Genomic DNA, 56519 nt, shown 5'->3' on the forward strand with positions numbered 1-56519 from the left:
TCGGGATGTACCGCGGCCGCTCGCATGCAGCGCGCGACGCGCTTCCGCAGGCGCTGGTCGCAGCCCTCGCCGAGGCGGGCGTCACATTCGTGAAGCTCGGACAGGTGCTGTCCACCCGGGAGGATGTGCTGCCCCGGGATCTCATCGATGCGCTGGCCACGCTGCAGATGGACTCCACGCCGATCCCGTGGTCGGATGCCGAGGCGGCGATCCGTGCGGAGCTGGGGCGACCGATCGCCGACGTCTTCGCGTCGATCGAGCCGGAGCCCCTGGCTGCCGCATCCGTTGCCCAGGTGCACGCGGCGACCCTCGTCTCGGGCGAGCGCGTCGTCGTGAAGATCCAGCGTCCGTCGGCGCGCGCACAGGTCACCACGGATCTCGACATACTCGAGCGCCTGGCGCGCGATGCCGAGCGGCGCACCGACTGGGCAGCCGACTACGGCGCAGTGGCTCTGGTCACCGAGTTCTCTCGTGCGCTGACCGAGGAGCTGGACTACCGCGTCGAGGTGGCAAACGCTGAGATGCTGCGCGGGGCCATCGCGAAGACTCACGCGATGCCGCTGCGCATCCCCGAGACGTTCCGAGAGTTGTGCACGCAGCGGATGATCGTCCAGGAGCGCATCGACGGCCTGCCCTTCGGCAAGCTCCCCCCGGGAGCGCTCGAGCCCGGCGACGCTCGTGCGCTTGCCGACGGCGTACTCGACGCCGTGTTCGAGCAGATCGCGGTGCGCGGGGTGTTCCACGCCGACCTTCACCCGGGGAACCTGATTCTGTGCGACGACGGGGCTGTCGCGCTCATCGACTTCGGTGCTGTGGGCGTGCTGGAGGCGAGCATGCGGCGGCTCCTTGTGCCGCTGCTGACCGCGATCGCCGCCGACGACGACCGGGCCGCGACCGATATCGTGCTCCTGCTGTGCGAGCCCGATCCGAGCGGCGTCGATCAGGCAGCTCTCCAGCGGGACATCGGCGCCATCATCACGCGTGTTCGCAACGCGCCCGCCGGTGAGGATGTCTTCCGGCTCCTTCTGGACACCTTGCGCCATCACCGGCTGGCGCTGCCGCCGTCGCTGCTCCTGGTGTTCCGGACGCTCGGTTCGCTCGAAGGAAGCCTTCGTCGGGTCGCGCCGGGCTACGACATGGTCGGTCAGGCGCTCACGCGCGCACCGCACTTCGCTCGCAGCATGCTGTCGCTGCGGACCGCTGCCCTGTCGGCGCAGACGCAGCTCGCGCTCGCGCTGGAACAGGTACGCCGTGTGCCGCGTCGCATCGAGAACATCTCGCGCTCGCTCGAGGCAGGCACCTTCTCGGTGCGCCTGCGCTCGTTCGAGGGAACGGGGGAGCGGCGGTGGATCGAGGGACTGCTGGGTCAGGTGACGAGCACGATCGTCGGGGTCACGCTGTTGGCGACCGGAATCGCCCTCGCGATCTCATCCGGCGGTCCGCCGCTGACCGACGATGTGCCGCTGTTCCCGTTCCTGGGCAGCGTCGTGGGCCTCGGCGGTCTCCTGCTGCTGGTGCGCAGTTTGCGCACAGCTCTGCGCCGTCGCGGCGGTGACAGTTCGTGGTCACCCTGAGTGCGGGCCTGCTGGCCTATCGCCGCCTCTCGTCGTCGGACCATCCCCCGACGTCGTTCGAGGTCTTGATCGCCCATATGGGTGGGCCGTTCTGGCAGCGCAAGGATGCGGGAGCGTGGACGATCCCCAAGGGAGAGTTCGACCCCGCGGTGGAGTCTGCGCTCGAGGCCGCGCGGCGGGAGTTCCGCGAGGAACTCGGTGTGGAGCCTCCCGCCGGCGAGCCGATCGAGCTCGGATCCTTCCCCGCTGCCCGCAAGGTCATCACCGTCTACGCGGTCGACGGCTCCGCCCTCGATCTCTCCGATCTCGTGTTCGGTGAGTTCGAGCTCGAGTGGCCGCCGGGGTCGGGTCGGCGCGCGCGTTTTCCGGAGGTCGATCGCATCGCCTGGCTGCCGCCGGCTGCCGCCGCCGAGAAGCTCACCGCCTCACAGCGGCCCGTGCTCACGGCGTTGGCTGCCGTGCTCGGTGGTCGCGCGGTCGGGTGAGCGGTGGGGTCAGTTCCGCATCCGAGTAGACACCTACCCGATCGCCGACCAGTATGAACTGCAGCTCGGTGCCCTCGCCGAAGCGTTCGAGCGCCTCTGCGGGGGCATCCGCAGCGAGCGGTACCGCGACGATCGCGGGGAACGTTCCCGTACCGCAGCCGGAGTACAGGTTCCCCGAGAAGGACTCTGGGTCCTGATCGCGCTGATCGGTCGTGAAGATCACGAGGCACTCACCGCCTGGGCCATACGTGCTGTTGAGAACCCTCGTCACGGTGAACCCGGCGAACCGGTAGCCGGCGGACTGCTGCGAGGGATCCCCGAAGAACGGCGGCGCCTCGACAGACGGGTCGGGCTCCAGTGCGGCGACCTGTCGTGCGCCGGTCTGGTCGGAGATCACCGGAATCGATGCAAGCGCCCAGGTGACGGATGCCGCGAGCGTCGCGGCGGCGGCGATCGACACGATCCAGAGGGCTCGCGCGAGCGGCGGCGTCCGCGTCAGAGGCGACGACACCGCCCGCTCTGGACGCCCGGGGTCGGCCGCAGAGTCGATTTCCGATGGCTCATCCGCTGGCCGGGCCGGCGCGGCCTGCCCGGCCAGGTCGGTCTGCGCTGACGGCGTCGACACGGGCGCAGGCGGTGCCCCGTCCGCGACATCCGGTTCCTGCTCGCGTCGCGCGTCCGCCTCGAGCTGTTGGAGCCGCTCGTACGCCGCGGGATCGCTGAGGATGTCCGCGTCCGGGCCGTACGCCCGGGCCCGGAGCGCACGCAGTTCAGCCTCGGCCTCCGCATTCATCGCTTCATCGTTGCACGGCACAGTCCGGACATCCGGTGTGACGAGTCCTCTTGTCGCCGGCCCCCGCACGGATCAGACTGGCTGCGTCGCGCGGCCCGCGACGCAGCGCTCACGGAGGAGGACGCCATGGCTCACGGAGACATCACCCACATCGATATTCCGGTTGCGGACATGAAGGCCGCGACGCAGTTCTACGAACGGCTCTTCGGCTGGCAGATTCGGGAGCTCCCCGGATTCGAGGGCTACCCCATGTGGCAGGCACCCAACCAGATCAGTGGCGGCGGACTCGCCCCGCGGAGCGAGGGGTTCACGCAGCCGCGATCGTACGTCGAGGTCGACTCGATCGACGAGACTCTGGCGGCCGCGACGGATGCCGGCGGCTCGATCCTGCTCCCCAAACAGCCGATCGACGACGCGAGCTGGTGGGCGGTGATCACGGACCCCGAAGGAAACGTGATCGGCCTGTACGAGGGCGCGCCGGGCGCGACCGAGGGCTAGCGCCTTCGTCACCCGTTGCGTCCTCTTTGTATACGCAAGAGCCGAGAAGTGTGCGCTAGTCACACCGAGTGCTACTTTGTGTATACAAGAGACGGGAGGCGCCGATGAGGGCGAGCGATCGTGCGTACCGCATGCTCCTCACGGAGATCCAGCACGGCGTCCTCCCGGCCGGCGCTGTTCTGGGCGAGGTCGAGCAGGCCGCACGCCTGGGGGTGAGCCGGACCCCGCTGCGCGAGGCGATCGCGCGCCTCGCGGCGGACGGGCTCGTCGTGCAGCAGTCGCCTCGGGTGACGGTTGTCTCCGACGTGGATGCCGACGACATCCGCGCCCTCTTCGAGTTCCGCCGCGCCCTCGAGGAGGCGGCGGCGCGGATCGCCGCGACGCGAGCCGACCCCGCCGAGTTCGCTGCGCTCGCCGCTGAGTTCGACCGCACGTCACTGCGGGGCGAGGGGCGGGAGCGCTACTACGAGCTGATCTCCCGGTTCGAGGCGGCACTCGATGCCGCTGTCGACAACGCCTATCTGAGCTCGGCACTCCGCACGATCCGGACACACCTGGTCCGAGTCCGCCGTCTCGCGCGCGAGAACCCGACGCGGCTGAGTGCATCCGTCGGTGAGCACCGTCTCATCGCCGCCGCGATCGCCGCTCAGGACCCCGACCTTGCCGCCCACGCGACTCACGTGCATCTGCACAATGCCCTCACCAGCATCCTCGCCTCTCTCTCGGAGGCCCGCACCGAACCCGGAGCAGCATGACCATCACGCACCACGTCCGCGTCCACCGCAGCGACGAGAACCTCCCCCGCGAGGGCCAGCTCGCCTGGCACATTGCCGAGGTCGCTGCCGATCCGGTGCCCGTCGAGCCCGAAGTCGTCGACATGATCATCAACCGCGTCATCGACAACGCGTCAGTTGCCGCGGCATCCCTCACCCGACGACCCGTGAGCGCGGCCCGCCAGCAGGCGCTCGACCACGCGGTCTCGGTCAGCGGCGCGGGAGCCACCGTCTTCGGCTGCGCGAACGAGCGGCGTACGAGCCCCGAGTGGGCGGCGTGGGCTAACGGGGTCGCGGTGCGAGAGCTCGACTACCACGACACGTTCCTGGCGGCCGAGTACTCGCATCCGGGTGACAACATCCCGCCGATCCTTGCCGTCGCGCAGCACGTCGGTACCGACGGTGCAGCGCTCGTTCGCGGGATCGCCACCGGCTACGAGATCCAGATGGACCTCGTGCGGGCGATCTCGCTCCACAAGCACAAAATCGACCACGTCGCCCACCTCGGCCCGTCGGCTGCCGCCGGCATCGGCACGCTGCTGGGCCTGGATGCCGAGACGATCTACCAGGCGGTGGGGCAGGCGCTGCACACGACGACCGCAACCCGCCAGTCCCGCAAGGGCGAGATCTCGACCTGGAAGGCCCACGCCCCGGCCTTCGCCGGGAAGATGGCGGTCGAGGCCGTGGACCGCGCGATGCGCGGCGAGACCAGCCCGAGCCCCATCTACGAGGGAGAAGACGGGGTCATCGCCTGGATGCTCGATGGCAAGGATGCCGCGTACGACGTGCCGCTTCCCGGGCCGGGAGAGCCCAAGCGGGCGATCCTCGACTCGTACACGAAAGAGCACTCGGCGGAGTACCAGGCGCAGGCGTGGATCGACCTCGCCCGCCGGCTCGGCACCGAGCGGCCCGACCTGCGCGACCCCGCGAACATCGCGAGCATCGTGCTGCACACCAGCCACCACACCCACTACGTCATCGGGTCGGGCGCGAACGACCCCCAGAAGTACGACCCGCACGCCTCCCGCGAGACCCTCGACCACTCGATCCCCTACATCTTCGCGGTCGCCCTGCAGGACGGCGCGTGGCACCATGTCGACTCATACCTGCCCGAGAGAGCGGCGCGACCCGACACCGTCGAGCTGTGGCACAAGATCACGACCGCCGAGGATGCCGAGTGGACGCGCCGCTACCACTCCGAGGACCCGGACGAGAAGGCCTTTGGTGGTCGGGTCGAGATCACGCTGACCGATGGGACGACGCTCGTCGACGAGATCGCCGTCGCCGACGCGCATCCGCTCGGGGCCCGGCCGTTCGCCCGCGAGGACTACATCCGCAAGTTCCGGCTGCTTGCCGAGCCGGTGCTGAGGCCTGAGGAGATCGAGCGCTTTCTCGACCTCGCGCAGCGCCTTCCGGAGCTCTCGGCCATCGAGGTGGGACAGCTCAACATCGTCGCGACGTTCGGCATCCTGGCCTCTGCCCCGGCCCCCAAGGGTCTGTTCTGATGCTGTCTGCGACAGCACCAGCCGCCGACAAGCGCCGCGCGCTGCGCGAACGCCTCGCGTCGGGGGAGCTGCTGCGCTTTCCCGGTGCGTTCAACCCCCTCTCTGCGCAGCTGATCGAGCGCAAGGGGTTCGAGGGCGTCTATGTCTCGGGTGCGGTACTCTCGGCCGACCTCGGGCTCCCCGACATCGGCCTCACCACCGCGACCGAGGTCGCCGGGCGCGGCGCCCAGATCGCCCGCGTCACGAATCTGCCGACGCTCATCGACGCCGACACGGGCTTCGGTGAGCCGATGAACGTCGCCCGCACGATCCAGACGCTCGAGGATGCCGGAGTCTCGGGCGCCCACATCGAGGATCAGGTCAACCCCAAGCGGTGCGGTCATCTTGACGGGAAGTCGGTGGTCGACGCCGACACGGCGATCAAACGCATCCGCGCCGCCGTCGAGGCCCGCCGCGACCCCGACTTCCTCATCATGGCGCGCACCGACATCCGCGCCGTCGAGGGGCTGGATGCCGCCATCGACCGCGCGAAGGCCCTCGTGGATGCCGGGGCCGACGCGATCTTCCCCGAGGCGATGCGCGACCTGTCGGAGTTCGAGGCGATGCGCGCCGCGATCGACGTGCCCCTGCTGGCGAACATGACCGAGTTCGGCAAGAGCGACCTGTTCACGGTGGACCAGCTCCGCGACGTCGGCATGAACATCGTCATCTGGCCCGTTTCGCTGCTGCGGATGGCGATGGGGGCGGCCGAGCGGGCGCTGGACACCCTGATCGACGACGGGAGCCTGACCGGCCAGCTGGATCAGATGCAGCACCGTGCCGATCTCTACGAGCTGATCGACTACGAGAGCTACAGCCGCTTCGACACGAACATCTACACCTTCTCCGTCGACCGATCCTGATCAGTCAGCCGAGTCCGGGCAGACGGGCCAGGCGCACCGACACATTGCAAAGGAGCATCCCGTGACCGAAGACATCCGCAAGGGCCTCGTCGGCGTCATCGCCGACGTCACAGCTGTCAGCAAGGTCAATCCCGAAACGAACAGCCTGCTCTATCGCGGCTATCCCGTTCAGGAGCTCGCGGCCACGCAGCCGTTCGACGCCGTGGCGTACCTGCTGTGGCAAGGGGAGTTGCCGACGGATGCCCAGCTGGCTTCCCTGCGCGACACCGAGCGCGCGCATCGCGCCCTCGCCGACAACGTCAAGGCGGCGATCGACCTGCTTCCCCTCGGTGCGCACCCCATGGACGAGGTGCGCACCGCCGTCAGCGTCATCGGCGCCAACGACACGCGCGGCTCCGCGTCGGTGCTCGACACCGCAAGCCCTGAAGAGAACCTTCAGCGCAGCATCCGTCTGTTCGCCGCATTGCCGGCGATCGTCGCCTACGGGCAGCGCCGCCGCCGGGGCCTGGACCCGGTCGCACCGCGTGAGGACCTTGACTACGCCGCCAACTTCCTGTGGATGACCTTCGGTGAGGAGCACGACGAGGTCGTCGTCGACGCGTTCAACCGGTCGCTGATCCTCTACGCCGAGCACTCGTTCAACGCGTCGACCTTCACGGCACGGGTCATCACCTCCACCATGAGCGACCTCTACTCCGCCGTTGTCGGGGCGATCGGCGCGCTGAAGGGCCCGCTGCACGGTGGGGCGAACGAGGCCGTGCTGCACATCTTCGACGAGATCGGCTCCGCCGAGAATGTCACCGCGTGGCTCGACACCGCGCTCGCGCAGAAGCGCAAGATCATGGGCTTCGGCCACCGGGTGTACAAGCGCGGTGACTCGCGGGTTCCCACGATGAAGGCGGCGCTGGACACCCTCGTTGCCCACTATGACCGGCCGGACGTCGCGGCGCTCTATGACGCGCTCGAGTCGGAGTTCATCGCGCGCAAGGGCATCTATCCGAACCTCGACTATCCGTCGGGGCCCGCGTACAGCCTGATCGGTTTCGACACCCTGACCTTCACGCCCCTGTTCGTGGCCGCACGCGTCACGGGCTGGACGGCGCACATCATGGAGCAGCAGGCCTCGAACGCCCTCATCCGTCCACTCTCCGCCTACACCGGTCACGACGAGCGCCACGTCGAAGGCTATGTGCCCGACACCTCGGCGATCGATGTGCGGGAACGACCCGAAGAAGCCGCAGAATGACCGCAGCCGTCATCGTCGACGTCGTCCGGACGCCCTCCGGGCGAGGCAAGCCCGGCGGCGCCCTCTCACGTGTTCATCCCGTCGACCTCGCGGCGGGCACGCTGAGCGCACTCCTCGAGCGCAACGGGCTCGATTCGCGTCAGGTGGATGACGTCCTCATGGGGTGCGTCAGTCAGACCGGCGATCAGGCCGCCAACATCGCGCGCCAGGCGGTCCTGGCGGCCGGGTTCGATGAGACCGTGCCGGCCGCCACGATCGATCGGCAGTGCGGTTCGAGTCAGCAAGCCGTCCACTTCGCCGCCCAGGGCATCATCGCCGGGGCATACGACGTCGTCATCGCGGCGGGGGTGGAGTCCATGAGCCGCGTTCCGCTGGGCTCATCGGGCACGGGTGGCGCGAGTGCTGACGGCATCCAGCGTCGCTATCCCGACGGACTCGTGAACCAGGGCGTCTCGGCGGAACTCATCGCCCAGCGGTGGGGCCTCACGCGGGCGGAGCTCGACGCGTACGCAGCGCGGTCGCATCGGCGGGCAGCCGAGGCCGCGTCGGCCGGCCGGTTCGCATCCGACCTGCTGCCGGTGCGCACTCCCGACGGCCTTGTCGAGACCGACGAGACCATCCGCCCCGCGACGACGGTCGACCAGCTCGCCGGACTCTCGCCCGCCTTCCGTGCCGACGATCTGGTCGAGCGCTTTCCCGACCTCCGCTGGCAGATCACGGCCGGAAACTCCTCACCGCTGACGGATGCCGCCTCGGCCGCCCTCATCATGAGCGAGGACCGTGCCCACGCGCTGGGACTCACCCCTCGGGCGCGGTTTCACGCGTTCGCCGTGGTCGGCGACGATCCGGTCATGATGCTCACCGCGCCGATCCCCGCGACGCGCCGCATTCTGGAACGCACCGGCCTGTCGATCGAGGACCTGGATGCGTACGAGGTGAATGAGGCGTTCGCATCCGTTCCCCTCGCGTGGCTGCGCGAGCTGGAGGCCGACCCGGCCAAGCTCAATCCGTGGGGCGGAGCGATCGCACTGGGCCACGCCGTGGGCGCCTCCGGCACACGGCTCCTCGGAACCCTCGTCGCCTACCTCGAGCACACCGGCGGACGCTACGGGCTGCAGACGATGTGCGAGGGTGGCGGGATGGCCAACGCCACCATCATCGAACGGCTGTAGCCCACCTACAACCGGTTGGCATCGCGCTCGTGCTATAGGCAGGATCAACGCGGGCTGACCCCACGCAGTGTCGCGCAGCAGCGCGAGAGGAGAGCGGACATGAGCGAATTCATCGGAGAGTTCGAGACGATCATCGTCGAGACGCGGGGCCGCGTCGGCTGGATCGAACTGCACCGGCCCGAGGCTCTCAACGCCCTCAACTCCACCCTCGCGAGCGAGCTCGGTGCCGCCGTGGCGGCCTTCGACGCTGACGAGCAGATCGGATGCATCGTGCTGACCGGCTCGGAACGTGCGTTCGCCGCGGGAGCCGACATCAAGGAGATGGCCGACAAGTCGGTGCGCGACATGACCGTCGCGAGCCCGTTCGCGGGGTTGGTGGCTCTTGCCGCCGCGCGCACACCGATTGTCGCGGCGGTCGCAGGCTTCGCGCTCGGAGGCGGATGCGAGCTCGCGATGAGCTGCGACATCATCCTCGCCGCTGACACCGCGACGTTCGGGCAACCCGAGATCAACCTCGGCGTCATCCCCGGACTGGGCGGTACGCAGCGCCTCACGCGCGCGATCGGGTACTACAAGGCCGCCGAGCTCGTCCTGACGGGTCGGATGATGGATGCCGCCGAAGCCGAGCGGGCAGGACTCGTCTCCCGGGTCGTCCCCGCGGCAGACCTCGCCGCGGAGGCGATGACCGTCGCCGAGTCGATTGCGGCCAAGTCCCTGCCGGTCGCATACGCGGCCAAGGAGGCGCTGCGGGCTTCGCAGGAGAGCGGACTGGCCGAGGGCCTGCGATTCGAGCGGCAGGCGTTTGCCGCCCTGTTCGCCCTGGACGACCAGAAGGAAGGCATGGCGGCGTTCCGCGAGAAGCGGACCCCCCGCTTCACCGGCCGGTGACCGGATCCCGTTCGACAGCCGCCCATAGACTCGATGCAAGAAGGAGGAGCGCGATGAGGATTCTCGTCCTGGTGAAGGAGGTCCCCGACACGTGGGGGGATCGGGTGCTGAATCTCGAGACGGGCTTGGCTGATCGCGGTGCCAGCGAAGCCGTCATCGACGAGATCGGCGAGCGGTCGCTCGAGGTCGCGCTCTCGTACGCGGATGCCAACCCCGGCACCGAGGTCGTCGTTGTCATGATGGCGCCGGAGTCCGCATCCGGTTCGGTGCGTAAGGCGCTCGCGATGGGCGCCGCCTCGGCCGTTCATGTCGTGGACGATGCGCTCCTGGGCGCGGATCTGGGACTGACCGCCCAGACGCTGGCTGCCGCGATCACGCGGGCCGGGTTCGACCTCGTGATCACGGGGAATCAATCGACGGACGGCTCCGGGGGCGTCATGGCGTCGATGCTCGCCGAGCTGTTGGACGTGCCGAGCATCACGAGCATGAACAGCGTGACGATCACCGAGACGGAGGTCTCTGGCGAACGGTCCGTCGACGGCGGCTCGATGACGGCATCCGCCGAGCTTCCCGCGGTGATCTCGATCACGGAGCGGCTGCCCGATGCTCGTTTCCCCAACTTCAAGGGGATCATGGCGGCGAAGAAGAAGCCGGTCGAGGTGGTGTCGCTCGCGGATCTCGGCGTCGCCGCCGACGACCCGGATGCGGCGCGGTCGATCATGATCGCGGTGGCGCAGAAGCCACCGCGGTCTGCGGGTGTGAAGGTCGTCGATGAGGGGGACGCGGGCGTGCAGCTCGCGGAGTTCCTGATCTCGAACCGGTTGGCGTAAGGGGCGGATGATGGTGGATATCGCAGCGGATGCGGTGCTGGTCGTTTTGGATGTCACTCCCGGTGGCGCGCTCGCGGCCAGCAGTGCGGGTCTGATCGGTGCCGCGGCCGGTGTGGGAACCCCGGTCGCGCTGATCGTCGGGGAGCACGCCGAGGCGCTCGCTCCCGCGGCTGCCGAGCAGGGCGCGGCCCTCGTGCTGACGGCGACGCCCGCCGGTCACGGCCAGGCGCTGGGGGTGCCGGCGACGGATGCCGTTGCCGCTGCTGCCGCGTTCGTGAACCCGGATGCTGTGCTGCTGTCGCACTCGATCGAGTCGCGCGAAACTGCGGGCCGGTATGCTGCCCGCGCTCGTGCGGCGCTGTGCGTCGATGCCGTGGGCGTCACGCGCGATGACGAGGGGATCGTCGCGCACCACTCCGTGTACGGTGGCGCGTACAACGTGCAGGCTGCGGCGACGTTCGGCGCCCCCGTGATCACCGTGCGTCAGGGGGCTGTCGACGCTCGCGCGCAGGCGCAGCCCCTCGTGGTGGAGAAGCTCGAGGTCGCAGCATCCGGCCGCAAGGCCGCGACCATCGGGTCGGTCGACGAGGTCGTCGTGACCTCCGCCCGTCCGGAGCTGCGGGGAGCGGCCAAGGTCGTGTCAGGAGGGCGCGGGCTGGGCTCGGAGGAGAAGTTCGCGCTCGTCGAGCAGCTCGCCGATGTGCTCGGCGCCGCCGTGGGTGCCTCGCGCGCCGCGGTCGATGCGGGCTACATCGCGCAGTCCGCTCAGGTGGGACAGACCGGCGTCTCCGTCGCGCCGCAGCTGTATGTCGCCCTCGGGATCTCGGGGGCGATCCAGCACAAGGCGGGGATGCAGACGGCCAAGACGATCGTCGCGATCAACAAGGACGCCGACGCCCCGATCTTCGAGATCGCCGACTTCGGTGTCGTCGGCGACCTGTTCACCGTCGTCCCGCAGCTGATCGAGACGCTGCAGGCGAAGAAGGCCTGACGCGATGGCGACCTACGGGCGCACCCTGCGTCGCGGACTGCCCCGCATCCCCGGGGGCGAACCCTGGCCCCCCGCCGGCGAAGTGCCCGGTACCGCGGCGGCTGCCGCATCCGTGCCCGCAGCATCCGCCGCCGCATCCGGGCCCGCAGACGGTGCAGCGTCAGCGAGCGTAAGCCCTGCGGAGGTGTCGAACGAAGCCGCGACGTCGGCGCACGAAGCCGCAGCGCCGGCGGTGGCGGATGCCGCTCCCGCCGTGTCGGCAGCGCGGACCGTGCGCCGAGGTCTGCCTCGCGTGCCGGGCGGCGACCCCTGGCCCCCCGCATCCGCCGCCCCCGCCGCACCCGCCCCCGCCGCTGCGCCCTCCGTTGTGGCATCCGCGCCCGCTGACGTGCCGCAACACGCCGTGCCCGCCACGGCCGAAGAGCGGTTTGAGGCAACCGAACGATCCTCGCGCGTCGTTCGTCGGGGACTGCCTCGCGTCGCCGGCGGTGAGCCGTGGCCGACCGCCGAGATGGTCGCGGCGATAGCGGCATCCGGCGCCGAGGTTCGTGTGTCGCAGGGCGTCGGTTCCGACGGGGGCGTACGGCGTGTTGAGGCACACGAAGCGCACCCGGATGCCGACGCTGTCGCCACCGAGTCTGACACCGCCGTCGCGGTCGCCGAGCGCCCGGCGTACGACGTCACCGTGCCGCTTCCGTTCACGCCGACGGTCTGGGAGGGGGCATCCGCGCGGACGCGCCCGGCGCCCCGACCGGAGCCCGCTCGCATCGGCCCCTTCACGAAATCCCAGTGGGCCGGAACGGTGATCGTCGGTGGCCTGGGGCTGCTGTTTGCGGCCGCAATGGCGGTTCTCGCGGTGCGCTGGCTGATCTCCCTCGACGGGATGCAGGACTTCCTCGCAACCTATCCGGGCGAGTACCACCTGCCCGAGGGCGCGCCGGTCGGGTTCCCCGCGTGGCTGGGCTGGCAGCACTTCTTCAACGTGTTCCTGATGGTGCTGATCATCCGGTCGGGGCTCACGATCCGCACCGAGAAGCGGCCCAGCGTGTTCTGGGCGCCACGCAACAACCCCAAGGGCAAGGTGAGCCTGACGATCTGGTTCCACCAGGCCCTCGACATCCTGTGGATCGTCAACGGCGTGATCTTCGTCGTGCTGCTGTTGGTCACCGGACAGTGGATGCGGATCGTCCCGACGTCGTGGGACGTCTTCCCCAACGCGCTCTCGGCAGCGTTGCAGTACGTGTCGCTGGACTGGCCGACCGAAAACGGGTGGGTCAACTACAACTCGCTGCAGCAGCTGGCTTACTTCACGACGGTGTTCATCGCGGCGCCGCTGGCGATCATCACCGGCGTGCGGATGAGTGGAATCTGGCCGAAGAACGCGAAGGCGCTGAACAAGGCGTACCCGGTCGAGTGGGCCCGTGCGGTGCACTTCCCGGTGATGCTCTACTTCGTCGTGTTCATCATCATCCACGTCATCCTCGTGTTCGCGACCGGGGCCCTGCGCAACCTCAACCACATGTACGCCGCGACCGACGCGGACAACTGGGTCGGGTTCTGGCTGTTTGTGCTCTCGCTCGTCGTGATCGCCGCCGCCTGGGTCGCCGCGCGGCCGCTCGTGCTGGCACCCATCGCCAAGCTGTTCGGAAACGTCTCCGGTCGCTGACGGAGCGCCGCGCGCTCGTTCGGGAGCGCGCGGCGCGGCGGCTCACTGGAACGCGAACAGCGGCGGCAGAATCGCGGCCACCGCGAACGCCCACACGGCATAGACCGGCAGGAAACCCGTCTGCCACCTCTCGCGCGCCGCATGCGTGGTCTTCCCTCGCAGGTACCCCACCTGCAGCCAGGCTGCACCGGCGAGGCACGCGAGCAGGATGAGATTCAACCCCAGCGATGCGAGCTTGTTCGGGCTCGCGCCGAACTCTCCGATTCGGGTGAGCATGGCCGCGAGGACGAGCAGATCCACCGCGATGGCCGCGACGAGCATGACCAGCTGCAGCGTGTCGAACCAGCTCGCGGGAGCGTCAGATCTGTGCGCCGACAGGGTGTAGAGCAGCAGACCCAACACGACGACGAGGGTGACGTCGAAGATGATGAGGACGTCTCGCTGCGAAGCCATGCCCAGCAGCCCGGTCTCGGCATCCGCGCTCGCGGTGATCGTCTGCACCGCGGCCGCGGCGAGGAACGTCAGCAGCAGGAGGGTGAACAGCGGCGTGAACAGCTTGGTCAGCACGGGTGCCATGTTCTCGATGACGCTCTTCTTGGCGTCCACGAGCCATGCCGCCACGACGACAGCGCCCGCGGCACCGCACGGCAGGATCCAGTCCTCGGCCACACCCTCGATCGTGACGCCGATCGCGCTGAAGACCCCGAGCGTCAGCGCCACAAGTACGCCCCCGCCGATCGCGATGAGGGCGAGGTACACGACCCACTCACCGGTGAACCGGATGAAGTCCATGCGCGCCGAGGTGCTGCGCCACCCGGAGCCCACGTACGCGATGCCCACCGCAATCCACAGGGCGACTGTGAGGTGCAATACCGTCAGCAGGAGCGTGTCGGCGCCCGGCGCGAAGGGGAACGCGTTGACGATCACGGCGGCAGCCGCGAACGGCACCGCGACGGCGATCCAGGTGCGCCATCCCCGGGAGCCGCGCACCAGCAGATATGCCGCGAGCGCACCGAGGATGAGGATCGGTGCATTGCGCATCGTCACCTCGTCGGGGGCGCCCCACAGCGCCGGGAGCTTGATGACCACCGCTGCCACCATCGCGAACGCGACAGCCAGCAGGCCTCCCCGGCTCGGCCGTGTGGATTCGGCGGAACCCAGCACGAGCTGCTTCCAGAGCCGATCGGAGTGCTCCCGGGCGAACTCCCGCGAGAGCTGGTCGACGCGGCCGAGCCTGCGCACGGCGATGAGGAACGCCTCGTCCGGGGTCAGCCCCCGGCTCCGCAGGTCGTCGATCCGGTCACGCAGGTGATCCTCCAGCTCGTCGAGATCACCGTCGCCCAGGGCAGGATGGGCCTGCAGGAACGATCGCCACTGCATGATCTGTCGTTCCAGCTCGGCATCCGTGGTGCCTGTCGTCTCCATCGTCACGCCCCCACCGGTTCGGGACCTGACCAGCCGGTCGACCAGACGCGGTGCAACGCGCCAGACACGACTGCCCACTGCCGCCGCTGCTCGGCGAACGTCTCCCGTCCTGCAGCGCTGAGCCGGTACTGCTTACGACGGCGGCCCGTGGGGGCCTCGATCCAGCGTGCCTCGATCTGCCCGTGGCGCTCGAGCCGATGCAGCAGCGGGTACAGCATCCCTTCGCTCCACTCGAGTTCGCCGTCCGAGAGCTCCGCAATCCGTTGCAGGATCGAGTACCCGTAGGACTCGCCTTCCGCGAGGATGCCGAGCACGAGCGGTGTCGCGGCTGCCGCGACGAGATCCTTGCCGACTTTCATCTGCGCTCCCTGTTCGCGACGATCATATACATAGAACAGCAAGGTACATAGAGGTTCTAGGTCAACCGGGGGATATCCCCCGCGGACTCGACCGGCTGGCAGGGAAGCGGAACAGGGATGCCGAACCCTAGCGTGGAGGCATGACGACAACGTATTCGCCACCACGGCCGGTTGCGACGCCCGCCCGTATCGCCGGAGCCACCGCTCAGCTCGCGGCACTCGGTGTGATCGGGCCCGGCGTGTTCGCCCTGCTCGCGACGCTGCTGGGTCTCGGGCTCGGGCTGCTTCCGGTCCTCGGCATCGGTCTCCTGTTCCTTCTCCTCTTCGTCTACGTGCTGTTCGCCCTCAGCTGGCTCGAGAATGCACGCATCGACGGGCTCTACCGCTTCGGGCTGCCCCCTCGCCGCCCGCGCCGCAGCGACAAGTCCGGCTTCGGAGGCTTCCTCCACACGATCTGGCTCCAGTTCATCGATCCCGGGATGTGGCGCGCTGTCGCCAACGGCGCGATCGCGACGGTCCTCGGCTGGATCGTCCTCAGCCTCGTCGGGATCGCGGCCTCGGGGGTCGTGCTCGCGTTCTCGCCGCTGTACGCGGGCACGGCGGATGCTGTTCGGCTCGGCAGCACGTGGATCGACGTGTCCACGGCCTGGGCGGTTCCGGTCGGGGTCGTCGCGTCGCTTCTCGCGCTCGCGACGATTGTCGGCCTCGCCTTTCTGCACGGTGTGTTGGCGCGCGCCATCATGATCCCTTCGCGCGAAGCGGTGCTGGCAGAGCAGGCGCGGCAGTCCCAGGCGCAACGGGCCGGAGCCGTACGCGCCGCGGACGTGGAACGCACGCGCATCGAGCGCGACCTCCACGATGGCGTCCAGCCGCGGCTCGTGTCCGTCGGCATGACCCTCGGGCTTGCTCAGCAGAAGATCGACACCGACCCGGCGGCCGCGAAGGAGCTCATCTCCGAGGCGCACACGTCGACGAAGGCGGCGATCACGGAGTTGCGACAGCTGGCGCGCGGCATCCACACCTCGGTTCTCGACGACCGCGGCCTCGACGCTGCCCTGTCTGCCCTGGCCGCGCGATCGCCCGTGCCCGTCGTGCTCGATGTCCGGATCACCGAACGCTGCGCACCGACCGCCGAGGCCGCCGCCTACTTCGTCATCGCGGAAGCCCTGACCAACGCGGCGAAGCACTCGCGCGCTACGGAGGCCCGCGTGCTGGTACGGCAGCGTGAGGGCGGGGTCCTGTGGGCCCGTGTCGAAGACAACGGCATCGGTGGCGCTCGGGTCATTCCGGGCGGGGGCCTCGACGGGATCTCGAACCGCGCGATCGGCGCCGGCGGCACGTTCTCCGTCGACAGTCCCATCGGCGGTCCGACGACGGTGGAGGTGAGCCTGCCATGCGCATCGTGATCTGCGAGGACTCCGTCCTGCTGCGCGAGGGTCTCGTGCGGTTGCTCGAGGATGCCGGCCACGACGTGGTCGCCGCTCTCGGCGACACCGATGGCCTGACCGAAGCGGTCGCCGACGTGGACCCCGGGCTGTGCATCCTGGACGTGCGGCTGCCCCCGACGCGAACGGATGAAGGCATCCGCGCAGCCGTCAGCCTCCGCGCCGCTCGCCCCGACCTTCCCGTGCTCGTTCTGTCGCAGTACGTGGAGGAGCGCTACGCGAGCGACCTCATCGCCGGTCGCGGCGGCGCCCTCGGATACCTGCTCAAGGATCGGGTCGCCGATGTCGCCGAGTTCCTCGAATCCGTGGAGACCATCGCCGCGGGCGGCACCGTGTTCGACCCTGAGGTCGTCGCCCAGCTCCTGGGTCGGCGTGCGCGGGACGAGCGGATGCGTCGCCTGACCGAACGGGAAGCCACGGTGTTGGCACTGATCGCGGAGGGCAAGTCCAACCAGGCCATCGGACGCACCCTTCACATCAGCGAGGGCAGCGTCGAGAAACACATCACGGCGGTCTTCCAGAAGCTCGAACTCGAGCAGGACGACTCCGGAAACCGGCGGGTGCTCGCAGCCCTCGCCCACATCGCTCACGGCGGACTGCCGCCGCAGACAGGAGAACTCTCATGACCACCGATCTCACCCCGCCGTCGCCCGCGCAGACTCCCGCGTCGCAGTCGCAGGCGACTCCTCCCGGGGAAGCGCCGGACTCGCCCGTCACGCGCGGCTCTTCGACTGTCGTCGCGGTGCTGCTGATCGTTCTCGGCGCGCTCATCGTGCTCGGGGCGATCGCCGGGGCCGTTTTCAGCACCGTTCGCGCCGCAGCCGTGTCGACCGACTCGCGGACCGTCGCGGTCGCGGGTGTCGACGCTCTGTCGATCGAGCTGAACGCCGGCTCACTGGCCGTCGAGTACGCGGATGTCGACGAGGCCGAGCTCGAGGTGACCTCGCCTTTCGGAGGGGATCGCTGGACCCTTGAGCGCGATGGTGACACACTCACTGTCGCGTCTCCGCGGTGGGAGTGGGGCATGGGGTGGATCTTCGGCGGCAGCGGACGCGCCGTGCTGCTGCTTCCCCAGTCCCTGGAGGGTCTGGACGCCGACGTGCAGATGGCTGCCGGATCGGTCCGCGCCGACGGTGAGTTCGGCGTCGTGGACCTGAACGTCGGGGCGGGGGAGCTCGCGGTGTCGGGCGCGGCGGACGATGTGACCGTCGACCTCTCGGCCGGGCGCGCGACACTCGACCTCGCGAACGTGGACACTGCCGATCTCACGGTGAGTGCGGGGTCGATGGATGCCGATTTCGGCGGCGCACAGCCCAGCGACATCCGCGCCGGAGTCAGCGCCGGCTCTCTCACCCTCGTCGTTCCCGACGGCGCCTACGACGTCACGTCGGATGTGTCTGCCGGCAACTTCCGCAATGGCTTGGGTAGCGATCCCGGTGCCGACAGCACGATCTCGGTCGAGGTCTCCGCGGGGCAGGTGACGTTGCGCGCGGCGCGCTGATCGGAGCACGCGGGGGAGGGGCGAAGCTCAGGGCTTCGTCCCTCCCCCGCTCGTGTCCGATCCGGCAGCCCGTCCCGCCGAGTAGCCGGCGGCATAGGACTCGGCCGCGCCGGTGTGGAACATGTCGTGCTCGTGCGCGCGCACGATCGATCGTGCTCCGGGCAGGTCGAGAGGCCCGACCAGATCACCCCTGCCGCGGATGACGGCAACCGGCGTCCGCGCCGTCTTGCCCTTCACGAGATCCGCCGCGGCGGCGAGTTCATCGGCAACGCACGGCATCGTCACGACCAGCGGCCGCCCCTCGGCATCCGTCGCGCCGCGCAGGTCCTCGAACACACGGATCCCTGCCGCCCCGATCGCCGCATCCGTCTGCCCCTCACGCCACGCGCGCCCCAGGGTGTCGCTGATCAGGACGCCCACGTCGGCACCCGTCGCCGCGCGCAGTCCGGCGGCGAGGGAGCGCGCCGAAGCGTCCGGATCGATCGGGAGCAGCAGCACGGTTCCTTCGGGGGTGTTGGATGCGTCGACCCCGGCGGCGGCCGCGATGATTCCGAGCCGGTTCTCGACGATGCGCGTCGTGTGACCGGATGCCGCGACCCGCGTCGCGACGGTCCGCACGGTCTCGGCGGTGATCGCCTCCTCACGGTCGGTGGCGGAGACGAAGCGGCCCTCCGCCTTCGAGACGATCTTCGAGGTGACGACGAGGATGTCGCCGTCCACGAGTGAATCGCCAGCGGCGGTCGCGAGGACCGCGACGAGGTCATCGCCCGCAGTGATCTCGGGGATCCCCTCGAGGGGCCAGATGCGCAGTGCCGTCACGGTCGACTCGCCCGGTCTGCGCGATCAGAGCCAGCGCGACGGAGTGGAGTCACCGAACGAAGCGGACCTCGGTGAGGGTCTCGCCGAGGAACGCCTCGTCATGGGTCGCCCCATCGAGGGTGAAACCGTTGCGGGCATAGAACCGGTGCGCGCGGGGGTTGTCCGCCGCCACCCAGAGGTACAGGCCCTCTCCCTCCGCGACCGCCGCGTCGAAGAGTTGCTGACCGATCCCGGTGCCGTGGAACTTGTCGAGCAGGTAGATGAAGTAGAGCTCGCGCTCGCGCGGGGCGTCGTCGTCGCGTGCCGGCCCGGAGCCGACGAAACCGACGATCTCGCCGTCGACGAGCGCCGCGCTCATCCGGTATTCCTCGCCCTGCTCAGCCCAGTGTGTCCACAACTCCGCGAGTCTCTTCGGTGAGACGTTCTCCAGAGCTGCCTTGCTGATGAGGTGGTCGTAGGTCTCGTGCCAGCACGTCGCGTGGACGCGACCGAGTTCCTGTGCGTCGACATCCCGCACGGGCCTGACGATGACATCCGTCTGCGTTTCGGCGTTCATGGCCAGACTCTACGCGGGCGATCACGGGGAGAGAAATCGGCGCAAAGACGGGGGTGGTGCGCCACGCCGTCGCTGTGGGAATCCCACAACCTCGTGACCCGATGAAGAGAAATCCCTCTAGCATCGCCCCTCGTGAACGTACTGTGGCGAACCCTCCTGGTGATCTGGAGAGCGCGGTGGCGCAGGCGCCGGGAGGGGCAGATCTCGCCCACGGGTGTCGCCCGGATCCGGCTGACGACCCTGCCGACCGACATCGACATCCTGCGCCACATGAACAATGGGCGATACCTGTCCTTGTTCGACCTGGGCCGGTGGGATCTGTTGGTGCGTTCGGGACTGCTGGACGCGATGCGCGCGCAGGGGTGGTACGCCGTCGTTTCGAGCGAGACGATCTCGTTTCGCAAGTCGCTGCAGCTCTGGCAGCGTTTCGACATCGAGTCTCGCTTCATCGGGCACGACGACAAGGCGCTCTACCTGGAACACCGCGCGGTCGTGGACGGCGAAGTGTTCGCGCGGGCGATCATCAGGTCGCGGATGCTCAAGCGCACCGGCGGAACCGTGAGTCACGACGAGTTCTTCGCCGCTGTCGGCCGCCCGGATGACACCCCCGATGTGTCGTCGTGGATTCACGAGTGGGCTGCCGCGTCCGCGCTGCCGCCGACGAAGGCAGCTGCGCCGAGCGTGTGGAGCTGAACGGGCAGCCACCCCCGCGTGGCGGACCCTCGAGAACCGGGTCAGGGCCGCGATGATCGAGTCCGCGGGAGTCTGCATCGGCGCGGGTGCGGGCAGTTGTGTGCAACGCGGTCAGCGGCCCCACGCGACGTAGGCTGATCGCATGCAGGACATGCCCGAATCGGCGCCATCCGCGCCGCCGGGCGAGCTGGCGCAGCGGGCGATCGACCTCGCCGCGCGCTGGGTCGCCGACGCCGCCGACATCCCGGCCGATGCCTCAGCGGAGCGCCTCGCGGGAGTCCTGAAAGACCCGAACGGGCTGCCCTTCACGATCGGGTTCATCGACGGTGTCATGCGTCCCGAGAGCCTCACCGCCGCGGCATCCACCCTGTCACGAATCGCGCCCCTGGCGCCTGGCTTCTTGCCCTGGTACCTTCGCGGCGCCGTGCGGGTCGGCGGGGCGGTCGCGCCGGTTCTGCCGTCGCCGGTCGTGCCGATCGCGCGTCGCGCGCTGCGGGAGATGGTGTCGCACCTCGTCGTCGACGCGCGCCCGGAGAAGCTCGGCCCTGCTCTGGCGGCGCTGCGCGAGAGCGGGGCGCGGTTGAACCTGAACCTCCTCGGCGAGGCGGTGCTCGGCGAGCGTGAGGCGCGGCGACGCCTCGAAGGTATCCACGACCTCATCCGTCGTCCCGATGTCGACTACGTCTCGGTGAAGGTGTCGGCCATCGCGAGTCGTCTTTCCATGTGGGCGTTCGATGAACTCGTCGACGCCGTCGTGGAGCGGCTCCTGCCGTTGTACTTGACGGCCGCGGCGGGGCTGCCCGAGAACGGCGGCCGCACCTTCATCAACCTCGACATGGAGGAGTACCGAGACCTCGACCTCACGGTGGCGGTCTTCACGCGCCTCCTTGAGGACGAGCGGCTGCGGGACCTCGAGGCGGGCATCGTGCTTCAGGCCTACCTGCCCGACGCGCTTCCCGCGCTGCGCGAACTCACCGCCTGGGCGCGCCAGCGGGTCGCCGAGGGCGGCGCGCGCATCAAGATTCGGCTCGTCAAAGGGGCGAACCTGGCGATGGAACGGGTCGACGCGATCATGCACGACTGGCCGCTCGCCACGTATGACCGCAAGGTGGACGCGGATGCCAACTACCTGCGTTGCCTGGACGAGGCGCTGCGACCCCGCAACACGGATGCTGTCAGGGTCGGTGTCGCCGGTCACAATCTGTTCGACATCGCCTACGCGTGGGTCCTCGCCGGCGACCGCGGCGTCCGCGATGACATCGAGATCGAGATGCTCCTCGGCATGGCACAGGGGCAGGTTGCGGCCATCACGCGCGATGTCGGTCACGTGCTGCTGTACGTGCCGGTCGTCCATCCTCACGAGTTCGATGTCGCGATCAGCTACCTCGTGCGGCGCCTCGAAGAGAACGCGTCGAGCGAGAACTTCCTGTCCGCCGCATTCGAGCTCGCCGGTCATCCGGAGCTGTTCGAGCGGGAGCGGGATCGCTTTCTGGCGTCGCTCGATCGCGCGGCCGATCCGGCGCTTCCCGCGGGGCCCCATCGGCGCCAGAACCGCGGCGCAGAGGCTGAGCGCGAAGGCCGCGCCGACGGGCGCATCCTCCGCGACGCACCCCCGCCGCAGGCGGGAGGACTGACTCAGGCGGTGCTCGGCATCGCCCGCTCGTCCGAGTCCGACGACGGCATCGCCCGGTTCGGCGGGGTCGACTACGTCGAGACCGCGATCTACGCTCCGACGGAGTCCGACGCGGTGGCGCCGGGTGCGCCGGGCTTCCGCAACGCTCGCGACACCGACCCGGCCCTTCCCGCCAACCGCGAATGGTCGCGAGGGGTGTTCGAGCGCATGGCCGTGTCGACCGCCGGCGACCGGACCATCGCGGCGGCGCGCGTCACGGATGCCGATCACCTCCAGCAGATCATCTCGGGCGTCCGTTCCGCGGCGGGCCAGTGGGGGGCGCTCCCGGCGGCTGATCGCGCGGCCGTGCTCCAGGCAGCGGCGAGCGCGCTGGAGGCGCGGCGCGGCGAGCTCATCGAGGTCGCCGGGTCCGAGACCGGCAAGGTGTTCGCTGAGGCGGATGTCGAAGTGAGCGAGGCCGTCGACTTCGCGAATTACTACGCCGCCACCGCCCGCGAGCTCGATCGTGTCGCCGGAGCGGTGTTCGTTCCCGCCCACGTGACCGTCATCACCCCGCCGTGGAACTTCCCGATCGCCATCCCCGCGGGGGGAGTGCTCGCCGCGCTCGCCGCGGGGTCGGGTGTGGTCTTCAAACCGGCGCCGCAGGCCCGGCGGTGTGCGGCTGTCGTCGCCGAGGCACTGTGGGACGCCGGCGTGCCACGCGATGTCCTCGCCCTCATCGACCTCGACGAAGGGGCGCTGGGACAACAGCTGCTCACGCATCCGGATGTCGATCGGGTCATCCTCACCGGTTCGTTCGAGACCGCCGCGTTGTTCCGGTCGTGGCGGCCCGATCTGCCGCTGCTGGCCGAGACGAGCGGCAAGAACGCGATGGTGATCATGCCGTCGGCGGACCTCGATCTCGCCGCATCCGACCTCATCAAGAGCGCCTTCGGGCACGCCGGTCAGAAGTGCTCCGCCGCATCCCTTGCGATCCTCGTCGGTCCCGTCGGGCGCTCCGAGCGCTTCGCACGCCAGCTCGTGGACGCCGCGACCTCGCTGCGCGTCGGGCCGCCGACCGATCCGCTCGCGGAGATGGGGCCGGTGATCGAGCCGCCGCGCGGCAAGCTGGAGTGGGCGCTGACCACCCTCGACGAGGGCGAGCAGTGGCTCGTGGCGCCCGAGCCACTCGATTTCGGTCCCGAGTACGACGGTCGGTTCTTCCGTCCTGGCATCCGGGTCGGGGTGCAACCGGGCTCGCGCGTGCACCTCGAGGAGTTCTTCGGGCCGGTGCTCGGGGTCATGCACGCGAGTTCCCTCGCGCACGCGATCGAGCTGCAGAACGCCGTCGCGTACGGCCTCACGGCAGGTCTGTACACCCAGAACCCCGAGGACCTGGCGCTGTGGCTCGACCGGGTCGAGGCGGGCAATCTCTACGTCAACCGGGGGATCACCGGCGCGATCGTGCAGCGGCAACCCTTCGGTGGGTGGAAACGCTCGTCCGTGGGGCCGGGCGCGAAGGCCGGCGGTCCGAACTATCTGATCGGTCTCGGCAGGTGGCGGGGCACGGATGCCGGCGCGCCGTCCTCGACGCTGCATCTGCGCGGGCTCGATTCGCGCATCACGACCGTCATCGAGGCGGCGCAGGCGTCCCTCGACTACCGGGCGTTCGAGTGGCTCCGCCGTGCGGCACTCTCGGATGCCGTTGCCTGGAACGAGGAGTTCGGCCGGGTCAAGGATGTCTCACGTCTCGGTGTCGAGCGGAACCTGTTCCGCTACCGGCCGGTGGAGGTCGCGATCCGCGCGACAGGGGATGCGACCTGGCAGGCGTTGCTCCGAGTGATCCTCGCCGGTATCCGCACGGGGTCTGCGATCACCGTCAGCGCTCCGGTCGGTCTGCCCGCCGCGGTGCGTCGTGCGCTCAGTGATCAGGACGTCAACGTCTTCGTCGAGACCGATGAACAATGGCTTGACCGGGTCGCGCGGCCCGAGCAGGACGTCGCTGACGCCGTCGCCGGGGAGCCCGGGCCGGTCAGGCCGCCGCGAGTGCGCCTGGTCGGCGGTGCGGATGCGGTCGCGGTCGCGCACCGGGCGCTCGCGGAGGCGATCGGCGGTGACCCGGATGTCGCGATCTACGACAACGAGGTGACGACCGCCGGACGGATCGAGCTGCTGCCGTTCCTGCACGAGCAGTCGATCACGATCACCGCCCACCGCTTCGGCAACCCCGACGACTGGTCCGAGGGTGTGATCTAGGGACGCGCCCGCCGCGCATCACTCGAGCGGATAGGCCCGGCGCAGGATCCAGCGCTGGGCGAGGGTCCAGATGACAGTGACCGCAAGGTAGATCGCGGCCGCCAGCGGCACGAACGCCGCGAACACGACGCTCAGGTAGGGCAGGAAGCCGAGCGCGCGCTGCATTCCTCCGGATGTCAGCGGTGAGGCATCCGGCTCCGGGGGAAGGGTCGGGCGGAAGACGCGTCGGGTGATCTCGGCGACAACCGTCATCAGCGCGATCAGGATGCCGAACACGACAGCGGTCTCGACCGAGAACGTCCCGACCGACCCGACGAGGCTCGTGCCGAGCGGTACGCCGAGCAGGTGCTCGTTCAGCAGATCGTTCGGGTGGTCGCTCACGATGCTCCGCAGGAACACCGCGTAGATCAGGCCGACGATCGGAGCCTGGATCAGGGCGGGCAGGATGCCGGCAAACGGTGAGGTGTTCTCATCGCGATACAGCTGCATCATCTCGCGCTGCATCCGTTCGGGGTTCTTGCGGAACCGCCTCTGGATCTCGCGCAGCTGGGGCGCCAGGCGGGCGCGCATCTGCTCGGATCGCGCCTGGGCGATCCCGGCAGGCACGAGTGCAATGCGCACGAGGAGGGTGATGATGACGATCGCGAGGGCTGCGGAGGCGGCACCCGCGAGAGGGCTCAGAAGGGCTGACACGCTCATGAGGACGCGGTAGGCGGCGTCGAGAAGGAAAGCGAACGGAGGAAAGGCGAACAGGTCCACGGCGGACTCCCGGGTCGATGACGGATGCGGATGCGTCTGGCCGCAGGGTCATCGAACGTCCGTGTGCACGTCATGACGGATGCGTGCGTGAACTCCGGAAGAGGCGAACGAACGGGCGCGGCCTAGGCCGCGAGTCCCGGGGCCCTCGGGCGGGCGTGGCCCTCGGCATCCGGGTCGCTCTGCTCCACGAGCGCGGAGGGGTCGATCTGTCCGCCGGCTCGGGCGAGGCGCTGCCGGGCTGAGCCCGGGCGAGTGATCGCGTGGAGGGCGAGGACGGCGAGCGCGATCGTCGTGACGACGACAACCGCGAGCGTCACGGTGTTCGCATCGGCGAGTGTCAGCAGGCCGAGCGTCGAGAGGATGAGGGCGAGCAGCGCAGCGGTCGCGTTACGCATCCGTCGGCCTCCTCTCACCAGTGACACGGTAACACTGGGTTCTCGCGCGGCGCCGGTGAGGCGCAGCGGCGCAGATCGTGCGCGACGCGCCGGGACCGGCATCCGTGTGTCGGCGGGTCGGTCAAACCGTGCGCCGTTGCGACCAGCCGACTCCGCATGGCGCGGCACGGGCGTGCTGGAATGGGGGGCATGGTCGAGACGAACTGGGCGGGAAACCTCACGTATCGAGCCGAGGCCGTGCGGGCGCCGCAGAGCATCGACGAGCTTTCCGACATCGTCACCCGCAGCCCGCGGGTCCGCGCGCTCGGCAGCCGCCACTCGTTCAGCTCCATCGCCGACACGGAGGGCACGCTCGTGTCGCTGGCGAGGATGCCGCGGGAGATCGAGATCGACACGGATGCCGCCACGGCTCGTGTCTCGGCGGGGCTTCGGCACGGCGATCTGGTGCCCGCACTGGATGCCGCCGGGGTCGCGCTCGCCAATCTCGCGTCGCTCCCGCACCTCTCCGTCGCCGGTGCAGTGCAGACCGGTACACACGGCTCGGGGGACCGAACCGGGTCGCTTGCCACCCAGGTGCTCGGCGTCGAGATGATAACCGCCGACGGCGAGGTCCTGACACTGCGACGCGGCGATCCCGACTTCGATGGCGTCGTCGTGGGACTCGGCGCGCTCGGCATCGTCACGCATCTGACGCTCGCGCTCGAACCGGCCTACGAGATAGCACAGACGGTCTATGACGGCGCCCGGTGGGACGACGTGCTTGCCCGGTTCGATGCGGTCACGGGAGCGGGAGACAGCGTCAGCCTGTTCACCACGTGGCAGGATGCCGACACGATCGACCAGGTCTGGGTCAAGGCCCGCTTGGGGCATGCGACGGTCGACGCCGTGCTGGCAGCCGGAGGGCGCGAGGCAGATGGCCCGCGGCATCCGGTGCCCGGGGTTGGCCCCGAGCCCTGCACGGTGCAGGGCGGAGTTCCCGGTCCATGGCACTCGCGGCTGCCGCACTTCCGGCTCGAGTTCACGCCGTCTGCCGGCGCAGAACTGCAGAGCGAATACCTCATCGACCGGCGCGATGTTCCTGTCGCGATCGAGGCGCTGCGCGCGCTCGCGCCGGCGATCGCCCCGCTGCTCTACGTGTGCGAGGTACGCACGATGGCAGCCGACGACCTCTGGCTGAGCCCCGCATACGGCCACGAGACCGTGGGGCTGCACTTCACGTGGCGTCCCGACTCGGCCGGTGTCGAAACTGTGCTCCCCAGAATCGAAGACACCCTGCCCAAGTCGGCGCGGCCGCACTGGGGCAAGGTCTTCACGATGGATGCCGGACCCGTCAGCAGTCGGTACTCGCGGTGGGACGAGTTCGCAGCGCTGCGCGCGCGAATGGATCCGCACGGACGGTTCACCAACGACTATCTCGCGCGCCTCGGCCTCGGCTGATCTCACCGCGATCCGCAGATATGTAAAGAAAACTTGACATAGCGAGCGGCGGGGTCGTACGCTCGGGAATGTCAAAGATTCTATACATGAAAGGGGAAGATCGACATGGGATACGTGGAGAGAAATACCTGGTCGCAACTAATCGCGAGCGGCGCGGGAACCATCGTCTACCTCGCACTGGTGCTGCCACAGGTGTGGTCGATGCCGGTGGCCGCGATCGCCTGGCAGTGGCCCATGGTCTGGACGATCGCGGGGGCCATCGTGGTCTCGATCGTGATCAGCATCCTGTGGGGGATCGGCGCTGGGCTGCGTGATCCCGACGACGAGCACCGTGCCGACCAGCGCGACCGAGAGATCGAGCATCTCGGCGACCGCGTCGGTCAGGCCTTCATGGTCCTCGGCGGGTTGGCGGCGCTCATCCTGGCGATGGTCCAGGCCGAGTGGTTCTGGATCGGCAACGCGGTCTTCTTCGGGTTCTTCCTCTCCGCCTTCATCGGCGGTATCGCACGCATCGTCGTCTACCGTCGCGGGATGCCCTGATGGTCAAGCCGACAAGAATCACCAACACCATCCGCGCGACGCGGGAATCTGCCGGGATGACGCAGGCCGAGGTGGCGCGCCGCATCGGGGTCACCCGCCAAACGCTCATCGCGATCGAACAGGGCAAGTACTCGCCCTCTCTCGAACTCGCCTTCCAGCTATCGAGGCTCTTCGGAATAGCGATCGACGATCTCTTCCACTATCCGCCCACCACCGAAACGGACGTGACCCCATGAACGACAACGAATCCGACGCGGATTCACCCAAGGCCGCGCCGACGACCACGATGGCCGCGTGGCTCCAGCACCGCTACGGCGGACCCGAGGTCGTCGAGTCCGATCGGCTGCCCGTGCCCGCACCCGGCCCCACCGACCTTCTCGTCCGGGTGCGCGCGTGCGGAATCCACGCGGGCGATGCGCGCCTGATGCGCGGCGATCCCTACCTCGTGCGGCTTGCTTTCGGCATCCGTCGCCCTCGCGCAGCCGTTCGCGGGATGGATGTCGCAGGCACCGTCGTCGCCGTCGGCTCCGGGGTCACGGATTATCGACCCGGAGATGAGGTCGTTGCCGAGATCGGTGTCGGCGGGGGCCTGGCCGAGTACGCGATCATGCCCGCCGCCCGCGCCGTGGCCCGGCCCGACCACGTGCCGGCTCAGCTCGCCGCCGCGCTGCCTGTGTCGGGCGGAACCGCAGTACAGGCCCTGGATGCCGCCAGTGTCGGATCCGGAAGCCGCGTCCTGGTCATCGGTGCGGCGGGCGGTGTCGGCACCTTCGCCGTCCAGCTCGCCGCCCAGCGCGGAGCCGACGTGTGGGCGCTGGCGGGGGAGCGGGCGCTCGATCTCGTGACGGAGCTCGGTGCCGCCCACGTGTTCGACTATCGGCGGGTGCAGCCGGGATCTCCCGAGCTCCCCGCGGCATCCTTCGACGCCGTCATCGACATTGCGGGCACGGCGCCCCTGTCCGTGCTGCGCGGACTGCTGCGCGAGGGCGGGACGGTGGTTCTCGTCTCCGGGAGCGGCGGGCGGGTGCTCGGTCCTATGGGACGGATGCTGAAAGCCGCGTTCCTTTCGCGCCGGCGTCGCCGCATCCGTTCCCTCGCCGCCACGGCGAAGCCCGAGGTGGTCGCGCAGCTGCTGGAGCTGACGGGTCAGGGAAGCATCCGACCGGTGATCGAGCAGACGTACTCGTTCGCCGCAGCGCGGGATGCTCTCGCCCACGTGGATGCCGGACACACCGTCGGCAAGGTGGTCGTGACGGTCGAGTGAGGCGCTTCGGTGGGCGGGATCAGCTTCCGTCGGAGAGTTGTGGCGGATGTATCCGACCGAGGCCTCAGCGTCCGACCGGATCGGCGGGTCCAGACTCGGCGATATCTCTCGGCTGTTCGTGCCGAGGTCGTGCGAGAATAGTGCCCGGCGTGCCCGTGTCGCCGGCATCCTTCTGCTCCGCCGGGCCTCTGGACAGCGTCCGCCACCCGCACTCTCCAGGAGAACGACGTGACGACCACGACGCCCGCGCACACCACCGGAACGACCCGCACGGCTCACCGCCGCCGCTACCTCATGTGCCGCCCCGAGCACTTCACTGTCAGCTACACCATCAACCCGTGGATGGAGCCCGCCAAGCCCACCGATACCGCCAAGGCCGTCGCGCAGTGGCAGGTGCTCTATGACACGTACCTCGAGCTCGGACACGAGGTCGAGCTCATCGACCCCGCCGAGGGACTGCCCGACATGGTCTACACGGCAAACGGCGGCTTCGTGATCGACGGCATCGCCTACGCGCCCAAGTTCCGTTTCGCTGAGCGTGCGGGCGAGGAGCGCCACTTCATCGACTGGTTCCGCGCTGCAGGGTTCGAGACCGTCATCCCCGACGAAGTCAACGAAGGCGAGGGTGACTTCCTGCTCGCCGGCGACGTCATCCTCGCGGGCACCGGGTTCCGCTCCACCGGCGACAGCCACCGGGAGGTCGGCGAGGTCTTCGGCAGAGAAGTCGTGTCGCTGACGCTCACCGACCCGCGCTTCTACCACCTCGACACGGCGATCTCGGTACTCGACCCCGTGATCGGCGCGGACAACGGCGGCCCGGACGCGGCGAACATCGCGTATCTTCCTGGCGCATTCGACCAGCGCAGCCAGCAGATCCTTGCCGAGCGCTTCCCCGACGCGATCCGGGTGGCGGATGCCGACGGCGCCGTCTTCGGTCTGAACTCCGCGAGCGACGGATACAACGTGTTCATCTCGCCGCGTGCCGCCGGGTTCGAGGCGCAGCTGCGCGAGCGTGGCTACAACCCGGTTCTCATCGATCTGTCCGAGCTCCTGCTCGGAGGTGGCGGCATCAAGTGCTGCACCCTGGAGTTGCGCGCGACGGAGGCGACGGCGTGAGCGGCGCGCAGATTCCTGTCGACACGACGACGCTCGAGATCATCCGGGCCGAGGACGAACACCTCGCGCACAACTACCACCCGCTGCCGGTGGTGATCTCCCGCGGCGAGGGTGCGTGGGTCACGGATGTCGAAGGCAAGCGCTACCTCGATCTGCTGTCTGCGTACTCGGCCCTGAACTTCGGCCACGGGCATCCGGCGCTTCTCGCGGTGGCGCGGGAACAGCTCGACCGGCTGACGTTGACCAGCCGGGCCTACCACAACGACAAGCTCGGGACCTTTGCCGCGTCGCTTGCCGATCTGGCAGGCAAGGACATGGTGCTGCCGATGAATACCGGTGCCGAGGCTGTCGAGACGGGAATCAAAGTCGCCCGCGCGTGGGGCTATCGCGTCAAGGGAATCCCGGCCGACTCGGCGCGAGTGATCGTCGCCGGCGGCAACTTCCACGGTCGCACGATCACGATCGTCGGATTCTCGGATGATCCTGCCGCCCGCGATGCGTTCGGACCGTACAGCGAGGGGTTCGTGCAGGTGCCGTTCGGCGATGCGGATGCCATCGCGGCGGCGATCGACGAGAACACGGCAGCTGTCCTTCTGGAACCGATCCAGGGTGAGGCGGGGATCGTCATGCCGCCGGACGGATATCTCCGCGCCGTCCGCGATATCTGCGACCGGCACAACGTGCTGTTCATCGCTGACGAGATCCAGTCCGGCCTCGGGCGGGTCGGGGAGACGTTCGCCTGCGACCGGGAACAGGTGGTGCCCGACGTCTACCTGCTCGGGAAGGCCTTGGGCGGCGGCATCCTTCCCCTGTCTGCCGTTGTCGGGAACGCCGACGTCCTCGGGGTGATCCGTCCGGGCGAGCACGGCTCCACCTTCGGCGGCAACCCCCTCGCCGCGGCCATCGGGGAACGCGTCGTCGAGATGCTCTCGACGGGCGAGTTCCAGGAGCGTGCTCGCGCACTCGGGGCGCACCTGGAATCGCGCCTGGTCGAACTCGTCGGCCACGGCGTGAGCGCGGTCCGGGTCGCCGGCCTCTGGGCCGGCATCGACATCGACCCCCAGGTCGGCACAGGCCGGGAGGTCGCTGAGCGGCTGCTTGCGCGCGGCGTGCTGGTCAAGGACACCCACGGTCAAACGATCCGGATCGCGCCGCCCCTGGTCATCCGTGCCACCGAGATCGACTGGGCGGTCGAGCAGCTCCGCGTCGTGCTCGCGCACTGAGGTTCCCGCCGCCCGCCGCCCGCCCCCCCGCCCCCCCCGAGGCGCGAACCCACAGCATCCGCGCCGAACCCACAGGTTCTTGCGCGTGTAAGGTGTGGGCTCGCCGCGGACGGTGTGGGTTCGGCGGATGGCGGGGTCAGGCGACGTTGGCGATGATGGTGTGCCAGCCGGTTGCGCCATCGGGAGCGGGGGGCGCCTGGTCCGGCGTCTGGGTCTGGCCCTCGACGTTGGTCGCGCGGCACCGGATGGTGTGTTGGCCGGGCTCGTCAGCAGCCCAGGGGATGCTCCACTGCACCCAGGTGTCGTCGGAGATCGCCGGGGCAAGATCGGCCTGCCGCCAGGGGCCGTCGTCGATCTTCACCTCGACCCCCGCGACCCCGATGTGCTGCTGCCAGGCCACACCCGCGATGACGGTCTCGCCGACCGGAAGGGTGATTCCCGAACGCGGGACGTCGATGCGGGATTGCAGCTTGATCGGACCGAGCGCCGACCAGCCCCGCGGCGTCCAGTACCCCTCCGCCCGATCGAATCGGGTGACCTCGAGGTCCACGACCCACTTGGTCGCCGAGACGTAGCCGTACAGGCCCGGCACGACCATCCGCACCGGAAAGCCGTGCTCGGGCGGCAACGGTTCCCCGTTCATGCCGATCGCCAGGATCGCGTTGCGGTCGTCGGTCAACGCCTCCAACGGAGTCCCCGCGGTGAAGCCGTCGACCGACATCGATAGCACCATGTCGGCCTCAGCGGTCGGCCGCGCCCGGGCGAGCAACTCCCGGATCGGGTAGCCGAGCCACACCGCGTTGCCGACGAGGTCTCCGCCGACGTTGTTCGAGACGCAGGTGAGTGTCGTGGTGCTTTCCTCCAGCGGCAGGTCGAGAAGCTCGTCCCACGTGAGCTCGATCTCCTCCTCGACCATGCCGTGGATGCGCAGGCTCCACGTCGCAGGGTCGACCTGCGGAACGACGAGGGCGGTGTCGATGCGATAGAACTCGGCGTTCGGCGTGATGAGGGGGGAGATGCCCGGGATGTCGAGTTCGGCACCGGCGGGTACCGGGGGCGCCGCGGTCGCGGGCGCGGGGAGGGTCAGTGCCTCGCGCACCGTCGTGACCGCGCGTGCTCCGCCACGGGCGATGTTTCCGGCCACTGCCGCGATGACGCCCACGACGGTGGCGCCGCCCATCCACGCCAACGCCTGACGGCGGCTGGGGCGGGTACCCGCGTCCGGCGCATCCTCCACCGCGCGATCGGCGCGGCGCTGCAGCATCCGGACGAGAAGGTGGAGCGTCACGACCGCCACGGCGCCGGCGATGACCGAGGGGAGCCAGGCGATGCCGCTCGCGTCGCTGCGGGTCAGGGCGACGACGGCTCCGACGGCGCCGAACGCGCCGAGAAGCACGAGTCCCCACGGCGGTCTGCGCACCTGCAGGATGCCCGCGAGCCCAGCGAGCAGAACCAGGACGATCCCGATGCCCGTCAGCAGCGCGATCTTGTCATTCGTGCCGAACAACGCGATCGCGAGGTCCTTGCCCCAGGGGGGTGCCGCGTCGATGATCGCACCGCCGATGACCGCGAAGGGGCTGGATGCGGGAGCGAACAGAGCCGCGGACAGCTCTCCGATCCCCGCTCCGAGGACCGCCGCGGCGGCTCCTGCGAGAGCGGCGACAGCGGTGTCTTTCGTGCGTCGGGTGTCACCCACGTTCCCGAGGCTAATGGCGTATCGGCAGGGTGCGGCCCGTCCGTAAGGAATCGGAAAGATGGAAACACCCGTGCAACACGCCCGCGGCTAGGCTCGTGCCATGGGTGACCTGTTCGACGGATACGGCTCCACCGCGTCGACGCGAAAGACCGCTTCCGGAGTCCCTCCGTTCGACGAGATGTTCGCGAAGGCACCTGCCAAGGACGGATCCGCCGAGTCTCGGCGCGCATATCGGGAGCTGTATCAGGCGCTCGCGCAGATGACGCAGGAAGAGCTGCGAGGTCGCACCGAGTCCCTGGCAAGCTCGTACCTCGCGCAGGGGGTGACCTTCGACTTCGCGGGGGAGGAACGCCCTTTCCCGCTGGATGCCGTGCCCCGGGTCATCACCTACGACGAGTGGTCGCGGATCGAGGCGGGTGTGTCGCAGCGGGTGCGGGCGCTGGAGGCCTTCCTCGACGACGCGTACGGCCGGCAGCACTGCGTCCGCGACGGTGTCCTGCCTGCGGCGTTGATCGCCTCGTCGCAGTACTACTACCGGCAGGCGGCGGGCATCCACAGCGCCAACGGTGTACGCATCCAGGTCTCGGGCATCGACCTCATCCGTGACGAGCACGGCGAGATGCGCGTACTCGAAGACAACGTGCGCGTGCCCTCCGGGGTCAGCTACGTCATCTCGAACCGGCGCGTGATGGCCCAGACCCTTCCCGAGCTGTTCGTGTCGATGCGGGTGCGTCCGGTCGGCGACTACCCGAACAAACTGCTGGGTGCGCTGCGTGCGTCGGCGCCCCCCGGCATCGAGGATCCGAACGTCGTCGTGCTCACGCCCGGCGTGTACAACTCCGCCTACTTCGAGCACACGCTGCTGGCTCGCCTCATGGGGGTCGAGCTCGTGGAGGGCCGAGACCTCGTCTGCATCGGCGGCAAGGTCTTCATGCGCACCACTCGGGGACCGCAGCGCGTGGATGTCATCTACCGGCGCGTCGACGACGACTTCCTCGACCCGCTCCAGTTCCGGGCCGACTCCATGCTCGGAGCTCCCGGTCTGCTGCTGGCGGCACGACTGGGCAACGTCACGATCGCGAACGCGGTCGGCAACGGCGTTGCCGACGACAAGCTCCTCTACACCTACGTGCCCGATCTCATCCGCTACTACCTCGCCGAAGAGCCGATCCTGCGCAACGTCGACACGTGGCGCCTGGAGGACCCCACCGCTCTCGAGGAGGTGCTCGACCGCCTCGACGAGCTCGTCGTGAAGCCCGTTGACGGCTCGGGCGGCAAGGGTCTTGTCGTCGGGCCGGATGCCTCACCCGCCGAACTCGAGCGGCTGCGAAAGCGGCTGCTGGCCGACCCCCGCGGATGGATCGCGCAACCGGTTGTCATGCTCTCGACCATCCCGACTCTGGTGGAGGAGGGAGTGCGGCCGCGGCACGCCGATCTGCGCCCGTTCGCGGTGAACAACGGCGACGAAGTGTGGGTGCTTCCCGGAGGCCTGACCCGCGTCGCCCTGCCCGAGGGGCAACTGGTCGTCAACTCCAGTCAGGGTGGGGGATCGAAGGACACGTGGATCGTCGGCGGCGACGCCCCGCCCCACGTCGAGTACGGACAGGGCCACGGGCTTGCCGGGCTCGTCGCCGATCAGGCCTCGGTCACGGAGGCGATTCCGATCATCTCCCCCGAGCAGACCCAGCCGACGCACTCGCCGCAGGAGCGGCCACGCTCGCACTCCGAGCAGCAGGAGCAACAGCAGCAGGGCAAGGATGGCGCACCATGCTGAGCCGCATCGCCGAGAGTCTCTTCTGGATCGGTCGCTATATCGAGCGTTCCGACGGGACCGCTCGTATCCTCGACGTGCACCTCCAGCTGTTGCTCGAAGATCCCTGGATCGACGAAGACACCGCCTGCCGTTCGCTCCTGAGTGTCATGGGATCGGTTCCCCCGGACGGGCTGGAGGTCGTCGGTCGCGGGGACGTTCTGCAGCGGCTCGCGGTCGACCGGATGAATCCATCGAGCATCGCGTACTCGGTCACCTCCGCGCGCGAGAATGCCCGACGCGCGAGGGAGATCGTCTCCACCGAGCTGTGGGAGTGTCTGAACACGACGAACTCCCGGATGCCGCGACGTCTCCAGACCGACAAGGTGCACGATTTCTTCCAGTGGGCGCGTGAGCGGGCGGCGCTCGCGGTGGGGATCGTCGATTCGTCCACGAGCCGGGACGAGGCCTGGCAGTTCTTCACCCTCGGACGCAGCATCGAACGCGCCGACATGACCGCCCGGCTCCTCGCGACGCGGTCGCTGACGGAGGCGTCGGGGCCGTCGTGGACGACGATCCTCCGCTCGTGCGGCGCATACGAGGCATATCTGCGCACCTACCGCGGCATCCCGAGTGCGCGCAACGCGGCGGAGTTCCTGCTGCTGGACCGCCTGTTTCCGCGGTCGATCATCTACTCCATCCAGCAGGCCGAGGAGTGTATGTCAGCCATTGACCCGCGCGCCGACCGCGTGGGGCATTCCAACACCGTGCTGCGCGTCCTCGGCCGCATCCGCAACGAGCTCGAGTACACGCCCGTCGCCGACATCCTCAGCGATCTTCCCGACGAGATGGAACGCGTGCAGGTCGTGACCCGCGAGGCGTCGGAGGCGATCCGTCAGCGTTTCTTCCCGACGCAATCAGAGCCCAGCTGGATCGGAGAGCTCTCATGAAGCGCCTGCGCATCGAGCACCAGACCGCCTTCGCGTACCAGGGCGATGTGTCGGCGTCGTACAACGAGGCGCGGATGCTGCCGGGTTCGACCGACAGCCAGTTCGTGCTCAGCGCGTCCCTCGACATCGAGCCGTCGACGTCGGTCAACCACTACGTGGACTACTTCGGCACGCGCGTGACCTCGTTCGACATCCTGTCGCCGCACGCCGCGCTGACCCTTACTGCACGCTCGTTGGTCGAGGTGAGGCCACGCCCCCTTGAGCACGCCGACATGACGTGGGATCAGCTGCGCCGAGAGTCCGCGCGCTCCGTGGAGATCGTCGAGCAACTCGGGCAGACGGCGCGCACGGCGCCGCACCCCGAGGTGGCCGAGATCGCCCGCTCCATCGCCGCGCAGCACGACCAGCCCGGGCAGGCGGCGCACGCGATCGCGATGGCGATCGGCGACGCCGTCGAGTACGTCCACGGGGTCACCGGCGTCCACTCCGCCGGCGCCGAGGCATGGGAGGCGCGCAAGGGCGTCTGTCAGGACATCGCACACATCGTGCTCGGAGCCCTGCGCGAGGTCGGCATCCCCGCCCGCTACGTCTCCGGATACCTGCACCCGAAGGCGAACGCCGAGGTCGGCGTGCCCGTCGAGGGGGAGTCGCACGCCTGGGTCGAGTGGTTCTCGGGGTCGTGGGAGGGCTTCGACCCGACCAACAACACCGAGATCGGCGACCGCCATGTGCTCGTGGGGCGCGGGCGCGACTACAACGACGTGCCGCCGGTGCGCGGCGTCTATGCGGGGCCGTTCAAGAGCGACATGTCGGTGAAGGTGACGATCACGCGCGAGGCGTGAGAGGCATCCGGCAGCAACCCCGCGACGGCGTCAGTGCGCGAGGGCGGGTGACTCCGCCGTCTCGCTGTGGAAAGCGCTCGCGACCGAGAATCGCTTGCGTCGGAAGAGCACGGCCGCGATGACGGCGCCAACGATGAAGAACGCGGCGCTCCACCAGTACGCAACGGTGTAGCTGTGCACCGCGGCGTCGGCCAGGACCGTGTCGGAGACCGGCTGGTTGGCGGCGACGTAGTCGGCCAGCGCGGTGGCTGCGAGCGTGTTCAGCAGGGCAGTACCGATCGAGCCGCCCACCTGCTGGCTCGTGTTGACCATGGCCGAGGAGACGCCGGCGTAGCGGCGGTCCACTCCGAGTGTGGCCGTCTGGATGGCGGCGGGCATGATCGTTCCCATCCCGTACCCCAGGACCAGCAGCGGGGCCAGCGCGTCGAGATAGGTGCTGTCCGTGCCCAGGCGCGTGAACAGGATCATCGCCGCCGCGGCCAGCAGCATTCCGGTGGGCACGAGAATCTTGGGTCCGAGCCGGGGCAGCAGGACGTTCGTGCTCAACTGCGCAGCGAACACGAGCATGACGATCATCGGGAGGAAACCCACGCCGGTCTGCATGGGTGTGTAGGCGAGCGTCAGCTGGAAGTAGTACGTGACGAACAGGAAGACACCGAACATGCCGGCGCCGGTGATCATGACCGAGATGAAGGATGCGCCGCGGTTGCGGTCGACGACCACCGGGAGGGGGAGGAGGGGGTGCGCGGTCACGCGCTGCCACACCACGAAGCCGACGAGGAGCACTGCCGCGGCAACGAGCGACCCCCACGTCAGCGGCGCATCCCACCCGTCTGACTCCGCGCGGGAGAACCCGAAGACGAGGGCGAACAGGCCCGCCGAGGCCAGGAGCGTGCCGGGGATGTCCAGCTGCGGACGCGGCCCCTGGCGGCTGGCCGCGGGCACGAACACGAGAGCGAGCACGAAGGCGATCGCCGCGAAGAAGACGTTGATGGTGAGGTTCCAGCGCCAGTCGAACTGCTCGGTGAGGAACCCGCCGAGCAGGAGCCCGACGGCGCCACCGGCTCCCGCGATCGCTCCGAAGACGCCGAACGCCCGGGAGCGTTCGCGCGGGATGGTGAATGTCGTGGTCAGCACCGCGAGAGCTGTCGGGGCCAGAAGTGCCGCGAAAACGCCCTGCAGCGCACGCGCGGCGACCAGCATCTCGAAGGATCCCGCGAGACCGCCCAGGAGCGAGGCGACGGCGAAGCCGATGAGCCCGATGAGGAAGGCGAGCTTGCGTCCGATCAGATCGGACAGGCGCCCGCCCAGAAGCAGGAGACTCCCGAAGGCGAGGGAGTAGGCGGTGACCACCCACTGACGATCACCATCGGAGAACCCGAGATCGGCCTGCGCAGCCGGCAGCGCGATGTTCACCACTGTCGCGTCGAGGACGACCATGAGCTGGGCGATGGCCACCGTGCCGAGCGTCCACCATCGGCGCGTTGCAGGAGTCGTCGGGGCCGGGGAGGTCGGAGTCGTCACGCCGTCAGCGTATACGAAACCGACTAGTATCGGAAATGAACGGTTCCCGAAGTAGACTGGCTGAACGGACAGCGAGGAGTGTGATGGATTCGGAGACGACGGCCTCCACCGCCGCGCCCCGCCTCGGCCGGCCCCGCGATGCCTCTCGCGACGCAGACATCCTCGATGCGACGATCGCCGTGCTCGCAGAACAGGGGTTCGACGGGATGACCATCGACATGGTCGCGGCCCGGGCCGGGGCGGGCAAGGCGACTGTCTACCGCCGGTGGCCGTCGAAGGCCGATCTGGTCATCGATGCCGTCGCCTGCATGAAGATGAAGGATCTCGACCCTGCGCACCTGCCCGACACCGGGACTCTGCGCGGAGACCTTGTCGCTCTCGTGCGGGCGCCGGCCGCCGCAGATGCCGACCAGAAGATGCACGTCATGGGCGGCATCGTCTCGCTCGTCTCCCGTGAGCCCGAACTGGCCCGTACCGCGTACGCGGCGATTCTGCAGCCGCGGATCACGGCAAACCGCATCCTTCTTGAGCGCGCACGAGAGCGGGGCGAGACTCGCCCCGACATCGACGTGGATCACCTCGCTGCGCTCATGCCCGCCATGGTGTCCTTCCGCACGCTCGCGCAGCGCGAGCCGATCACGCGGGAGTTCCTCCTCTCGATCATCGACGAGGTGCTCTTGCCCGCGGCGGGAGTCGTGCGCTCCGACTCGTGAGAGCGCTTCGACTGACCTGGGTGGCGCGGCGCAGTACGCCGGATGACGATAGATGACCGCGCATGACGGGAGATGACCCGGCGTGACCGTAGATGACAGGCCGACTTCGAGCCGTGCCGGTCCAGGGTCTACCGTCGCCGCATGACTACTCTCGTCTCTTCATCCGCATCTGACATCGCCAGCGAGCGCGCGTCCCGGCTGGATGCTGCGGCATCCGCCTGGGGAGCGCGAATCGACGCAGACCGCACCGCAGCCCACCTCACCTACCGCGTTCGCGGTGTCGGCGAGGGAGCTGTCGCGACTCGTGTCCGCGCGGGCGGACACGAGTTCGTCATCGACGAACCGGCCGCGCTGGCCGGCGACGACGCGGCAGCGAGTCCTGTCGAGTACGCGCTCGGCGCGATCGCCGCGTGTCAGGTCGTCGTCTTCCGGTTGTATGCGCACGCCCTCGGCATCCCGCTCGATGGCATCGAGGTCACGGCAGAAGGCGACCTCGACGCCGCTCGGCTCTTCGGCAAGGACGACACGGTCCGGCCGGGGTTCTCCCAGGTGCGGGTGTCGATCGAGGTCAGCGGGGACGCCAGCGCAGCGGACTATGAGCGCCTTCGCCAGGTCGTGGACGCCCACTGTCCCGTGCTCGACCTGTTCGCCAACCCCACGCCGGTCACCACCGCGATCACCGTGCGCTGATCGACCCCCTCAGGACTCGGCCCGGTCGACCTGTTCGCGCAGGTCGTCCGGGTCGAGGTGCGCCCGGGCGAACTCATCGCTACGCGGCAACTCGAGGTGCAGATCCGTTCCGACGCACACGTGCACTTCTCCGTGTGTCATCACATGGTCCAGGACATGTCCGCCGCCGGTGCGATCGGACAGCAGAAAATGGGCGTGATAGCCCGGAACAGACAGGCCCTCCTCGAACGCCGGGGTGCGGAAACCGACGACTGTGCCCCGCACGCCGGAGAAGGTGGTCACGGCCTGCTCGGCCGTCGCCTCCACGAGCGGGCGGTACGGATGCTGCTGAACGTGCACCGCCCGAACCGTCATCCGTTCGTACACGCCCTCCACTCTCACGGCGTACATGTAGTTCGAGGATCCGAGGGTCGCGTCGATCATCGCGGTGACCTCCGCGCGCGTGTGCGTCCCGTCGATCGTGAAGGAGTGGTGAGGAGTGAACCGGGTGACGACGGCGTACGGCACGCTCTCGTCGTCCCCGGCCACAGAGGCGGAGCCGTCGTCGCGGAGTCGGTAGCAGGTGCCGTCGACGAGGACGAGCTCGCCGTCGAGCCCCGCAAAGGTACCGATGCCGAAGTCGCCACGGCGGCGGAGCGTGCCGACGGTCGTCTCACCGTCGTAGACCCCGTCCACAAGCGCGGCGATGACACTCGTCTGGTGAATGGTGTGGCGCGGTGTGGTCACGACCCGAGGCTAGCGCTCCCCGCATCCGTATACTCCCGGGCATGACGGTGCGGCGGCGGGTGGTGATCGCGCCCGACAGCTTCAAGGGTTCGATCTCCGCGCACCACGCCGCAGAAGCGCTCGCGCGCGGATGGCGTCGTGAGAGCCCCGGTGATGAGGTCGTGCTCCGGCCACTGGCGGATGGTGGGGAAGGAACCCTCGAGGCCTTTCTGGCTGCGATTCCCGGCGCGCGTCGACGCCACGTCCGCGTGACGGGCGCCGACGGTGCGCGCCACGACAGCGTGTGGGTGCTGCTGCCGCCGGATCCGCGGGGAGGCGGCGCGACCGGCGTCGTGGAGGTGGCGTCGACCTCGGGGATCGAGGCTCTCGCCGGCAGGCTGCGTCCCTGGGATGCGGGCACGGAGGGGCTGGGACAGGCGATGGCCGCGGCATTGGCTGACGGTGTGACGCGGCTGGTCGTCGGCCTGGGCTCGAGTGCTTCCACGGACGGCGGCGCGGGCATGCTGCGCGCGTTGGGGGCGCAGCTCACCGATGCGGAGGGCTCGCCCATCCGCCCCGGCCTCCGGGGCCTGCGCGACCTCGTCCGTGTCGACCTCTCGGGCATGGCGCGCCCACCCGCCGGCGGAGTCGTCGCGCTTGCCGACGTCGACAATCCGCTGTGCGGTCCTCGGGGCGCGGCTGCCGCCTTCGGGCCGCAGAAGGGGTTGCAGGCCAGCGAGGTCGCCGAGGCGGACGCGATACTCGCGCGGTGGGCGGGTCATCTCGCCGGGCCGCACGACATGCCGGGCGGCGGCGCTGCCGGCGGTACGGGGTTCGCGCTACGGGCCTGGGGCGCGCAGCTCGTGTCGGGCGCGGCATACGTGGCAGAACTCGCCGGGCTCCGCGACCTGCTTCACCCCGACACTGTCGTGATCACGGGAGAGGGGTCCTACGACGTCGGATCGGCGTCGGGGAAGCTGCCGTGCGTCGTTGCCCGAATCGTTCGCGACGCGGGGGCGCGTGCAGCTCTGGTGGCCGGGCGTATCGAGCAGGGCGCAGACCTCTCCGCCTTTGCCACGACGCTCTCGCTGACCGACATCGCCGGAGAGGGGGCATCCGCGCGGGCGGAGCCGCAGCGTCACCTCGAGACAGCAGGCGCCCTCCTCTCGCGGCGGCTGTAGCATCCCGCGCTGGCGCACGGCGTCGCCAGTGCTCAGCGAGGCGACGGGGTGTGCGCAATCGGTTGGGTGACGATCCGCAGCGGGCGGGTCTCATCCAACCGAAGCCGCAGTCGGCCGCCGCGGTGCAGGCGCCCGGACCACACCAACCAGGTGATGGCGATCGCCGCGGCGATGAGCGCGGCAAGGGTCCCCAGCTGGATCGCGGCGCGGGGGCCGAGCTCGTCGGCGACCCATCCCACGATCGGCGCGCCCACGGGTGTTCCGCCCAGGAGGATCGCGATGTAGATCGCGAGGACGCGACCGCGCATATGCGCATCCGTCGTGGCTTGGACGTAGCCGTTGGCGGTCGACAGGATGGTGACCACAGCGAACCCCGTGAACACCAGCGTCACCGCGTAGAGCGCATACGTCGGCATGACCGACGAGACCGCGGATGCCACCGCGAAGCCGAGGACCCCCGCGATGACGACACGGACCCGCGCGCGGTCGCGTCGTGCGGCGAGCAGGGCCCCCGTGAGCGAGCCGATTGCGAGCACCGAGTTCAGGAGGCCGAAGCCGTCGGCTCCCGCGCCGAATTCCAGCGCCATCGTGGATGCGTAGATCGGGAAGTTCATACCGAAGGCGCCGACGAGGAACACGACGATGAAGACCACGATCAGATCGGGTCGCGTCCCGACGTAGCGGAAGCCGTCCGACAGGCGTGAGCGGCCCTCCATGATGACCCGGGGGGCCAGCTCGCGCCGGCGCATGGCCAGCAGCGCGCCGATCGTCGCGAGAAAAGTCAGCGCGTTGACCAGGAACATCCAGCCGGTACCGACCAGCACGATGAGAAGGCCCGCCACGGCAGGTCCGATGATCCGTGCCGCGTTGAAGGATGCCGAGTTGAGGGCAACCGCATTGCTCGTGTTCTCGCGCGTGACGAGGTCGGACACGAAAGCCTGACGCGCCGGGTTGTCGAATGCGGCGACCAGGCCGAGCGCCAAGGCGAAGGCATACATGAGGGGCAGCGTCATGGTGCCGGTGAGGATGAGTGTTCCGATCGCTGCCGCGAGCAGGAGCGAGACCGCCTGCGTGGCCAACAGAATGTGGCGGCGATCGAATCTGTCGGTCACCCAGCCGGTGACCCCGACCAGGGCGAGCGGGGGGCCGAACTGGAGGGCCATGGTGATGCCGACGGCCCCCGCGTCGCCCGGGGTCAGCTCGGTCAGCACCACCCAGTTCTGCGCGGTCGACTGCATCCAGGCGCCGATGTTGGACACGAGCGCGCCGATGAACCAGACGCGGTAATTGAAGATCCCGAGGGACCGGAACATGGTGCTCATGCTCCGGCCAGTCCCTGCATGATGGCAGCGGCACGGACGAGGACTTCGCGGTCCGAGCTCCCCAGGGACGCGAGCGTCTGCTCGACCCACGCGTCGCGGCGCTTGACGGTCTCCTCCACGACAGCGCGTCCGCTCTCGGTGATCGTGACGATGACTTTGCGTCCATCGGTGGCGTCGGCCGATCGCTCGACGTAGCCCGAGTCCTGTAGGCAATTGACGGTGCGGTTCATCGACGGCGCCGACACGCGCTCACTGTCGGCTAGCTGACCCGGCGTCTGCGGGCCGTTGATCACGAGCGAGGCAAGCACAGAGAACTGTCCGTCGCTCATCGAGTCGATGGCGCGCTGGGTGCGCATGCGCCTGGCGAAGCGGAATACGCCGATGCGTACCTGTGTCGCCTCATCGGCGAAGGGGTGATCCTCGGAGGGCGCGGACTGGCTCATGTCGGTTACTTAGCATAGCTCATTAGCTTTGTTAAAGAATCGTGGGCGAACGCGGGGCATCGGCGTGGGCGAGCCCGCGGTGCGTTGTCAGCGCCGACCGCGCGGCGGCCAGACGTCGAGGGTCTGGGCGCGAGCCTGGGCGGCTGCGGCGGCGACTGCCCCTCGCGCAACGACGTCCGCGCCGAGTGTCGAGGCGATGAGGTCGGGGGCGGGCAGGTCGATGTCCGTCGGCAAGGACCGCCGCGCGGCGGCGACCACCTCGTCGATCCCGTCCGCGATCGCACCCGAGACGATGACCCGCTGGGGGTCGTACATGCTCCCGAGCACGCTGACGATGCGCGCGAGGATGTCGCCGACCTGATTCACGACGCGGCGCGCGACGGGGTCCCCCGCGTGCGCGTGCTCAAGCACGGTCTTTCCATCGAGCTGACCGGGTCCCAGCGTGCGGAGGGAACTGCTCGCGCTCGCGTCCGTCGCTGCGAGCGCATCCTCGGCAAGGCGCGCCGCGCGGATGCCGAGCCCGTCCGCTCCGCCGACGCCCTGGACATAATCGAAAGCCACCATCTCGCCGACGCCCCCGTGTCTACCGCGCAGGAGGTGTCCGTCGACGACGACCCCCGCCCCGAGACGGTCGCCTGCCAGGAGGGCGACGTAGTCCTCGCATCCTCGTGCCGCGCCCCACTCTGCTTCGGCGAAGGCCGCGAGCGAGGCGTCGTTTTCGATCCGCACCAGCGGTGCCCAGGAAAGGACGTCGACCAGGTCCGGGTTCATGCGCTCCCAGAAGCCATTCGGGTGACGGGGGGAGCGACCGGACCTGTCGACCGGAGCAGGGACGCCCACGCACACCGCGAGGACGTCCTCGCGCGTGCGGTTGCTCGCCGTGAGTGCGTCGTCGATCAGCCCTGAGAGCAGACCCTGGCGCGTCGGCCCGTCGTCGCTGTCGAGGGCGCGCGTCGCGCGTTGCTGCGAGAGGGGGTGTGATCGGAGATCCGTGAGGGTGACGCCGATGTGGCTGTTCCCGGCGTCCACGCCGACCAGAACGGCGGCGTCGGCGCGAAGGATGAAGCGGCGAGCGGGGCGCCCTTTGCGGTAGTCGCCGGCTTCGCGGGCGTTGGGCAGCTCGACGACCAAGCCGAGCTCGCACAGGGTGTCGATGGCTTCGATGGTGGTCGACCGGGTCAGGCCGGTAGCGCCCATGGCGTCGCTGGCGGTGAACTCTTCCGCGTCCCACGCGTATCGAAACATGGCGTACAGGCTGGCCGGACGGGGAGGGGCGGGGTCGCGGGACACCGATTCAGGAGTCGTGAGCGGCGTGGGCATAAGGGTCTTGATCTTTCGGGCGATGTCCTGCAATACTGCCGGGAGAACTTTGATTTGGCGAGTAAATTTAATCAACGACGATTTTGCTCACACGGAGGACGACGGTGTCACGATCACGACGGATGCTCAGGACCGCGGGAGCCGCCGCAGCCGTGGCCGCCATGAGCGCCACGATGCTGGCCGGCTGCTCTGCGGACGGCCGAGAGACGATTCGCTTCACGTTCAGCAAGCGTGAGGCCCTGGACTTCATGAGGGCGCTCGTCGAGGACTACAACGCCTCGCAAGGCCAGGTGCGCGTCGAGATGGACACCTCGGGAGTCGACGTCGTCTCGGCAAGCTTCGTACGCGGAAACCCACCGGACATCATGCTCGCCAACTACAACTACGAGGTCGCGCGGTTCGTGCAGCGATGTGCGCTGAGCGACCTGTCCGGTACCGAGGCCGCCGCGCGGATCCGCCCCGATCTCCAGCCGCTCATGGACCAGTACGGCACGTGCCCCGACCGGACGAGCGCACTGCCCTACTCGGTGATGGCGGCATCCGTCATCTACAACGAGGAGATCTTCGAGCAGCTGGGGCTCGACGTGCCCCAGACGTGGTCGGAGCTCCTGGCCACGGCAGACGCGCTGGAGGCTGCGGGCATCACGCCGTTCTACGGAACCTTCAAGGATGACTGGACGGTCGGGCAGGGCTGGTACGACTACTCGGTCGGCGGCTCGCTGGACGTGCTGCGGTTCTTCGACGACCTCGCGGCCGAAGGCGCCGACGTCGGTCCGGACTCCGCCGTCTCGTTCGAGCGGGACTTCGCGGAGCCGATGGACCGGATGATGCAGCTGGTCGAGAACTACGTGAATGCCGATGCGCCGAGCCGCGGATACGGAGACGGCAATCTGGCCTTCGCGCAGGGACAGGCAGCGATGTACCTGCAGGGTCCGTGGGCGCTCGGCGAGATCGCCAAGACGTCGCCCGACCTGAAGGTGGGCACCTTCCCGCTTCCGATGACCGAGGACCCCGACGATCTCGCGGTGCGCGTGAACATGGACCTCGCGGCCATGATCCCCGAGGGCTCTCGGCATCAGGAGGCCGCCCGCGACTTCCTTGAGTACCTCTATCAGCCCGAGAACATCGAGGCCTACAACGAGTCGCAGCTCGGCTTCACGCCGATCACCGGTGCGCCGGCGCCGAGCGATCCTCGGATCGCGGGAATGCGCGAGTACTACGACGCGGGCCAGGTCTATCAGGGGCCGTCCGTGCTCGTCCCCAAGACGATCCCGGTCTTCAACTACGCGCAGGCCATGGTGCTGGGTGCACCGCCGGCATCCGTGCTGGCCACGATGGACGAGGACTGGGCGCGTCTGGCTTTCCGCCAGCCCGCACCCACGACCGGCGACGCGCTCGGGGCGCCCGCCCAGACCGAGACGAAGGAGTCCGGACGATGACCGCCACTTCCACCCTGGTGACAGGAGCCGACCGACGCGGGCAGCGCAGCACGCGTCGTGTCGAGCCGATCTATTACGTGTTCCTGCTGCCCACGCTCGCCCTGTTCACGCTGGCGATCACCGTGCCTGCCGTCATGGGCATCTTCTTCAGCTTCACCGATTCGATCGGCATCGGATCCTGGAACCTCATCGGGTTCACCAACTACATCGCGTTGTTCAGCGACCCGGCGATCCTGCAGAGTTACCTCTTCACGATCGGCTTCTCGATCGCGACAGTCATCGTGGTCAACGTCGCCGCGTTCCTGCTCGCTGTGGGGCTGACCTCTCGCATCCGGTTCCGCACGGGGCTTCGCGCGGTGTTCGTGATCCCGATGGTGATCTCGGGCATCATCATCGCCTACGTCTTCAACTTCCTCTTCTCGAACTCGCTCCCCGCCGCCGGGGCCGCTCTCGGGGTCCCGTTCCTTGAAACGAGTCTGCTGGCCAACCCCGACCTCGCGTGGATCGCGATCGTCATCGTCACCGCCTGGCAGGCCATTCCGGGGACGCTGCTGATCTACATCGCGGGGCTGCTCTCGGTGCCCGGCGATGTCTACGAAGCTGCGGACCTCGACGGTGCATCGAAGACGCAGCAACTCCTGCGCATCACCCTCCCGCTGGTCGCCGGCTACGTGGTGATCAACGTCATCCTCGGCTTCAAGGGCTTCCTCAACGCATACGACATCATCGTCGGGCTGACAAACGGCGGCCCCGGCACCGCGACACGCAGCGTCGCCATGACGATCATCGCGGGCTTCAACGGGGGCGACTACGCCTACCAGATGGCCAACGCGACGATCTTCTTCCTCGTGGCCGTGGCTATCTCGATCCTCCAACTCTCGCTCACGCGCGGAAGGAACCAGATCTCATGACCAGTCAGCCCGCGCTCGCCTTCGAACAGGCCGATGCCGCCCTCGCGCCCCGCGCCCATCGTGAACGGCCCGCGAAACGCCGCGGCGAACGCGTCACCTGGTCGGGCACGATCATCCTCCTGCTGTGCTCGGTGACGGTGCTGCTGTCGCTCTACGTCACGATCAGCATGTCGCTGAAGACGACCGAACAGGCAGTCGACGGCAACGCATTCTCGCTTCCCGCGCCCTTCAGCGTCGATGGGTTCGTCGAGGCGTGGACCCTCACCAGGTTCCCGATCGGCGCGGCGGTGTCGATCCTGGTGACGGCGGGCACGGTGTTCGCGACCATCGTCCTCGCCGCATTCGCGTCGTACGCGATCGTGCGCAACTGGGACCGTCGACTGTTCCGCTACTCGTTCTTCTACCTGCTCGCCGCGATGTTCATCCCCTTCCCGGTCGTGGCTCTGCCTCAGATCCAGCTGACCGGCAGGCTCGGGCTGGACAATCCGCTGGGGGTCATCCTTTTGGCCACGATGTTCCAACTGAGCTTCAGCGTGCTGCTGTTCACTGCGTTCCTGCGCTCGATCCCGATCGAGCTCGAAGAGAGCGCGCGTATCGACGGTGCTACCACGTGGCAGACCTTCTGGAGGCTGATCTTTCCGCTCCTGGCACCCATGAGCGCGACAGTCGGGATCTTCGCGTTCCTCTACGCCTGGAACGACTTCATGATGCCCTCCCTCATCATCTCCGACCCCGCGCTCCAGACTCTGCCGGTGCGGCAGAACCTCTTCCAGAACCAGTTCAGCAACAACTACAACGTGTCGTTCGCCTCGTATCTCATGGCCATGGCACCCGCGATCGTCGCGTACTTGTTTGCTCAGCGCTGGGTCATGGCGGGAGTCACCCAGGGTGCGATCAAGGGGTGAGCCCCGCATCCGGCGCTTTCCGCTCTCGATCTGCCCTCCCGAACCGATCCCGAAATCGATCCCGAAAGGACCGCTGTGCCCGCGACTGAGACCGAACTCGACACCCGCACCGACCTCGCCCCGGCACCGTGGTGGCGGCAAGCTGTCGTCTACCAGATCTATCCCCGCAGTTTCGCGGATGCCGACGGCGACGGCCTTGGCGACATCCCGGGCATCACCTCTCGCGTGGACTACCTCGCCGAGCTCGGTGTCGATGCTGTCTGGCTGAGCCCGTTCTACCCGTCGGAGCTCGCCGACGGCGGCTACGACGTCGCCGACTACCGCAACGTCGACCCGCGCCTGGGAACGCTCGAGGACTTCGACCGGATGCTGGCCGCCCTGCATGCGCGCGGCATCAGAGTCGTGGTCGACATCGTTCCCAACCACACCTCCGACCAGCACGCGTGGTTCCAGGAGGCTCTTGCGGCCGGCCGCGGATCGGCGGCCCGGGAACGCTACATCTTCCGGGAGGGGTCCGGGCCCGAGGGCGCGGAGCCCCCCACCGACTGGGTGTCGATCTTCGGCGGCTCCGCGTGGGAGCGCGTTGCCGACGGACAGTGGTACCTGCACAACTTCGCGCGCGAACAGCCCGACCTGAACTGGGATCACCCGGAGGTGCGCGAGGACTTCGTGAAGACCCTGCGGTTCTGGTCGGATCGCGGCGTCGACGGTTTCCGCATCGATGTCGCGCACATGTTGACCAAGGACCTGACCGAGCCGCTGCCCTCCAAGGACGAGCTCGCACTCATTCCGCGGGACGGCAATCATCCGCTCATCGACCGCGACGATGTGCACGACATCTATGCGCAGTGGCGTGCTGTGTTCAACTCCTATGACCCGCCGCGCACGGCAGTCGCCGAAGCCTGGGTGGACCCCTCGCGGATCCACCTCTATGCCCGGCCCGAGAGCCTCGGACAGGCGTTCAACTTCGATCTGCTCGAGGCGGACTTCGATGCGCAGAGCTTCCGTCGCATCATCACCGACAACCTTGCGCTCGTCGCCGCGTCCGGCTCCTCGAGCACGTGGGTGCTCTCCAACCACGACGTCGTGCGGCACGCCACGCGCTACGGACTGCGCACGCCGACCGCGGAATCGACGGTGCCGACCCGACACGGTGGGCAGTGGCTCCTGGACGGCGGTCCCGAAGAGGGCCTCGACCGCGCACGGGGACTGCGGCGCGCGACGGCGGCGACGATGTTCCTGCTCGGGCTGCCGGGATCGACATACCTCTACCAGGGAGAGGAGCTCGGTCTCCACGAGGTCGCCGACATCGACCCCGCACAGCGTCAAGACCCGACCTTCTTCCGCACCGAGGGCGCGGAGATCGGACGTGACGGATGCCGCGTTCCGTTGCCGTGGCACGGCGACGGCCCGGGCCTGGGATTCGGGGCGGCGCAGCCCCATCTGCCGCAGCCGGCGTGGTTCGCGAATCTTGCGGTGACGCTGCAAGAGGACGACCCCCGGTCGACGCTTGCCCTCTACCGTCGCGCGCTGCACCTGCGCCGCCGGCTGGAAACCGCCGAGGAGCTGGAGTGGATCGAGACCGGTCGAGATGACGTGCTGCGATTTGCCCGACCCAACGGTTGGCAGGTGATCACGAACTTCGGCTCGGACCCGTATCCGCTGGACGCGTCGCTCGGTGGTGAGGTCGTGCTCGCGACATCCGGCGGCCCAGTCGCCGACGTCCCCGGCGAATCGACGGTGTGGATCGCTCCGCAGGGGATGAGCGACTAGCCGTTCGGGTTGCCGGCGCGCGTTTTCCCAGCGTTCACCTCGACGTCTCTCGGCGGGACGCGGCCTTGGCCACAATGGGGGTCATGTCCGCTCATGGAATGGCTCGGCACCTCGACGGACTGCGCTTCGGGCGCACCCATCGGAAGGTCTGGGTGCTGTCGGCGCTCGGCATCATGCTCGACGGGTTCGACTTCTTCATCATGGGGGTGGCGATCCCCCTGATCGTCGCCCAGTGGAACATCTCGCCGTTGGAGACGGGCATGGTCTCGAGCGCGGCGATCGTGGGCGCGATCGTCGGTGCGTCGGTCATGGGGAAGATCTCGGACCGGATCGGGCGGAAGCTTGCCTTCCGCATCGATCTCGGGATGTTCGTCGTCTTCGCGCTGGCCTCGGCGGTGGCCCCCGACATCTGGTGGCTCATCCTCTTCCGTTTCCTGCTGGGGATCGGTGTCGGCGCCGACTACCCGATCGCGTCGAGCTATGTGGCAGAGATCTCGCCGCGCCGGCTCCGCTCGCGGCTGCTGATCGGCGCGTTCAGCTTCCAGGCCGTCGGGCAACTGCTCGGCGCCCTCGTCGGACTGCTCGTTCTCAGCCTCGACCCTGTGCCCGAGGCGTGGCGGTGGATGCTCGCGTTCGGTGTCGTCCCCGCGCTCATCATCGTGATCCTTCGCCGGAATGTCCCCGAGAGCCCGATGTGGCTCGCCTCGATGCGCAAGTACGACGAGGCGATCGACGCGGTGACGCAGTTCACCGGTCGCACGCTCACGGTGGAGGAGGTCCGCCAGGTGACCGAGGAAGAAGCGGTCGCCGGTGTCGTCGAGCCCTCGGAGGAACGCGTGACGCGAGAGGAGCGCCGAGCCCTCTTCTCGAAAGGCGTACGCGGGACGACCGCTCTGACTGCCGTTCCCTGGTTCTTCATGGACATCGCAACCTACGGCGTGGGCGTGTTCACCCCGACGATTCTCGCGGCGCTCGCGCTCTCGTCATCCGCGAACTCCCAGTTCATCGCCGATGACATCACGTCCACGGAGGGCGCCGCCTTCCTCGACATCTTCCTCATCATCGGTTTTGCTGCCGCCATCCTCCTGGTGCGCAAGCTCGGCCTCATCGTGATGCAGACGACGGGTTTCATCGTGATGGCCGTGGGGCTCGTGGTGCTCGGGATCACGGACTTCCTGCCGCAGGACTCACCGCTCCAGCTCGCGCTGGTGTTCTCTGCGTTCGCAGCGTTCAACCTGTTCATGAACGCCGGGCCGAACTCGACGACGTTTGCGCTGCCGGCAGTCGCCTTCAGAACCGAGAATCGCGGCGCGGGTGCGGGCTTCGCCGCCGCGGCGGGCAAGACCGGCGCCGCGGTCGGGACGTTCTTCTTCCCGATCCTGCAGGCGGGGCTCGGGTTGTTCCCGACGCTGCTGATCATCGCCGCCGGATGCCTCGTTGCCGCGGCGGTCACCGTCGCCTTCCGTGCTCGCGCGCGCGGCGGCGTCGAGGGCGACGAGCGGACGATCCCGGTCGAGCCCGCGGGAGTCTGACGGCGCGATCGGCGTCGGTCACGTCGACTCGGTCTTCTCGGGCTCTCCAGACGCGTGCGCGGGAGCGCGGCCGTCGAGGGGATCCTCCGGGCGCCGCGACGACAGCGCGATCGTGGCCAGCAGTCCCACGGCGAGGAAGCCGGCGGCGGTGTACGCGGCAAGGCGGGTTCCGTCCGAGAAGGCGGTCTTGGCATCCTGGGCGATCGGCGCCGTGTCGGACGACTGCTCGAGCCCCGCGATCGCCGCACCCGCGCTGTCGACGACGGAGGTGACGACCTGATCGATCTGCTCGGGAGCAAGCCCGCGCTCCTGCAACGTGGACGACAGGATGCCTGCCGTGCTCGTGAACAGCACGGTGCCGAGGATCGCGATGCCCAGCGCCGAGCCGATCTGCCGCGAGGTGGATTGGGTGCCCGAGCCCTGGCCGCTGTACTCGACCGGGACATCCACCAGGATCACTCCCGTCAGCTGGGCGGTCGCGAGGCCGACGCCGAACCCGTAGACGAACAGGCCGGGAAGGATCCAGCCCCACGCGGCATCCGGTGCGATCACGATCGCGACCGCGACGATTCCGACGATCTCGGCGGCGATCCCGATGCGCACCACGATGACGGCGGATACCCGGTTGCTCAGAGCCGCCGCCGCTCCGCTCGCGACGAACGATCCGATCGCGAGCGCGAGGAGGATCAGGCCCGTCTGCAAGGCATCCAGCCCGAGAACGAACTGGAGCCACAGTGGGAGGGAGAGAATGAGGCCGAACTCCCCGAGGGAGACGACCAGTGCGGAGAGGTTGCCGTTGCGGAAGCTCGCGATCGAGAACAGGCTGAACGCGATGAGCGTCGACCTGCCCGCTCGCTCGCGGTGGATGCCCCATGCGATGAAGGCCGCCATGCCGAGGATCGCGATCGCGAACGCCACCGGCACGGGCGAGATCGCCCACGGCCACGTCCAGCCGCCGACCTGGAACTGGCCCTCACTCTGCCACCATCCGAGCGTTCGTCCCTCGATGAGCCCGAAGACGAGAGTGCCGAAGGTGAGGAACGAGAGCAGCCCGCCGACGTAGTCGATCGATCGCACGTGCTCGTCGCGGGACTCTGCCACCGTCAGCAGGACGCCGATGATGATGACGATGCCGAGGGGGATGTTGATCCCGAAGGCCCAGCGCCACGAGAACTCCGTGGTGAGCCACCCGCCCAGAAGAGGCCCGACGGCCGCCATCCCGCCGATCGTCGACCCCCACACGGCGAAGGCGATCCCGCGCTCCCTGCCCCGGAAGGTCGCGTTGATCAGCGAGAGCGTCGTGGGGAGGATCATCGCGCCGCCGACGCCTTGAACGAGGCGCGCGAGGATCAGGAGGTCGCCGGTCGGTGCGAAGGCCGCGGCGATCGACGAGCCCGCGAACAGAACGACGCCGATGATCATGAGTCGGCGGCGCCCGAAACGGTCGGCGAGCGACCCGAACACCAGCAGCAGCGACGCGAAGACGAGCGTGTAGGCCTCCTGCACCCACTGCACCTGGGTGGACGAGATCCCCAGGTCATCGACGATCGCGGGGATCGCGACGTTCACGATCGTCGAGTCGACGATGATCAGCGAGACGGCGATGGAGATGAAGACCAGGCCGAGCCAGCGGCGACGGGATGACACCATAGTCGCTAGATTATCTAGCGATATCGCGCATGCCAACCCACTCGTGCTGATCGCTAGGCTCGGCACCATGCCCGAGTTCATCGACGCGCACGGCGTCACGATCGTCTACGACGTCACCGAGCCCCGCTCTGCCCCCCGCGGCGTCGTCCACATCCTCCACGGTGTGGGTGAACACGCCGGGAGATACGGGGCGCTGACGACCGCGCTCGTGGATGCCGGATTCGTCGTCTACGCCGATGATCACCGCGGCCACGGTCGGACCGGGATGCGACAGCACGGCGATGCCGAGCGGCTCGGGCGGCTCGGTACCGGCGGGCACCGCGCGACCGTCTCCGCGGTGTGGCAGCTGATCGAACGCATCCGCGCGCAGCATCCGGATCTGCCCTTCATCCTGCTCGGCCACTCCTGGGGATCCTTCCTCGCGCAGATCATCGTCAATGACCACCCGCAGGCCGTCGACGCACTCGTCCTGAGCGGTTCGGCGCTGCGATGGCCCGGTTCGCTCAATTCCGGAGACCTCAACGCGCCGTGGAAGGGTCCGGAGGCGACGGGTGTCGAATGGCTCTCATCCGACCCAGCCGTCGGTGCGGAGTTCCTCGCGGACCCGCTGACGACCACCACGCCGCTTGCCCGGCTGTTCGGACTCCGCGACTCGCTGCGCATCATCGGACGCCCCCGGCGCAACCTGCCGAAAGACATCCCGACCCTCATCATGGTCGGCCGAGAGGACACCGTCGGCGGACCGCGCAGCAACCATCGCCTTGCCGATGCGTACCGAACCCGCTCCGGGTTCACCGACGTGACGACCCTGGTCTACCCGGGTGCGCGGCACGAGATCTTCAATGAGGCGCAGCAAGCAGAAGTGCGCGCGGATCTGCTCGCCTGGCTTGATGCCCGGTTCCCCGCCCGCGACTGACGTGCACACGCCCTCCTAGGCTGGTCCCATGCATGGTGAGTACAAGGTCCCCGGAGGCAAGCTCGTCGTCGTGGACCTCGATGTCGTCGACGGGCGGCTTTCGCAGGTGCAGCTCGCGGGGGACTTCTTCCTCGAGCCCGACGACGCGCTTGCGGCCATCAACGCGGCGCTCTCGGGACTGCCGGTCGAGTCGGATGTCGCCACGATCGCCGCAGCGGTCCGCGCTGCGCTCCCGGAGGGGGCGCAGCTGCTGGGGTTCACTCCGGAAGCAGTCGGCACCGTTGTGCGTCGCGCTCTGGTGACGGCATCCGGCTGGAAGGATTTCTCGTGGCAGATCGTCCACGATCGTCCGGTGTCGCCGCGGATGAATCTCGCGCTCGACGAGGTGCTCACCACCCGCGTCGGTGACGGGCGACGGATGCCGACCCTGCGGCTGTGGGAATGGAACGAGTCGGCCGTCGTCATCGGATCGTTCCAGTCGTATCGCAACGAAGTCGACCCCGAGGGTGCGGCGCGACACGGGTACGACGTCGTCCGCCGTATCTCGGGCGGCGGCGCGATGCTCATGGGCGCCGACGCGATCATCACCTACTCGCTGTCGGTGCCCGCGTCGTTGGTGGCGGGGATGACCTTCGCGGACTCGTACGCGTTCCTCGACGACTGGGTACTGCACGCGCTGCGCTCGCTCGGAATCGAGGCGACCTACCAGCCCCTCAACGACATCGCGAGCCCGCAGGGAAAGATCGGCGGGGCCGCGCAGAAGCGGCTCGCCAACGGCGGAGTGCTGCACCATGCAACCCTCAGCTACGACATGGACGGCCAGGTGCTCACGGATGTGCTGAGGATCGGGCGGGAGAAGCTCAGCGACAAGGGTACGACCTCGGCGGCCAAGCGCGTCGACCCGTTGCGCCGTCAGACGGGTCTGCCGCGCGAGGCGATCATGCAGAAGTTCGCTGACACGTTCGCGTCTCTGTACGGCGCCGAACCGGGTTCTATCACGCAAGAGGAATATGCCGAGGCTGAGGCCCTCGTCGCCTCGAAGTTCGCCACCGACGCATGGCTGCATCGGGTGCCGTGACCGTCACGATCCATCGCGGCGACAACCTGCCGCTGATGCGCGCGATGCCAGATGCCACGTTCGGTCTGATCTACCTGGATCCGCCTTTCAACACGGGTCGACTGCGGGAGCGGTCGGTCGAGTCGGCGGCAGCGCCCGGGGAGGTTCCGCTGCCCGGGTCCGTGACCAGGCGCGGCTTCCACGGCCGCGACTATGAGCGGCTTCGCGGCGACCTGCGAGTCTACGACGACCGGTTCGACGACTACTGGGGCTTCCTGGAGCCGCGACTGGTCGAAACGTGGCGGCTGCTCGCCCCGGACGGCACCCTCTACCTGCACCTGGACTACCGCGAGGCGCACTACGCCAAGGTGCTGCTGGACGCCGTCTTCGGGCGAGACCGGTTCCTCAACGAGATCATCTGGGCCTATGACTATGGCGCGAAGACCCGCAAGAGGTGGCCGACCAAGCACGACACGATCCTCGTGTACGTCAAGGACCCGACCCGGTTCTGGTTCGACTCGGATGCCGTGGACCGCGAGCCGTACATGGCGCCGGGGCTCGTGACCCCGGAGAAGGCGGCGCGCGGAAAGCTCCCCACCGACGTGTGGTGGCACACGATCGTCCCGACGACGGGCCGCGAGAAGACCGGCTATCCCACGCAGAAGCCCGAGGGTGTGCTCCGGCGCATCGTGCAGGCATCCGCGCCCCCGGGGCGCCCTGTTCTCGACCCGTTCGCGGGCTCGGGGACGACGGGCGCGGTCGCGCACGCGCTGGGGCACGATGCAGTGCTCATCGACAGCAACCCCGAGGCGATCGCCGTCATGCGCGCTCGACTGCCTCACGCGGCCGTGCTCGAAACCTGAGCGCGTCCGTCGAGCCCGCTCTACGCTGGCGGTATGCGATTCGGAATCTTCATCCCGCAAGGCTGGCGTCTGGACCTCGTGGGGATCGATCCCGCGCAGCAATGGGAGGCGATGAACGCACTCGCGCAGCGCGCCGATGCCGGGCCGTGGGAGTCGCTATGGGTATACGACCACTTCCACACGGTTCCGGCGCCCACCGAGGAGGCCACGCACGAGGCGTGGACGCTCATGGCAGCCTTCGCCGCGTCGACCAGCCGCATCCGGCTCGGGCAGATGTGCACCTGCATGGGCTACCGAAACCCCGCCTATCTCGCGAAGGTGGCCGCGACCGTGGATCTGGTCTCGGGTGGACGCGTCGAGATGGGCATCGGCGGCGGATGGTATGAGCACGAGTGGCGCGCGTACGGGTACGGCTTCCCCGAGCTGCGTGACCGGCTCGCGATGCTGCGCGAGGGTGTCGAGATCATGCATCAGGCGTGGACGACCGGGTCGGCCTCGCTCGATGGAAAGTACTACCAGGTCGACGGGGCCATCGTGCGGCCGCAACCGCTGCAGCGCCCGGGGATTCCCTTCTGGATCGCGGGCGGCGGCGAGAAGGTCACCCTCAAGATCGCCGCGAAGTACGCCGCCTACACCAACTTCGCGGGCAGCATCGAGGAGTTCGATCACAAGCGTGCCGTCCTGCACGAGCACTGCGCCGCGCTCGGGCGCGACCCGTACGAGATCACGCAGTCCTCGAACGTCAACACGATCGTGGGCGCGACAGAGGCCGAGGCTGAAGAGCGCCTCGCCCGGGTGCTGGCGCGGCTTGCTCCGCTGGTCGGCGCCGAGCACCTCGCCGGGATCGAGGCGGAGTATCGCGGCTCGCCTGGGTTCGGCACCCCCGAGCAGATCGCCGAGCGCCTCCAGGAGCGCGCGGCCCACGGGCTCGGATACGCGATCCACTACTTTCCCGAGGCGGCATACGATGCCAGCGGTATCGAGCTGTTCGAGCGGGAGGTCGTCGCGCACCTCGTGTAGACGGAGGCGGGCTCGCTGTCAGAGCAGGGCGCGGACGCTGGCGTAGCCGTCGCCGAGTGTCTCGGGCCCGGTGACGTCGAAAACGCGCGTGCGCCCGGGATCCTCGGACCATGCCAGCCATCCGGGAGTCCCGCTGCGCACGTACGCCGAAGCGGCGCCGTGCAGGACATCCGCCAGCGCTTGGGGCGGGTCATCGCCCGTGAGCTGGTCCACGCGTTCCCGGTCGAGCACGTCGAACCAGAACGGCACGTCGATGCAGTGGCATGCCCAGCCAATCCGCGTCGAAGCCCACGAGAATCGATAGACCCACGTCGGCGATGCTCTCCGCGCCCCCGCGATCCGGGCGACTCCCGCCCGGAACACCTTGTCGGACACATAACGGCCGAGGAGTGCGGCAGTTCCGCGGGCGCGCTGATCGGTATTGTCCGCCAGAAACCTGCGAGCCCGTCGGCGATCCACGCCCAGAGCCGCGAGCGCCACTCCTGCGGGCACGAACCTGAGCCGACCCTTGACGCCGTCAGTGACCATCGTGAACTCGTCGTCGGTCGCGCCCAGCACGAGCTCCTTGTCGGCGCCGACGCCGTGGGCGATCGA

At 68.8% G+C, this 56519-nt stretch carries 53 protein-coding genes (2 of these 53 only partly in view); 38 read left to right on the forward strand and 15 right to left on the reverse strand.

Annotated features, from left to right (window positions below):
- Both ACSGC5_RS00280 and ACSGC5_RS00285 read left to right on the forward strand, forming a co-directional pair.
- Positions 1 to 1574 carry the 3' portion of an ABC1 kinase family protein gene (locus tag ACSGC5_RS00280; protein WP_434968630.1) on the forward strand. It extends 403 nt beyond the left edge of the window, so 1574 of the gene's 1977 nt are visible here — the last part of the coding sequence; its start codon lies beyond the left edge, outside the window; its stop codon occupies positions 1572 to 1574.
- Positions 1562 to 2059 carry an NUDIX domain-containing protein gene (locus tag ACSGC5_RS00285; RefSeq protein WP_434968631.1) on the forward strand — a complete coding sequence of 166 codons (498 nt, stop codon included), beginning with the start codon at positions 1562 to 1564 and terminating at the stop codon, positions 2057 to 2059. Before ACSGC5_RS00280 ends, ACSGC5_RS00285 begins: the two co-directional genes overlap by 13 nt.
- Here ACSGC5_RS00285 and ACSGC5_RS00290 read toward each other — a convergent pair.
- Complete coding sequence (locus ACSGC5_RS00290) at positions 2016 to 2852, reverse strand: hypothetical protein (RefSeq protein ID WP_434968632.1); 837 nt, start codon at positions 2850 to 2852, stop codon at positions 2016 to 2018. The genes ACSGC5_RS00285 and ACSGC5_RS00290 overlap by 44 nt on opposite strands.
- A 126-nt stretch (positions 2853 to 2978) precedes the next feature.
- Between ACSGC5_RS00290 and ACSGC5_RS00295 the strand changes: the two genes are divergently transcribed.
- From ACSGC5_RS00295 to ACSGC5_RS00340, 10 genes are all read left to right on the forward strand, one after another.
- Positions 2979 to 3350, forward strand: a complete 372-nt coding sequence (locus ACSGC5_RS00295; RefSeq protein ID WP_434968633.1) for a VOC family protein — start codon at positions 2979 to 2981, stop codon at positions 3348 to 3350.
- A gap of 104 nt (positions 3351 to 3454) precedes the next feature.
- Positions 3455 to 4105 carry a GntR family transcriptional regulator gene (locus tag ACSGC5_RS00300; protein ID WP_434968634.1) on the forward strand — a complete coding sequence of 217 codons (651 nt, stop codon included), beginning with the start codon at positions 3455 to 3457 and terminating at the stop codon, positions 4103 to 4105.
- Positions 4102 to 5628, forward strand: a complete 1527-nt coding sequence (locus ACSGC5_RS00305) for an MmgE/PrpD family protein (protein WP_434968635.1) — start codon at positions 4102 to 4104, stop codon at positions 5626 to 5628. The genes ACSGC5_RS00300 and ACSGC5_RS00305 overlap by 4 nt, the downstream gene beginning before the upstream one ends.
- Complete coding sequence (prpB, locus tag ACSGC5_RS00310; RefSeq protein ID WP_434968636.1) at positions 5628 to 6530, forward strand: methylisocitrate lyase; 903 nt, start codon at positions 5628 to 5630, stop codon at positions 6528 to 6530. Before ACSGC5_RS00305 ends, prpB begins: the two co-directional genes overlap by 1 nt.
- A 61-nt stretch (positions 6531 to 6591) precedes the next feature.
- Positions 6592 to 7776, forward strand: a complete 1185-nt coding sequence (locus ACSGC5_RS00315) for a bifunctional 2-methylcitrate synthase/citrate synthase (protein WP_434968637.1) — start codon at positions 6592 to 6594, stop codon at positions 7774 to 7776.
- Positions 7773 to 8948: a thiolase family protein gene (locus ACSGC5_RS00320; protein ID WP_434968638.1), complete on the forward strand. Its 1176-nt coding sequence runs from the start codon at positions 7773 to 7775 to the stop codon at positions 8946 to 8948. Before ACSGC5_RS00315 ends, ACSGC5_RS00320 begins: the two co-directional genes overlap by 4 nt.
- A 99-nt stretch (positions 8949 to 9047) precedes the next feature.
- Entirely contained in the window at positions 9048 to 9836 is a 789-nt protein-coding gene (locus tag ACSGC5_RS00325; protein WP_434968639.1) for an enoyl-CoA hydratase-related protein, read from the forward strand.
- A 53-nt stretch (positions 9837 to 9889) separates the two neighbouring features.
- Positions 9890 to 10666 (forward strand): electron transfer flavoprotein subunit beta/FixA family protein, encoded by a 777-nt coding sequence (locus ACSGC5_RS00330; protein ID WP_434968640.1) that lies wholly within the window; start codon positions 9890 to 9892, stop codon positions 10664 to 10666.
- Positions 10667 to 10676: 10 nt separating this feature from the next.
- Positions 10677 to 11657: an electron transfer flavoprotein subunit alpha/FixB family protein gene (locus ACSGC5_RS00335; protein WP_434968641.1), complete on the forward strand. Its 981-nt coding sequence runs from the start codon at positions 10677 to 10679 to the stop codon at positions 11655 to 11657.
- Positions 11658 to 11661: 4 nt separating this feature from the next.
- Positions 11662 to 13323, forward strand: coding sequence for a cytochrome b/b6 domain-containing protein (locus tag ACSGC5_RS00340; RefSeq protein ID WP_434968642.1), 1662 nt, complete (start codon positions 11662 to 11664; stop codon positions 13321 to 13323).
- Positions 13324 to 13365: 42 nt separating this feature from the next.
- On the opposite strand, the gene ACSGC5_RS00345 is transcribed toward ACSGC5_RS00340, so the two are convergent.
- Both ACSGC5_RS00345 and ACSGC5_RS00350 read right to left on the reverse strand, forming a co-directional pair.
- On the reverse strand, positions 13366 to 14748 hold the full coding sequence (locus ACSGC5_RS00345) for a permease prefix domain 1-containing protein (protein ID WP_434968643.1): 1383 nt from the start codon (positions 14746 to 14748) through the stop codon (positions 13366 to 13368).
- 2 nt (positions 14749 to 14750) lie between these two features.
- On the reverse strand, positions 14751 to 15107 hold the full coding sequence (locus ACSGC5_RS00350) for a PadR family transcriptional regulator (protein ID WP_434968644.1): 357 nt from the start codon (positions 15105 to 15107) through the stop codon (positions 14751 to 14753).
- 140 nt (positions 15108 to 15247) lie between these two features.
- Between ACSGC5_RS00350 and ACSGC5_RS00355 the strand changes: the two genes are divergently transcribed.
- The 3 genes from ACSGC5_RS00355 to ACSGC5_RS00365 are packed head-to-tail and all read left to right on the forward strand — an operon-like array spanning position 15248 to position 18053.
- Positions 15248 to 16513 carry a histidine kinase gene (locus ACSGC5_RS00355; protein ID WP_434968645.1) on the forward strand — a complete coding sequence of 422 codons (1266 nt, stop codon included), beginning with the start codon at positions 15248 to 15250 and terminating at the stop codon, positions 16511 to 16513.
- Positions 16501 to 17178 (forward strand): response regulator transcription factor, encoded by a 678-nt coding sequence (locus ACSGC5_RS00360; RefSeq protein WP_434968646.1) that lies wholly within the window; start codon positions 16501 to 16503, stop codon positions 17176 to 17178. Before ACSGC5_RS00355 ends, ACSGC5_RS00360 begins: the two co-directional genes overlap by 13 nt.
- Positions 17175 to 18053, forward strand: coding sequence for a hypothetical protein (locus ACSGC5_RS00365; RefSeq protein WP_434968647.1), 879 nt, complete (start codon positions 17175 to 17177; stop codon positions 18051 to 18053). The genes ACSGC5_RS00360 and ACSGC5_RS00365 overlap by 4 nt, the downstream gene beginning before the upstream one ends.
- Before the next feature lie 27 nt (positions 18054 to 18080).
- Here the strand turns inward: ACSGC5_RS00365 and cofE are convergent, their stop codons facing one another.
- Together cofE and ACSGC5_RS00375 are read right to left on the reverse strand one after the other, a co-directional pair.
- Positions 18081 to 18872 carry a coenzyme F420-0:L-glutamate ligase gene (cofE, locus tag ACSGC5_RS00370; RefSeq protein WP_434968648.1) on the reverse strand — a complete coding sequence of 264 codons (792 nt, stop codon included), beginning with the start codon at positions 18870 to 18872 and terminating at the stop codon, positions 18081 to 18083.
- Between the two features lie 49 nt (positions 18873 to 18921).
- Positions 18922 to 19428, reverse strand: a complete 507-nt coding sequence (locus ACSGC5_RS00375; RefSeq protein ID WP_434968649.1) for a GNAT family N-acetyltransferase — start codon at positions 19426 to 19428, stop codon at positions 18922 to 18924.
- 132 nt (positions 19429 to 19560) lie between these two features.
- Here ACSGC5_RS00375 and ACSGC5_RS00380 point away from each other — a divergent pair, with 132 nt between their 5' ends.
- Entirely contained in the window at positions 19561 to 20121 is a 561-nt protein-coding gene (locus tag ACSGC5_RS00380; protein ID WP_434968650.1) for an acyl-CoA thioesterase, read from the forward strand.
- Between the two features lie 142 nt (positions 20122 to 20263).
- Positions 20264 to 23989, forward strand: a complete 3726-nt coding sequence (locus ACSGC5_RS00385; RefSeq protein ID WP_434968651.1) for a proline dehydrogenase family protein — start codon at positions 20264 to 20266, stop codon at positions 23987 to 23989.
- A gap of 18 nt (positions 23990 to 24007) precedes the next feature.
- On the opposite strand, the gene ACSGC5_RS00390 is transcribed toward ACSGC5_RS00385, so the two are convergent.
- Positions 24008 to 24748 carry a YidC/Oxa1 family membrane protein insertase gene (locus ACSGC5_RS00390; protein WP_434968652.1) on the reverse strand — a complete coding sequence of 247 codons (741 nt, stop codon included), beginning with the start codon at positions 24746 to 24748 and terminating at the stop codon, positions 24008 to 24010.
- 122 nt (positions 24749 to 24870) lie between these two features.
- The gene (locus ACSGC5_RS00395) at positions 24871 to 25143 is read right to left on the reverse strand and encodes a DUF6412 domain-containing protein (protein WP_434968653.1); all 273 of its coding nucleotides are present in this window, start codon (positions 25141 to 25143) and stop codon (positions 24871 to 24873) included.
- A gap of 189 nt (positions 25144 to 25332) precedes the next feature.
- On the opposite strand from ACSGC5_RS00395, the gene ACSGC5_RS00400 reads away from it, so the two are divergent.
- From ACSGC5_RS00400 to rocD, 6 genes are all read left to right on the forward strand, one after another.
- The gene (locus ACSGC5_RS00400) at positions 25333 to 26580 is read left to right on the forward strand and encodes an FAD-binding protein (protein WP_434968654.1); all 1248 of its coding nucleotides are present in this window, start codon (positions 25333 to 25335) and stop codon (positions 26578 to 26580) included.
- Positions 26581 to 26685: 105 nt separating this feature from the next.
- Entirely contained in the window at positions 26686 to 27120 is a 435-nt protein-coding gene (locus ACSGC5_RS00405) for a hypothetical protein (protein ID WP_434968655.1), read from the forward strand.
- Positions 27120 to 27356, forward strand: coding sequence for a helix-turn-helix transcriptional regulator (locus ACSGC5_RS00410; RefSeq protein WP_434968656.1), 237 nt, complete (start codon positions 27120 to 27122; stop codon positions 27354 to 27356). Before ACSGC5_RS00405 ends, ACSGC5_RS00410 begins: the two co-directional genes overlap by 1 nt.
- On the forward strand, positions 27353 to 28384 hold the full coding sequence (locus tag ACSGC5_RS00415; RefSeq protein WP_434968657.1) for an NAD(P)-dependent alcohol dehydrogenase: 1032 nt from the start codon (positions 27353 to 27355) through the stop codon (positions 28382 to 28384). The genes ACSGC5_RS00410 and ACSGC5_RS00415 overlap by 4 nt, the downstream gene beginning before the upstream one ends.
- Positions 28385 to 28612: 228 nt before the next feature.
- Positions 28613 to 29500, forward strand: a complete 888-nt coding sequence (gene ddaH, locus ACSGC5_RS00420; protein WP_434968658.1) for a dimethylargininase — start codon at positions 28613 to 28615, stop codon at positions 29498 to 29500.
- Positions 29497 to 30723 (forward strand): ornithine--oxo-acid transaminase, encoded by a 1227-nt coding sequence (rocD, locus tag ACSGC5_RS00425; protein ID WP_434968659.1) that lies wholly within the window; start codon positions 29497 to 29499, stop codon positions 30721 to 30723. Before ddaH ends, rocD begins: the two co-directional genes overlap by 4 nt.
- A gap of 136 nt (positions 30724 to 30859) precedes the next feature.
- Here rocD and ACSGC5_RS00430 read toward each other — a convergent pair whose 3' ends face one another.
- The gene (locus tag ACSGC5_RS00430) at positions 30860 to 32419 is read right to left on the reverse strand and encodes a molybdopterin-dependent oxidoreductase (protein WP_434968660.1); all 1560 of its coding nucleotides are present in this window, start codon (positions 32417 to 32419) and stop codon (positions 30860 to 30862) included.
- A gap of 100 nt (positions 32420 to 32519) precedes the next feature.
- Between ACSGC5_RS00430 and ACSGC5_RS00435 the strand changes: the two genes are divergently transcribed.
- From ACSGC5_RS00435 to ACSGC5_RS00445, 3 genes are read left to right on the forward strand one after another with little or no spacing between them, the layout of a single operon-like run.
- Positions 32520 to 34193: a circularly permuted type 2 ATP-grasp protein gene (locus ACSGC5_RS00435; RefSeq protein WP_434968661.1), complete on the forward strand. Its 1674-nt coding sequence runs from the start codon at positions 32520 to 32522 to the stop codon at positions 34191 to 34193.
- On the forward strand, positions 34187 to 35119 hold the full coding sequence (locus tag ACSGC5_RS00440) for an alpha-E domain-containing protein (protein WP_434968662.1): 933 nt from the start codon (positions 34187 to 34189) through the stop codon (positions 35117 to 35119). The genes ACSGC5_RS00435 and ACSGC5_RS00440 overlap by 7 nt, the downstream gene beginning before the upstream one ends.
- Positions 35116 to 35961 (forward strand): transglutaminase family protein, encoded by an 846-nt coding sequence (locus tag ACSGC5_RS00445; RefSeq protein WP_434968663.1) that lies wholly within the window; start codon positions 35116 to 35118, stop codon positions 35959 to 35961. Before ACSGC5_RS00440 ends, ACSGC5_RS00445 begins: the two co-directional genes overlap by 4 nt.
- A 30-nt stretch (positions 35962 to 35991) precedes the next feature.
- On the opposite strand, the gene ACSGC5_RS00450 is transcribed toward ACSGC5_RS00445, so the two are convergent.
- Positions 35992 to 37485 (reverse strand): MFS transporter, encoded by a 1494-nt coding sequence (locus ACSGC5_RS00450; protein WP_434968664.1) that lies wholly within the window; start codon positions 37483 to 37485, stop codon positions 35992 to 35994.
- A gap of 83 nt (positions 37486 to 37568) precedes the next feature.
- Here ACSGC5_RS00450 and ACSGC5_RS00455 point away from each other — a divergent pair, with 83 nt between their 5' ends.
- Together ACSGC5_RS00455 and ACSGC5_RS00460 are read left to right on the forward strand one after the other, a co-directional pair.
- Positions 37569 to 38198 carry a TetR/AcrR family transcriptional regulator gene (locus ACSGC5_RS00455; RefSeq protein WP_434968665.1) on the forward strand — a complete coding sequence of 210 codons (630 nt, stop codon included), beginning with the start codon at positions 37569 to 37571 and terminating at the stop codon, positions 38196 to 38198.
- A 141-nt stretch (positions 38199 to 38339) separates the two neighbouring features.
- Entirely contained in the window at positions 38340 to 38888 is a 549-nt protein-coding gene (locus ACSGC5_RS00460; RefSeq protein ID WP_434968666.1) for an OsmC family protein, read from the forward strand.
- A 9-nt stretch (positions 38889 to 38897) separates the two neighbouring features.
- Here ACSGC5_RS00460 and budA read toward each other — a convergent pair whose 3' ends face one another.
- Positions 38898 to 39614 carry an acetolactate decarboxylase gene (budA, locus tag ACSGC5_RS00465; protein ID WP_434968667.1) on the reverse strand — a complete coding sequence of 239 codons (717 nt, stop codon included), beginning with the start codon at positions 39612 to 39614 and terminating at the stop codon, positions 38898 to 38900.
- A gap of 41 nt (positions 39615 to 39655) precedes the next feature.
- Here budA and ACSGC5_RS00470 point away from each other — a divergent pair, with 41 nt between their 5' ends.
- Positions 39656 to 40774 (forward strand): glycerate kinase, encoded by a 1119-nt coding sequence (locus tag ACSGC5_RS00470; RefSeq protein ID WP_434968668.1) that lies wholly within the window; start codon positions 39656 to 39658, stop codon positions 40772 to 40774.
- A 32-nt stretch (positions 40775 to 40806) separates the two neighbouring features.
- Here the strand turns inward: ACSGC5_RS00470 and ACSGC5_RS00475 are convergent, their stop codons facing one another.
- The 3 genes from ACSGC5_RS00475 to ACSGC5_RS00485 all read right to left on the reverse strand — a co-directional run bounded on the left by ACSGC5_RS00475 (position 40807) and on the right by ACSGC5_RS00485 (position 43784).
- The gene (locus ACSGC5_RS00475; RefSeq protein WP_434968669.1) at positions 40807 to 42096 is read right to left on the reverse strand and encodes an MFS transporter; all 1290 of its coding nucleotides are present in this window, start codon (positions 42094 to 42096) and stop codon (positions 40807 to 40809) included.
- Entirely contained in the window at positions 42093 to 42539 is a 447-nt protein-coding gene (locus ACSGC5_RS00480) for a MarR family winged helix-turn-helix transcriptional regulator (protein WP_434968670.1), read from the reverse strand. The genes ACSGC5_RS00475 and ACSGC5_RS00480 overlap by 4 nt, the downstream gene beginning before the upstream one ends.
- An 87-nt stretch (positions 42540 to 42626) precedes the next feature.
- Entirely contained in the window at positions 42627 to 43784 is a 1158-nt protein-coding gene (locus ACSGC5_RS00485; RefSeq protein WP_434968671.1) for an ROK family protein, read from the reverse strand.
- 197 nt (positions 43785 to 43981) lie between these two features.
- Between ACSGC5_RS00485 and ACSGC5_RS00490 the strand changes: the two genes are divergently transcribed.
- The 5 genes from ACSGC5_RS00490 (at position 43982) to ACSGC5_RS00510 (ending at position 50419) form a co-directional block, all read left to right on the forward strand.
- Positions 43982 to 45298: an extracellular solute-binding protein gene (locus ACSGC5_RS00490; protein WP_434968672.1), complete on the forward strand. Its 1317-nt coding sequence runs from the start codon at positions 43982 to 43984 to the stop codon at positions 45296 to 45298.
- Positions 45295 to 46209, forward strand: a complete 915-nt coding sequence (locus ACSGC5_RS00495; protein WP_434968673.1) for a carbohydrate ABC transporter permease — start codon at positions 45295 to 45297, stop codon at positions 46207 to 46209. Before ACSGC5_RS00490 ends, ACSGC5_RS00495 begins: the two co-directional genes overlap by 4 nt.
- On the forward strand, positions 46206 to 47114 hold the full coding sequence (locus ACSGC5_RS00500; RefSeq protein WP_434968674.1) for a carbohydrate ABC transporter permease: 909 nt from the start codon (positions 46206 to 46208) through the stop codon (positions 47112 to 47114). Before ACSGC5_RS00495 ends, ACSGC5_RS00500 begins: the two co-directional genes overlap by 4 nt.
- Before the next feature lie 75 nt (positions 47115 to 47189).
- The gene (locus ACSGC5_RS00505; protein WP_434968675.1) at positions 47190 to 48887 is read left to right on the forward strand and encodes a glycoside hydrolase family 13 protein; all 1698 of its coding nucleotides are present in this window, start codon (positions 47190 to 47192) and stop codon (positions 48885 to 48887) included.
- 83 nt (positions 48888 to 48970) lie between these two features.
- Positions 48971 to 50419, forward strand: a complete 1449-nt coding sequence (locus ACSGC5_RS00510; protein ID WP_434968676.1) for an MFS transporter — start codon at positions 48971 to 48973, stop codon at positions 50417 to 50419.
- A gap of 18 nt (positions 50420 to 50437) precedes the next feature.
- On the opposite strand, the gene ACSGC5_RS00515 is transcribed toward ACSGC5_RS00510, so the two are convergent.
- The gene (locus ACSGC5_RS00515; RefSeq protein WP_434968677.1) at positions 50438 to 52069 is read right to left on the reverse strand and encodes a DHA2 family efflux MFS transporter permease subunit; all 1632 of its coding nucleotides are present in this window, start codon (positions 52067 to 52069) and stop codon (positions 50438 to 50440) included.
- A gap of 67 nt (positions 52070 to 52136) precedes the next feature.
- On the opposite strand from ACSGC5_RS00515, the gene ACSGC5_RS00520 reads away from it, so the two are divergent.
- The 4 genes from ACSGC5_RS00520 to ACSGC5_RS00535 are packed head-to-tail and all read left to right on the forward strand — an operon-like array spanning position 52137 to position 55925.
- Positions 52137 to 52985 (forward strand): alpha/beta fold hydrolase, encoded by an 849-nt coding sequence (locus ACSGC5_RS00520; RefSeq protein ID WP_434968678.1) that lies wholly within the window; start codon positions 52137 to 52139, stop codon positions 52983 to 52985.
- 28 nt (positions 52986 to 53013) lie between these two features.
- A complete protein-coding gene (locus ACSGC5_RS00525) occupies positions 53014 to 54063 on the forward strand; it encodes a lipoate--protein ligase family protein (protein WP_434968679.1) in 1050 nt (349 codons plus the stop codon).
- A complete protein-coding gene (locus ACSGC5_RS00530; protein WP_434968680.1) occupies positions 54042 to 54905 on the forward strand; it encodes a DNA-methyltransferase in 864 nt (287 codons plus the stop codon). The genes ACSGC5_RS00525 and ACSGC5_RS00530 overlap by 22 nt, the downstream gene beginning before the upstream one ends.
- Positions 54906 to 54938: 33 nt before the next feature.
- Positions 54939 to 55925: an LLM class F420-dependent oxidoreductase gene (locus ACSGC5_RS00535; protein ID WP_434968681.1), complete on the forward strand. Its 987-nt coding sequence runs from the start codon at positions 54939 to 54941 to the stop codon at positions 55923 to 55925.
- A gap of 18 nt (positions 55926 to 55943) precedes the next feature.
- On the opposite strand, the gene ACSGC5_RS00540 is transcribed toward ACSGC5_RS00535, so the two are convergent.
- Positions 55944 to 56519: the 3' end of a carboxylesterase/lipase family protein gene (locus ACSGC5_RS00540; protein WP_434968682.1), read on the reverse strand. Its footprint extends 924 nt past the window's final position; 576 of the gene's 1500 nt are visible here — the last part of the coding sequence; the start codon falls outside the window, past its right edge — the gene reads right to left on this strand; the stop codon is at positions 55944 to 55946.

Origin of the sequence: Microbacterium sp. bgisy207 (assembly GCF_965345035.1) — a bacterium.
Taxonomy (GTDB): domain Bacteria; phylum Actinomycetota; class Actinomycetes; order Actinomycetales; family Microbacteriaceae; genus Microbacterium.

Bases quoted from the DNA above. Each gene is read 5' to 3' on its own strand.
- ACSGC5_RS00305 (WP_434968635.1), top strand. From the start codon at position 4,102: ATGACCATCACGCACCACGTCCGCGTCCACCGCAGCGACGAGAACCTC.
- ACSGC5_RS00355 (WP_434968645.1), top strand. From the start codon at position 15,248: ATGACGACAACGTATTCGCCACCACGGCCGGTTGCGACGCCCGCCCGT.
- ACSGC5_RS00495 (WP_434968673.1), top strand. From the start codon at position 45,295: ATGACCGCCACTTCCACCCTGGTGACAGGAGCCGACCGACGCGGGCAG.
- ACSGC5_RS00415 (WP_434968657.1), top strand. From the start codon at position 27,353: ATGAACGACAACGAATCCGACGCGGATTCACCCAAGGCCGCGCCGACG.
- ACSGC5_RS00290 (WP_434968632.1), bottom strand. From the start codon at position 2,852: ATGAATGCGGAGGCCGAGGCTGAACTGCGTGCGCTCCGGGCCCGGGCG.
- ACSGC5_RS00435 (WP_434968661.1), top strand. From the start codon at position 32,520: ATGGGTGACCTGTTCGACGGATACGGCTCCACCGCGTCGACGCGAAAG.
- ACSGC5_RS00365 (WP_434968647.1), top strand. From the start codon at position 17,175: ATGACCACCGATCTCACCCCGCCGTCGCCCGCGCAGACTCCCGCGTCG.
- ACSGC5_RS00295 (WP_434968633.1), top strand. From the start codon at position 2,979: ATGGCTCACGGAGACATCACCCACATCGATATTCCGGTTGCGGACATG.
- ACSGC5_RS00410 (WP_434968656.1), top strand. From the start codon at position 27,120: ATGGTCAAGCCGACAAGAATCACCAACACCATCCGCGCGACGCGGGAA.
- ACSGC5_RS00300 (WP_434968634.1), top strand. From the start codon at position 3,455: ATGAGGGCGAGCGATCGTGCGTACCGCATGCTCCTCACGGAGATCCAG.
- ACSGC5_RS00345 (WP_434968643.1), bottom strand. From the start codon at position 14,748: ATGGAGACGACAGGCACCACGGATGCCGAGCTGGAACGACAGATCATG.
- ACSGC5_RS00475 (WP_434968669.1), bottom strand. From the start codon at position 42,096: ATGAGCACCATGTTCCGGTCCCTCGGGATCTTCAATTACCGCGTCTGG.
- ACSGC5_RS00460 (WP_434968666.1), top strand. From the start codon at position 38,340: ATGACTACTCTCGTCTCTTCATCCGCATCTGACATCGCCAGCGAGCGC.
- ACSGC5_RS00350 (WP_434968644.1), bottom strand. From the start codon at position 15,107: ATGAAAGTCGGCAAGGATCTCGTCGCGGCAGCCGCGACACCGCTCGTG.
- ACSGC5_RS00385 (WP_434968651.1), top strand. From the start codon at position 20,264: ATGCAGGACATGCCCGAATCGGCGCCATCCGCGCCGCCGGGCGAGCTG.
- ACSGC5_RS00535 (WP_434968681.1), top strand. From the start codon at position 54,939: ATGCGATTCGGAATCTTCATCCCGCAAGGCTGGCGTCTGGACCTCGTG.
- prpB (WP_434968636.1), top strand. From the start codon at position 5,628: ATGCTGTCTGCGACAGCACCAGCCGCCGACAAGCGCCGCGCGCTGCGC.
- ACSGC5_RS00375 (WP_434968649.1), bottom strand. From the start codon at position 19,428: ATGAACGCCGAAACGCAGACGGATGTCATCGTCAGGCCCGTGCGGGAT.
- ACSGC5_RS00340 (WP_434968642.1), top strand. From the start codon at position 11,662: ATGGCGACCTACGGGCGCACCCTGCGTCGCGGACTGCCCCGCATCCCC.
- ACSGC5_RS00395 (WP_434968653.1), bottom strand. From the start codon at position 25,143: ATGCGTAACGCGACCGCTGCGCTGCTCGCCCTCATCCTCTCGACGCTC.
- ACSGC5_RS00530 (WP_434968680.1), top strand. From the start codon at position 54,042: ATGGCTGCATCGGGTGCCGTGACCGTCACGATCCATCGCGGCGACAAC.
- ACSGC5_RS00470 (WP_434968668.1), top strand. From the start codon at position 39,656: ATGACGGTGCGGCGGCGGGTGGTGATCGCGCCCGACAGCTTCAAGGGT.
- ACSGC5_RS00500 (WP_434968674.1), top strand. From the start codon at position 46,206: ATGACCAGTCAGCCCGCGCTCGCCTTCGAACAGGCCGATGCCGCCCTC.
- ACSGC5_RS00485 (WP_434968671.1), bottom strand. From the start codon at position 43,784: ATGTTTCGATACGCGTGGGACGCGGAAGAGTTCACCGCCAGCGACGCC.
- ACSGC5_RS00335 (WP_434968641.1), top strand. From the start codon at position 10,677: ATGGTGGATATCGCAGCGGATGCGGTGCTGGTCGTTTTGGATGTCACT.
- ACSGC5_RS00455 (WP_434968665.1), top strand. From the start codon at position 37,569: ATGGATTCGGAGACGACGGCCTCCACCGCCGCGCCCCGCCTCGGCCGG.
- ACSGC5_RS00525 (WP_434968679.1), top strand. From the start codon at position 53,014: ATGCATGGTGAGTACAAGGTCCCCGGAGGCAAGCTCGTCGTCGTGGAC.
- ACSGC5_RS00325 (WP_434968639.1), top strand. From the start codon at position 9,048: ATGAGCGAATTCATCGGAGAGTTCGAGACGATCATCGTCGAGACGCGG.
- ACSGC5_RS00330 (WP_434968640.1), top strand. From the start codon at position 9,890: ATGAGGATTCTCGTCCTGGTGAAGGAGGTCCCCGACACGTGGGGGGAT.
- ACSGC5_RS00515 (WP_434968677.1), bottom strand. From the start codon at position 52,069: ATGGTGTCATCCCGTCGCCGCTGGCTCGGCCTGGTCTTCATCTCCATC.
- ACSGC5_RS00510 (WP_434968676.1), top strand. From the start codon at position 48,971: ATGTCCGCTCATGGAATGGCTCGGCACCTCGACGGACTGCGCTTCGGG.
- ACSGC5_RS00320 (WP_434968638.1), top strand. From the start codon at position 7,773: ATGACCGCAGCCGTCATCGTCGACGTCGTCCGGACGCCCTCCGGGCGA.
- ACSGC5_RS00400 (WP_434968654.1), top strand. From the start codon at position 25,333: ATGGTCGAGACGAACTGGGCGGGAAACCTCACGTATCGAGCCGAGGCC.
- ACSGC5_RS00445 (WP_434968663.1), top strand. From the start codon at position 35,116: ATGAAGCGCCTGCGCATCGAGCACCAGACCGCCTTCGCGTACCAGGGC.
- ACSGC5_RS00440 (WP_434968662.1), top strand. From the start codon at position 34,187: ATGCTGAGCCGCATCGCCGAGAGTCTCTTCTGGATCGGTCGCTATATC.
- ACSGC5_RS00405 (WP_434968655.1), top strand. From the start codon at position 26,686: ATGGGATACGTGGAGAGAAATACCTGGTCGCAACTAATCGCGAGCGGC.
- ACSGC5_RS00520 (WP_434968678.1), top strand. From the start codon at position 52,137: ATGCCCGAGTTCATCGACGCGCACGGCGTCACGATCGTCTACGACGTC.
- ACSGC5_RS00480 (WP_434968670.1), bottom strand. From the start codon at position 42,539: ATGAGCCAGTCCGCGCCCTCCGAGGATCACCCCTTCGCCGATGAGGCG.
- ACSGC5_RS00360 (WP_434968646.1), top strand. From the start codon at position 16,501: ATGCGCATCGTGATCTGCGAGGACTCCGTCCTGCTGCGCGAGGGTCTC.
- ACSGC5_RS00490 (WP_434968672.1), top strand. From the start codon at position 43,982: ATGCTCAGGACCGCGGGAGCCGCCGCAGCCGTGGCCGCCATGAGCGCC.